The 56,118-nt window shown below is 57.7% G+C and carries 51 protein-coding genes, 4 tRNA genes, 1 pseudogene and 1 riboswitch; of the genes and pseudogenes, 39 read left to right on the forward strand and 17 right to left on the reverse strand.

Going from position 1 to position 56,118, the window contains the following annotated elements; all coding sequences use genetic code 11:
* Positions 1 to 162: 162 nt before the first annotated feature.
* Positions 163 to 930, reverse strand: coding sequence for an AraC family transcriptional regulator (locus ACIQU2_RS26095; protein ID WP_403145024.1), 768 nt, complete (start codon positions 928 to 930; stop codon positions 163 to 165).
* Positions 931 to 1,038: 108 nt separating this feature from the next.
* On the opposite strand from ACIQU2_RS26095, the gene ACIQU2_RS26100 reads away from it, so the two are divergent.
* The 3 genes from ACIQU2_RS26100 to ACIQU2_RS26110 all read left to right on the forward strand — a co-directional run bounded on the left by ACIQU2_RS26100 (position 1,039) and on the right by ACIQU2_RS26110 (position 3,028).
* On the forward strand, positions 1,039 to 1,854 hold the full coding sequence (locus ACIQU2_RS26100; RefSeq protein WP_403145026.1) for a sulfite exporter TauE/SafE family protein: 816 nt from the start codon (positions 1,039 to 1,041) through the stop codon (positions 1,852 to 1,854).
* A gap of 71 nt (positions 1,855 to 1,925) precedes the next feature.
* Positions 1,926 to 2,294, forward strand: a complete 369-nt coding sequence (locus tag ACIQU2_RS26105; protein ID WP_403145028.1) for a hypothetical protein — start codon at positions 1,926 to 1,928, stop codon at positions 2,292 to 2,294.
* A 38-nt stretch (positions 2,295 to 2,332) separates the two neighbouring features.
* On the forward strand, positions 2,333 to 3,028 hold the full coding sequence (locus ACIQU2_RS26110) for a DUF6933 domain-containing protein (RefSeq protein WP_403145030.1): 696 nt from the start codon (positions 2,333 to 2,335) through the stop codon (positions 3,026 to 3,028).
* 30 nt (positions 3,029 to 3,058) lie between these two features.
* On the opposite strand, the gene ACIQU2_RS26115 is transcribed toward ACIQU2_RS26110, so the two are convergent.
* Positions 3,059 to 4,048: a hypothetical protein gene (locus tag ACIQU2_RS26115; RefSeq protein WP_403145033.1), complete on the reverse strand. Its 990-nt coding sequence runs from the start codon at positions 4,046 to 4,048 to the stop codon at positions 3,059 to 3,061.
* Between the two features lie 271 nt (positions 4,049 to 4,319).
* On the opposite strand from ACIQU2_RS26115, the gene ACIQU2_RS26120 reads away from it, so the two are divergent.
* Entirely contained in the window at positions 4,320 to 4,565 is a 246-nt protein-coding gene (locus tag ACIQU2_RS26120; protein ID WP_403145035.1) for a type II toxin-antitoxin system Phd/YefM family antitoxin, read from the forward strand.
* A 113-nt stretch (positions 4,566 to 4,678) separates the two neighbouring features.
* On the forward strand, positions 4,679 to 5,773 hold the full coding sequence (locus ACIQU2_RS26125; protein ID WP_403145036.1) for an HNH endonuclease: 1,095 nt from the start codon (positions 4,679 to 4,681) through the stop codon (positions 5,771 to 5,773).
* 176 nt (positions 5,774 to 5,949) lie between these two features.
* On the opposite strand, the gene ACIQU2_RS26130 is transcribed toward ACIQU2_RS26125, so the two are convergent.
* The 4 genes from ACIQU2_RS26130 to ACIQU2_RS26145 all read right to left on the reverse strand — a co-directional run bounded on the left by ACIQU2_RS26130 (position 5,950) and on the right by ACIQU2_RS26145 (position 9,408).
* The gene (locus ACIQU2_RS26130) at positions 5,950 to 6,483 is read right to left on the reverse strand and encodes a Bro-N domain-containing protein (protein ID WP_403145039.1); all 534 of its coding nucleotides are present in this window, start codon (positions 6,481 to 6,483) and stop codon (positions 5,950 to 5,952) included.
* Between the two features lie 417 nt (positions 6,484 to 6,900).
* Positions 6,901 to 8,151: a ribonucleotide-diphosphate reductase subunit beta gene (locus ACIQU2_RS26135; RefSeq protein ID WP_403145040.1), complete on the reverse strand. Its 1,251-nt coding sequence runs from the start codon at positions 8,149 to 8,151 to the stop codon at positions 6,901 to 6,903.
* 529 nt (positions 8,152 to 8,680) lie between these two features.
* Positions 8,681 to 8,956, reverse strand: a complete 276-nt coding sequence (locus tag ACIQU2_RS26140; RefSeq protein WP_403145042.1) for a hypothetical protein — start codon at positions 8,954 to 8,956, stop codon at positions 8,681 to 8,683.
* A gap of 188 nt (positions 8,957 to 9,144) precedes the next feature.
* Positions 9,145 to 9,408 (reverse strand): DUF2790 domain-containing protein, encoded by a 264-nt coding sequence (locus ACIQU2_RS26145; RefSeq protein ID WP_038979415.1) that lies wholly within the window; start codon positions 9,406 to 9,408, stop codon positions 9,145 to 9,147.
* A gap of 472 nt (positions 9,409 to 9,880) precedes the next feature.
* Here ACIQU2_RS26145 and acs point away from each other — a divergent pair, with 472 nt between their 5' ends.
* The 7 genes from acs (at position 9,881) to argR (ending at position 17,980) form a co-directional block, all read left to right on the forward strand.
* The gene (acs, locus tag ACIQU2_RS26150) at positions 9,881 to 11,836 is read left to right on the forward strand and encodes an acetate--CoA ligase (protein ID WP_403145047.1); all 1,956 of its coding nucleotides are present in this window, start codon (positions 9,881 to 9,883) and stop codon (positions 11,834 to 11,836) included.
* A gap of 701 nt (positions 11,837 to 12,537) precedes the next feature.
* Positions 12,538 to 13,311, forward strand: a complete 774-nt coding sequence (locus ACIQU2_RS26155) for an ABC transporter substrate-binding protein (protein WP_008154331.1) — start codon at positions 12,538 to 12,540, stop codon at positions 13,309 to 13,311.
* A gap of 91 nt (positions 13,312 to 13,402) precedes the next feature.
* Positions 13,403 to 14,092, forward strand: coding sequence for an ABC transporter permease (locus ACIQU2_RS26160; RefSeq protein WP_282375564.1), 690 nt, complete (start codon positions 13,403 to 13,405; stop codon positions 14,090 to 14,092).
* Positions 14,089 to 14,787 (forward strand): ABC transporter permease, encoded by a 699-nt coding sequence (locus ACIQU2_RS26165; protein ID WP_347802292.1) that lies wholly within the window; start codon positions 14,089 to 14,091, stop codon positions 14,785 to 14,787. Before ACIQU2_RS26160 ends, ACIQU2_RS26165 begins: the two co-directional genes overlap by 4 nt.
* Position 14,788: 1 nt before the next feature.
* On the forward strand, positions 14,789 to 15,901 hold the full coding sequence (locus tag ACIQU2_RS26170) for a M14 family metallopeptidase (protein ID WP_403145050.1): 1,113 nt from the start codon (positions 14,789 to 14,791) through the stop codon (positions 15,899 to 15,901).
* 27 nt (positions 15,902 to 15,928) lie between these two features.
* Positions 15,929 to 16,693 carry an ABC transporter ATP-binding protein gene (locus ACIQU2_RS26175; protein ID WP_008154324.1) on the forward strand — a complete coding sequence of 255 codons (765 nt, stop codon included), beginning with the start codon at positions 15,929 to 15,931 and terminating at the stop codon, positions 16,691 to 16,693.
* Positions 16,694 to 16,999: 306 nt separating this feature from the next.
* Positions 17,000 to 17,980 (forward strand): transcriptional regulator ArgR, encoded by a 981-nt coding sequence (argR, locus tag ACIQU2_RS26180; RefSeq protein WP_403145051.1) that lies wholly within the window; start codon positions 17,000 to 17,002, stop codon positions 17,978 to 17,980.
* 31 nt (positions 17,981 to 18,011) lie between these two features.
* Here argR and ACIQU2_RS26185 read toward each other — a convergent pair whose 3' ends face one another.
* Positions 18,012 to 22,877: a dermonecrotic toxin domain-containing protein gene (locus ACIQU2_RS26185; protein ID WP_403145054.1), complete on the reverse strand. Its 4,866-nt coding sequence runs from the start codon at positions 22,875 to 22,877 to the stop codon at positions 18,012 to 18,014.
* A gap of 287 nt (positions 22,878 to 23,164) precedes the next feature.
* On the opposite strand from ACIQU2_RS26185, the gene ACIQU2_RS26190 reads away from it, so the two are divergent.
* The 7 genes from ACIQU2_RS26190 to astE all read left to right on the forward strand — a co-directional run bounded on the left by ACIQU2_RS26190 (position 23,165) and on the right by astE (position 31,019).
* A complete protein-coding gene (locus ACIQU2_RS26190) occupies positions 23,165 to 24,385 on the forward strand; it encodes an aspartate aminotransferase family protein (RefSeq protein WP_282482680.1) in 1,221 nt (406 codons plus the stop codon).
* Positions 24,386 to 24,608: 223 nt separating this feature from the next.
* Positions 24,609 to 25,628, forward strand: coding sequence for an arginine/ornithine succinyltransferase subunit alpha (gene aruF / locus ACIQU2_RS26195; protein ID WP_008154316.1), 1,020 nt, complete (start codon positions 24,609 to 24,611; stop codon positions 25,626 to 25,628).
* A gap of 82 nt (positions 25,629 to 25,710) precedes the next feature.
* Positions 25,711 to 26,736: an arginine N-succinyltransferase gene (gene astA, locus ACIQU2_RS26200; RefSeq protein WP_403145058.1), complete on the forward strand. Its 1,026-nt coding sequence runs from the start codon at positions 25,711 to 25,713 to the stop codon at positions 26,734 to 26,736.
* Positions 26,733 to 28,202, forward strand: coding sequence for a succinylglutamate-semialdehyde dehydrogenase (gene astD / locus ACIQU2_RS26205; RefSeq protein WP_347802323.1), 1,470 nt, complete (start codon positions 26,733 to 26,735; stop codon positions 28,200 to 28,202). The genes astA and astD overlap by 4 nt, the downstream gene beginning before the upstream one ends.
* Positions 28,203 to 28,341: 139 nt before the next feature.
* Positions 28,342 to 29,688, forward strand: coding sequence for an N-succinylarginine dihydrolase (gene astB / locus ACIQU2_RS26210; protein ID WP_403145061.1), 1,347 nt, complete (start codon positions 28,342 to 28,344; stop codon positions 29,686 to 29,688).
* 20 nt (positions 29,689 to 29,708) lie between these two features.
* On the forward strand, positions 29,709 to 29,996 hold the full coding sequence (locus ACIQU2_RS26215) for a hypothetical protein (protein ID WP_033056735.1): 288 nt from the start codon (positions 29,709 to 29,711) through the stop codon (positions 29,994 to 29,996).
* 12 nt (positions 29,997 to 30,008) lie between these two features.
* Positions 30,009 to 31,019 (forward strand): succinylglutamate desuccinylase, encoded by a 1,011-nt coding sequence (astE, locus tag ACIQU2_RS26220; protein ID WP_403145064.1) that lies wholly within the window; start codon positions 30,009 to 30,011, stop codon positions 31,017 to 31,019.
* Positions 31,020 to 31,187: 168 nt separating this feature from the next.
* Here the strand turns inward: astE and ACIQU2_RS26225 are convergent, their stop codons facing one another.
* Positions 31,188 to 31,697, reverse strand: coding sequence for a 6,7-dimethyl-8-ribityllumazine synthase (locus ACIQU2_RS26225; RefSeq protein WP_007943897.1), 510 nt, complete (start codon positions 31,695 to 31,697; stop codon positions 31,188 to 31,190).
* Positions 31,698 to 31,799: 102 nt separating this feature from the next.
* Positions 31,800 to 31,970: riboswitch (FMN riboswitch) on the reverse strand.
* A gap of 195 nt (positions 31,971 to 32,165) precedes the next feature.
* Here ACIQU2_RS26225 and ltaE point away from each other — a divergent pair.
* From ltaE to ACIQU2_RS26260, 7 genes and pseudogenes are all read left to right on the forward strand, one after another.
* Positions 32,166 to 33,170, forward strand: a complete 1,005-nt coding sequence (ltaE, locus tag ACIQU2_RS26230) for a low-specificity L-threonine aldolase (RefSeq protein WP_347802282.1) — start codon at positions 32,166 to 32,168, stop codon at positions 33,168 to 33,170.
* A gap of 146 nt (positions 33,171 to 33,316) precedes the next feature.
* Positions 33,317 to 35,941 carry an alanine--tRNA ligase gene (gene alaS, locus ACIQU2_RS26235; protein WP_403145068.1) on the forward strand — a complete coding sequence of 875 codons (2,625 nt, stop codon included), beginning with the start codon at positions 33,317 to 33,319 and terminating at the stop codon, positions 35,939 to 35,941.
* 91 nt (positions 35,942 to 36,032) lie between these two features.
* A pseudogene (locus ACIQU2_RS26240) lies at positions 36,033 to 37,272 on the forward strand (aspartate kinase).
* 186 nt (positions 37,273 to 37,458) lie between these two features.
* Entirely contained in the window at positions 37,459 to 37,647 is a 189-nt protein-coding gene (gene csrA / locus ACIQU2_RS26245) for a carbon storage regulator CsrA (protein ID WP_002554426.1), read from the forward strand.
* Between the two features lie 62 nt (positions 37,648 to 37,709).
* Positions 37,710 to 37,800 (forward strand) — tRNA-Ser (locus ACIQU2_RS26250).
* A gap of 107 nt (positions 37,801 to 37,907) precedes the next feature.
* Positions 37,908 to 37,984 (forward strand) — tRNA-Arg (locus tag ACIQU2_RS26255).
* Positions 37,985 to 38,055: 71 nt separating this feature from the next.
* A tRNA-Arg gene (locus ACIQU2_RS26260) sits at positions 38,056 to 38,132 on the forward strand.
* A 19-nt stretch (positions 38,133 to 38,151) separates the two neighbouring features.
* On the opposite strand, the gene ACIQU2_RS26265 is transcribed toward ACIQU2_RS26260, so the two are convergent.
* On the reverse strand, positions 38,152 to 38,670 hold the full coding sequence (locus tag ACIQU2_RS26265) for a cell envelope protein SmpA (protein ID WP_403145071.1): 519 nt from the start codon (positions 38,668 to 38,670) through the stop codon (positions 38,152 to 38,154).
* A gap of 319 nt (positions 38,671 to 38,989) precedes the next feature.
* Here ACIQU2_RS26265 and mgtE point away from each other — a divergent pair, with 319 nt between their 5' ends.
* Positions 38,990 to 40,432, forward strand: coding sequence for a magnesium transporter (gene mgtE / locus ACIQU2_RS26270; RefSeq protein ID WP_347802278.1), 1,443 nt, complete (start codon positions 38,990 to 38,992; stop codon positions 40,430 to 40,432).
* Positions 40,433 to 40,534: 102 nt separating this feature from the next.
* Here the strand turns inward: mgtE and ACIQU2_RS26275 are convergent, their stop codons facing one another.
* On the reverse strand, positions 40,535 to 40,861 hold the full coding sequence (locus ACIQU2_RS26275; RefSeq protein ID WP_003178899.1) for an Arc family DNA-binding protein: 327 nt from the start codon (positions 40,859 to 40,861) through the stop codon (positions 40,535 to 40,537).
* Between the two features lie 385 nt (positions 40,862 to 41,246).
* Between ACIQU2_RS26275 and phnN the strand changes: the two genes are divergently transcribed.
* Positions 41,247 to 41,819 carry a phosphonate metabolism protein/1,5-bisphosphokinase (PRPP-forming) PhnN gene (phnN, locus tag ACIQU2_RS26280; RefSeq protein WP_403145073.1) on the forward strand — a complete coding sequence of 191 codons (573 nt, stop codon included), beginning with the start codon at positions 41,247 to 41,249 and terminating at the stop codon, positions 41,817 to 41,819.
* Here phnN and ACIQU2_RS26285 read toward each other — a convergent pair.
* Positions 41,794 to 41,973 carry a PA3371 family protein gene (locus ACIQU2_RS26285; protein ID WP_347802277.1) on the reverse strand — a complete coding sequence of 60 codons (180 nt, stop codon included), beginning with the start codon at positions 41,971 to 41,973 and terminating at the stop codon, positions 41,794 to 41,796. The genes phnN and ACIQU2_RS26285 overlap by 26 nt on opposite strands.
* Positions 41,974 to 41,995: 22 nt before the next feature.
* Positions 41,996 to 42,229 carry a hypothetical protein gene (locus tag ACIQU2_RS26290; RefSeq protein ID WP_403145076.1) on the reverse strand — a complete coding sequence of 78 codons (234 nt, stop codon included), beginning with the start codon at positions 42,227 to 42,229 and terminating at the stop codon, positions 41,996 to 41,998.
* A 292-nt stretch (positions 42,230 to 42,521) separates the two neighbouring features.
* On the opposite strand from ACIQU2_RS26290, the gene ACIQU2_RS26295 reads away from it, so the two are divergent.
* The 5 genes from ACIQU2_RS26295 to ACIQU2_RS26315 all read left to right on the forward strand — a co-directional run bounded on the left by ACIQU2_RS26295 (position 42,522) and on the right by ACIQU2_RS26315 (position 48,254).
* Positions 42,522 to 42,598: transfer RNA gene (locus ACIQU2_RS26295), tRNA-Arg, on the forward strand.
* A 338-nt stretch (positions 42,599 to 42,936) separates the two neighbouring features.
* Positions 42,937 to 44,541, forward strand: a complete 1,605-nt coding sequence (locus ACIQU2_RS26300) for a response regulator (RefSeq protein WP_347802275.1) — start codon at positions 42,937 to 42,939, stop codon at positions 44,539 to 44,541.
* Positions 44,538 to 45,230, forward strand: a complete 693-nt coding sequence (locus ACIQU2_RS26305) for a sensor histidine kinase (protein WP_403145079.1) — start codon at positions 44,538 to 44,540, stop codon at positions 45,228 to 45,230. The genes ACIQU2_RS26300 and ACIQU2_RS26305 overlap by 4 nt, the downstream gene beginning before the upstream one ends.
* A 335-nt stretch (positions 45,231 to 45,565) precedes the next feature.
* Positions 45,566 to 46,807: a glutamine synthetase family protein gene (locus tag ACIQU2_RS26310; protein WP_403145105.1), complete on the forward strand. Its 1,242-nt coding sequence runs from the start codon at positions 45,566 to 45,568 to the stop codon at positions 46,805 to 46,807.
* 70 nt (positions 46,808 to 46,877) lie between these two features.
* On the forward strand, positions 46,878 to 48,254 hold the full coding sequence (locus tag ACIQU2_RS26315) for an MFS transporter (protein ID WP_403145080.1): 1,377 nt from the start codon (positions 46,878 to 46,880) through the stop codon (positions 48,252 to 48,254).
* A 65-nt stretch (positions 48,255 to 48,319) separates the two neighbouring features.
* Here the strand turns inward: ACIQU2_RS26315 and ACIQU2_RS26320 are convergent, their stop codons facing one another.
* The 4 genes from ACIQU2_RS26320 to flgA all read right to left on the reverse strand — a co-directional run bounded on the left by ACIQU2_RS26320 (position 48,320) and on the right by flgA (position 50,913).
* Complete coding sequence (locus tag ACIQU2_RS26320; RefSeq protein ID WP_347802272.1) at positions 48,320 to 49,066, reverse strand: flagellar regulator YcgR PilZN domain-containing protein; 747 nt, start codon at positions 49,064 to 49,066, stop codon at positions 48,320 to 48,322.
* 91 nt (positions 49,067 to 49,157) lie between these two features.
* Positions 49,158 to 49,625 carry a flagella synthesis protein FlgN gene (locus ACIQU2_RS26325; RefSeq protein WP_129437607.1) on the reverse strand — a complete coding sequence of 156 codons (468 nt, stop codon included), beginning with the start codon at positions 49,623 to 49,625 and terminating at the stop codon, positions 49,158 to 49,160.
* Positions 49,626 to 49,673: 48 nt separating this feature from the next.
* A complete protein-coding gene (gene flgM, locus ACIQU2_RS26330) occupies positions 49,674 to 50,000 on the reverse strand; it encodes a flagellar biosynthesis anti-sigma factor FlgM (RefSeq protein WP_123368749.1) in 327 nt (108 codons plus the stop codon).
* Positions 50,001 to 50,151: 151 nt separating this feature from the next.
* The gene (gene flgA, locus ACIQU2_RS26335; protein ID WP_403145084.1) at positions 50,152 to 50,913 is read right to left on the reverse strand and encodes a flagellar basal body P-ring formation chaperone FlgA; all 762 of its coding nucleotides are present in this window, start codon (positions 50,911 to 50,913) and stop codon (positions 50,152 to 50,154) included.
* 82 nt (positions 50,914 to 50,995) lie between these two features.
* Between flgA and ACIQU2_RS26340 the strand changes: the two genes are divergently transcribed.
* Together ACIQU2_RS26340 and cheR are read left to right on the forward strand one after the other, a co-directional pair.
* Positions 50,996 to 51,928, forward strand: coding sequence for a chemotaxis protein CheV (locus ACIQU2_RS26340; protein ID WP_129437603.1), 933 nt, complete (start codon positions 50,996 to 50,998; stop codon positions 51,926 to 51,928).
* 46 nt (positions 51,929 to 51,974) lie between these two features.
* On the forward strand, positions 51,975 to 52,802 hold the full coding sequence (gene cheR, locus ACIQU2_RS26345; protein ID WP_008147958.1) for a protein-glutamate O-methyltransferase CheR: 828 nt from the start codon (positions 51,975 to 51,977) through the stop codon (positions 52,800 to 52,802).
* Positions 52,803 to 52,931: 129 nt separating this feature from the next.
* Here the strand turns inward: cheR and ACIQU2_RS26350 are convergent, their stop codons facing one another.
* Positions 52,932 to 53,084, reverse strand: a complete 153-nt coding sequence (locus tag ACIQU2_RS26350) for a hypothetical protein (protein WP_403145086.1) — start codon at positions 53,082 to 53,084, stop codon at positions 52,932 to 52,934.
* A 60-nt stretch (positions 53,085 to 53,144) separates the two neighbouring features.
* Here ACIQU2_RS26350 and flgB point away from each other — a divergent pair, with 60 nt between their 5' ends.
* Genes flgB through flgE form a run of 4 tightly spaced genes read left to right on the forward strand, consistent with a single transcriptional unit; the run spans position 53,145 to position 56,073 of the window.
* On the forward strand, positions 53,145 to 53,552 hold the full coding sequence (gene flgB, locus ACIQU2_RS26355; RefSeq protein WP_403145088.1) for a flagellar basal body rod protein FlgB: 408 nt from the start codon (positions 53,145 to 53,147) through the stop codon (positions 53,550 to 53,552).
* A gap of 3 nt (positions 53,553 to 53,555) precedes the next feature.
* The gene (gene flgC, locus ACIQU2_RS26360) at positions 53,556 to 53,999 is read left to right on the forward strand and encodes a flagellar basal body rod protein FlgC (protein WP_007899122.1); all 444 of its coding nucleotides are present in this window, start codon (positions 53,556 to 53,558) and stop codon (positions 53,997 to 53,999) included.
* Between the two features lie 15 nt (positions 54,000 to 54,014).
* Positions 54,015 to 54,737: a flagellar hook assembly protein FlgD gene (gene flgD / locus ACIQU2_RS26365; RefSeq protein ID WP_403145091.1), complete on the forward strand. Its 723-nt coding sequence runs from the start codon at positions 54,015 to 54,017 to the stop codon at positions 54,735 to 54,737.
* 31 nt (positions 54,738 to 54,768) lie between these two features.
* Positions 54,769 to 56,073 carry a flagellar hook protein FlgE gene (gene flgE, locus ACIQU2_RS26370; RefSeq protein ID WP_403145094.1) on the forward strand — a complete coding sequence of 435 codons (1,305 nt, stop codon included), beginning with the start codon at positions 54,769 to 54,771 and terminating at the stop codon, positions 56,071 to 56,073.
* Positions 56,074 to 56,118 lie beyond the last annotated feature (45 nt).

Here is a 56,118-nt window from a genome sequence, read left to right on the forward strand (position 1 = left end):
TTTTCATGGACTCGCCCTCGCTGTCGTTGGCTGATTAGACTGCCACCGTGGCGCATTGACGCCTCGGCTTGGGCGAGTCCATCCAATTACAAAGTGTGCGTCGCGGCTGAAATTGCTTAACTGGCTGGTATTAACGGCAGCGGCCTCTCTTTTTTGGGCTGACTACTTCGCCCCCTCCAACCAGACGGACGGTGCCTGTCCCAGTACGCGGCGGAACATCGTCGAGAATGCAGCGGGGCTGTCATAGCCAAAATCCAGAGCAATCCGCGTTACCGGTTCGCCCACCACCAGCCGCGCCAGAGCCAGCACCACGCAGGCCCGCTGCCGCCATTGGCTGAAACTCAGACCCGTCTGTTGGCGGAACAGGCGATTGAAGGTGCGCAGGCTGATATGCAACTGATCGGCCCATTGCTGTGGCGACTGGTGAGCGTCGGGCCGCTGCACAAAGCCCTGGCACAACGTGAGCAGCCGCGTATCGACGGGCAGGGGAATGTGCAACGGCAGGTGAGTGCTGCGCGCCAGTTCATGCAGCAGCAAGCCGATCAACGTACCGTCGCGCCCGCGCTCGTCATACTCCAGCGGGATCTCCACCGCCTCCATCAGCAAGTGCCGCATCAACGGCGAAACGCTGATCACCTGGCAGCGATCCCCCAGATCTACCGCCGCCGGTTCGATATACACACTGCGCGTGCTCACCCCCAGCATCAGTACCTCATGCGCCACCCCCGGTGGAATCCACACCGCTCGCTGTGGCGGCACCACCCAACTGCCATCGTGCGTGCTGACCTGCATCACCCCGGTGGCGCCGTACAACAATTGCGCCCGTCTATGTGTATGACGAGGCAACAAATGGCCGTGGGAATAATCCGTACCGATGGCCACCACCGGCCGTGGCGTGTGGTCCAGCAGATCAATCGAAACATTGCGCATCGAGCAGCCCCAGCGGTTGGCGTAAACGCGAACTTATTGGCTCACTTGCTGAGGCAGGCCAAGGCGCATCGTTCTATCGTCGACCGCTCTCAACAACGGACGACACCCATGTTCTCTCTCCTGCTGGCACTCTTCGGCTGCATGACCGGCATCACCGCGGTGCTGTTCGGTTTCGGCGGCGGCTTTGTCGTCGTGCCATTGCTGTACCGAATGCTCATGGCCAGCCACGGCACAGACGCCCCCGTCGGCCAATCGGCCATGCACATCGCTGTGGCTACCTCGACCTGCGTCATGATCGTCAACGCAACGATCGCCACCGGCAAACACCGCCGCGCCGGAAACCTCATTCGCCATTACCTGTGGCCGTTGAGCGGGTTCATTGGCTTGGGCGCGATCGTCGGCGCCGTTTCCGCGATGTGGGTGAGTGGCGAGGTGATTCGCTATGCCTTCATCGCGTACCTGGGTGTGACCATCGCCGATTGCGTGTTGCGACGCGGCTTTCTTACAGCGTCCGACACCGCCATCCCACGGCGATTGGGAAGGGCAGAAGAGTCTGGCGGCGGTGTAGGAATCGGCACCATCGCCACGTTTCTCGGCGTAGGCGGCAGCGTCATGACCGTGCCGTTATTGCGGCGTTGTGGATTGAGCATGTCCCAGGCGACGTCCATGGCCAATCCGCTAAGTTTGCCCGTGGCGCTGGCCGGGACGCTGACTTACATGGCCGTGGCCGGTTTCACCGAGTTTGATCTTGGGCCGTGGTTTGTCGGCTATGTGGATGTGATGGCGTTTGCGGTTTTGACGGTTGGGTCGCTGGTGGGGATTCGGTTGGCGACGCCGTGGATTGGGCGGATACCGGATCGGGTGCATGCGCGGGTATATGTGGGTTTGCTAGTTTTGGTGATGCTGAGCATGTACGCCACGTAGGGTTGGAATCGTTCGCTTTATTCGCAAGAATACGTCTTCGCATTGTTCAAGATTTCACTCGGGAGAATGTCATGTCGATCCTCGAAAGCGACTGGAAGAAATTCAAGGAACTGCGCAAAATTGCGCTCGATCGATTTTGCCAAGGCGTTCTTGCCGATGCAAAAGCCATTACTCTGCACGGGGCGCTGTCTGCTCACGCTCGATATGGAATGCTCTATGGCTTGATCCATGATCGGAACAAGGACATGGCCCGAGCCTTTGACCATCACAGCCAATCCCGCTCCACTGCTCTCACTGCTTTAAGGTTGTTTGTCATGCATGACTTGCTGACCGACGCAGAGTTATCAGTGCTCAGTGAAGATGCGCTGGACTACATCTCAGATGTCGTTCGCCAGCCCTATGAGCTTGAATGGGTCGAAGAGATCGTGCGACAGGACTGAAAACGGTTATCACCAGCCCTTTTATTAGAGAACGATGGATGTGGATCTTCAATTGCACCGAAGCGGCAAGTAACTTCTTCAGCCGCGTGCATAAGGGTAAAAAAATCAGCCCGGTGGACAAACCGCCATCGTCCGTCATTGAAGATGATGTGCCTGATGAGTCAGCCGAACAGTGGCTGGTTCACGCCGTCACTGTTCAACGCAAGCATGTGTTGTACGTCATTCACGTAAAAACTCGTTATTGCATGATTTTTGCGGACGCGAAAAAAGCGGACATCGAAGGTTTCGTTCAACGTTTTTCCACGCGTTGGATAAACGGCGTGATTCAGCATGCGGGGCAACACGACATACTTCGTTGGTTCAACGACGAACTGATAACGGAGCGATTCCAAGAGAGTTGTCGCGAGTACGTGTTTTACAAACGCGGACATCGCGGTGCGCAGAAACACATCAATGACATCGCCTGGGTGTTTGAGGGATGTGCTGCTGAACGAGGTTCTTTACCCCCTGACGAGTTCTCGGCAGGCCGCTTCGATATCGACATGAACAACTATCTGAGAGGGGGTAAAGAACACAAGGATTACTTCTACCCGGATAAGGAAATGATCGTTCACTGGTTAAGCCGTTACGGCGGCCTTGATGAGCTTGGCATTCAAGCAGCCCGTGAGCGGCACAAGGAAGCGAAACGGGAGATTCGGGAGGTCGTAAGGCAGCTTAATCTCGAAGCGCAATGAGCCGTCGCAATAACGCCGTGACCCGGTCCTTTAACCTTTGAGCCCCGGCGCCTCACGAATGATGAAGTGATCCAAGTTCTCGATATGGGCACTGAACACCCCGAACATCTGCTCGGGGTTTTTCTTGCTTGGTACCTGCTTCAACTCCGGCGTCACACCATAGAAAAAGCAAAACAACTCTTTTTCGCTCTCGATAGCGTGTTTGATCTCTTGCAGAAACGCTTTGCGCTTGCGGTAGGTGTCGATCAGCTTTTTGCTCAGGTAAACGTTGACCGAGTAAGGCTTCTTCTTCGCCTCGTCCGGTTGCTTGAACCAGACCTTCTGTTCGAAATCGATGCGAAAACTTGCGCTGTGGTAATCCTCGATTTTCTTGATCTTGCCCCAGTAAATCAGCCCTTTGTTGTCCAGCAGAAACTCGATTTTCTTGAAGAAAGAACTGTAGGGCGCCGTGTGCTCGCCAATCTTCAGCGGCATACGCTTGAGCAGATCCTTGTCCTCGAAGTTCGACACAAAACACTCCACCGGGTGAGCGAAGACACTGGTTTTGTCTGGTGCTGACTCACGACTCGGGTGCTCGACATTACTGGCCGCAGAAGGCGGTTTCGGATCATCCCGCATCACGTCCGCCGCCACCGCTGGGTTCGACGGCTTACGCACATACTCACGCCGCGTCAGCAACAACTCCGACGGGAAATGCTCCTCGCGACTGTCATCCGTTTCCGCACCGTCAGCGTCCACACCTGACACCGACGCCTTGAGACTGACATAAGGACAATCCGCAACATGCCGGGTGCTGGGCGTGTTCTTGAAGTGCGGGGTGCGAACGTAATTCACGTTCTTGGCGTTGAACGTCGTCAACACATTCGCCGCATCGAAGGCCAAACGACAGGCATCGTTGGGGCACTGGAAGTGTTCCTTGGCGGAATCGAACTCCATGGTTTCGTCGAAATTCAAATCGCGCACGTCATAGATCGACAGCTTGTCGTCGAGGCTGAGGCAGTAGGCGAGGTCGAATTTCATGGGGGCTCGGGTCCTTGAGTGGGGAAGGGTATTAATAGCGGGAGGTGGGGTGGGTTGCACTGAATGTTTTCAACACACCGCAAAATCTGCGGCATACCACCGACCCTGTAGGAGCGAGCCTGCTCGCGAAAAACCCAAGAACGCCACTGGGCATTTGGATTTACGCATTATCGTTCCCAACCTTCAACGGAACACCGCCAAGAGCAGGCGCGCCACGCCTATCGAAAATCTCAGCCTTCAGCTAGTTTGGCCAACTCCATGGAGGTGCCATATGGCTGAACGGCTACAAGTAAACATGCACGAAGCACAATCCCAACTCGATCAACTCGCTGAGCTTGCCTGGCGGGGCGATACGGTTGTGATCACCAAGGACGGCAAGCCCTATCTAAACCTGCTGCCTCATATCAAAACATCTCGGGCACGTAAGCCGGGGCGGTTGAAGGGAAAAATCCGAATTTATGCGGATTTTCAAAAGCCCGCCGAGGACATCACCGAGGGATTTGAGAGTCACCTGTGAGGCAATTGCTCTTAGAAATAGTGGCTATTCGCCCTGTTACGTATTGAAACCCTTTGGTACTTTGGCGACGGTAGGAATTTTCCTACGGCAATTGTCGATAAAGGGCAGCGCTCGTGGCGATCAAAGCGGTTTCGAAGGAACGAATAGACAAAGCGATGCTGGAGTTTGATCATAAATTTCGGAGTAGGCGTGAGTGGCAAGGCTGGGAAAACAATCTAGCTCACCGTTATGCGGTTCACGCGGGCGGTGAACTGTATCCGGCGAAGAAAATCGTCTCTTTGGCGACCGGTATTGCCGTAGGCGAGTTCTCCGGTGGACACCCGACCAACAGTTACCTAGAAAAGCGAGGCTTCACTATTGTGGAGTTACCGCGTGGGGAGGGCGCGCCTGTATTGCAGTTCACGCCGGGCGCTGTTTACGACCGAAAAACTGAGATCAATGGACCGTTCGGTGGAAGCCTGCAAAACGGCATTGCAGCGTCCGCTACTTATCCTGCGATTTTTTTGTTCACGGGCGATAGCGGTGAGCAATACGGGTATGCCGACCATTGGGAAGACGGCGCCTTCTTTTATACCGGTCAAGGACAACGCGGGCCGATGACTTTGACTCGAGGCAACCGAGCCATTGCTGAGCATGCCAATGATGGCCGAGCGCTGCACTTGTTTAAGTCCCGCGGCAAAGGTAATGGCTACGCTTACGTGGGCGAGTTTTCTTGCGCTGACATGTTTCAACGAACCCAGCCGGATGTGAGCGGCCAGGCTCGGACAGCAATTGTTTTTCGATTAGTCCCTGTGGGCATTCCTGGTGGAATGATTGAGGCTGAAGAGGATGAGGAAAAGGCTGACCTTCCCGACTCTCTGGCTGCTGCGCGGTTGGCTGCGCTGGCTGCATGTAAGCCTGGCAGTGATGAGTTAGGGCAATCCGCTCCTCGTAAGATCTATCAGCGCAGCCGTAAGGTTGCGCACTATGTGCTGATGCGCGCTCAGGGGGAGTGCGAGAGCTGTGAGAGGCCGGCTCCTTTTATGAAGAAGGATGGCAGGCCCTACCTAGAGCCGCATCACGTCAATCGGCTCTCAGATGGTGGGTTAGATCATCCACGCTATGTGGGGGCTGTATGCCCAAGTTGTCATCGGGAAATTCATTCTGGAGTGCACGGGGCGTTGGTGAATGAAAGGCTGAAGCAGCGGTTGGAAGTAATTGAGCGCTGATTGAGCGGTGTGCCAAGGCAATTGGCCCTAATCTCAAGAGCGCTCCAGTCGCTTTCTTTCTTCTTTACGCTCATAACATCTCCGAGGGTTGAAAACCCTCGGAGGATACTGAGTGGCCAGTCTACGAAAATACCTACAGAGAACTGCGACGCTTCTTTCTGTCGATCCTAAAAGGTCTAACCGACCGAATGCTTCGAAGAGTGAAACACCTCCAAGACCTTACGCCACCAAGGCTTAACCGCTGGAACGCGCCTTCGCGTTCGATTCAGCAATAGATAAGGCATGTCTCGCAACCGAATCCAACCTTCATCCTGCCAATGCAACAGACTCAACGACATCTCCGGCCAATCCAACAAACTCAACATCGGTCGATCCGCATTCTTCGACGGCCCCGCATCGCGCAACGCCGGCACCACTTGATGAGTCAGCCACTCGCGCAACAGCCGATTCCCCGGCGCGTAGTGATAGACCAGCAACGCATACACGCCTGATTCGCTGAGCATCAGCCGCTTTTCCGGTTGGCCGTGGTAGTCGATCAGTAACGTGTGCCGTTGATCTTCGTCGAGTTTACTGACCACCCGATCACTCAGATGAAAACCCATCAATCGACCAAAATCGCGGGCGCAGAACCAAGCTTGGTTTTCCAGGAGAAGGGCGTGGAGGACAAGATTGTGGCGAGTGAAGACTGTTACAGAGAAGGGATCAGTCATGACTGATCTCCAGAGTGGCGAAAGTGCGGGGTAGATCGTGTTCAGGCATATCCATTACCTCTACGTGTAGATTTAGGAGGGCCTGAACCCAACGTAGAGTGGACTTAAAAAATCCCAACGAGCAGAGCCTTCGCACAACCGAACGACAAATCACCAAAGGGTGAATTGCGTGTCTGTGTGATTGACCAAGCTTCTACGTTGGGCGTTTCTTAGGCACCTGCAATGGAGCTTAGAGGTGCTTTGAAAGGGCATCAATGCGGACGGAGCTGTAAGTGCTGTAGGAGTTTTAGCGTCGTAGCGTAGGGGTGGAAAAAAGCATCTTCATTCCCCAGTAAAAAGCCCCGATCAGATCGGGGCTTTTGCTTTTTCGATTCTTCGATTCAGATTGCAATCGTCAAATCACGGCGAGCTCGGGAATCAATCCCAGCTCAACGCCCCACCAGTCTGATACTCAATAACTCTCGTCTCAAAGAAATTCTTCTCTTTCTTCAAGTCCATAATCTCGCTCATCCAAGGGAACGGGTTAGTCGTCCCTGGATACTCTTCTTTCAAACCGATCTGCGACAGACGACGGTTAGCGATGAACTTGAGGTAGTCCTCCATCATCGCCGCATTCATACCCAACACCCCACGAGGCATGGTGTCACGCGCGTATTCGATTTCCAGCTGAGTGCCCTGCAGGATCATCTGCGAAGCTTCTTCCTTCATTTCAGCGTCCCACAAGTGCGGGTTTTCGATTTTGATCTGGTTGATCACGTCGATGCCGAAGTTCAGGTGCATGGATTCGTCGCGCAGGATGTATTGGAACTGCTCGGCGACGCCGGTCATTTTGTTGCGGCGGCCCATGGAGAGGATCTGGGTGAAGCCGCAGTAGAAGAAGATGCCTTCCAGAACGCAGTAGTAGGCGATCAGGTTGCGCAGCAACTCTTTGTCGGTTTCGACGGTGCCGGTTTCGAACTTCGGATCGGAGATCGAACGGGTGTATTTGAGGCCCCAGGTGGCTTTTTTCGCTACCGATGGGATCTCGTGGTACATGTTGAAGATCTCGCCTTCATCCATGGCCAACGATTCGATGCAGTACTGGTAGGCGTGGGTGTGGATCGCCTCTTCGAATGCCTGGCGCAGGATGTACTGGCGGCATTGCGGGTTGGTGATCAGGCGGTACAGGGCCAGGACCAGCTTGTTGGCAACCAGGGAATCGGCGGTGGCGAAGAAGCCGAGGTTGCGCATCACGATGCGGCGCTCGTCGTCGGTCAGGCCTTCCGGGTCTTTCCAGAGGGCGATGTCGGCGGTCATGTTGACTTCTTGCGGCATCCAGTGGTTTGCGCAACCGTCCAGGTACTTCTGCCAGGCCCAGTCGTACTTGAACGGTACGAGTTGGTTGAGGTCGGCGCGGCAGTTGATCATGCGCTTTTCGTCGACAGCCACACGGGCGGAGGCGCCTTCGAGTTCGGCGAGGCCTTCGGCGATGTCGAGGTTGTCCAGGGCAGCTTTTGCACGGGCGATTGCGGCGGAGTCGGACGCGGTTACAGCGCGGGCTTCTTGAGCCGCGACGCCACCAGCGGTGTCGAGGCGGTCCATGTTGGCTTCAGTTGCGTGCCCAGCGTTGGCGCCTTTTACAACGGTTTCGCCGCTGTCTTCTTTGTCGAATTCGTCCCAGCTCAGCATGACGTGTCGTCTCCTGCGTGAGGGCCAGATGCCCGTGTGAAAACTGATAGGTTGGTTTTTCACACGGCCGTACTGGCCGCGTTGGATCTAAAGGAAATCGTTTTTTGCAGCAGTACAACGCAGGCAATAAACAGAATTTTGTACGGGTGTTCTGAGGCCACTGACGGGCGCAGAAAATGTGAACAGCTTCTGCGTGGGCTTCAGACTGGCGTGTTCCCCGTGTAAGGGAATATTGCAGGCCCGATTTACGCCGCATTATAAGGAAATTTTTGGCCACGTGGTGCGACGAATCGGCACTGCGAACGGTTGGCGGGGGGCGGTTTTCAGGCCGGAGTGAGGGATTACAGGGCTTTGGCTGCAATCGCGGCTGCAGATTTTTTTTTTATAAGTTTTGGCTCGTGATTATTTCTGTTCAAAAAACAATCAAAAATCGCCTTTTTCACTACATGTTGTGTTTTGAGTCGGTTTTCGATGGCTCCAGACACAACTAAGCCCGACCGAAGTCGGGCTGTAAAGTCACGCTTGATGATCAGCTGAAGCGAGCGGCACCAACGTGATCTGCGCCATCGGCAGCCAGTTTGGCGGCGCCAGTGCGATCAAAACCGTCAGAAGCGAGTTTGGCAGCGCCCGTGTGGTCGGAGCCATCGGAGGCGAAAGACGCCGAACCGGTATGGTCGTAACCATCAGAAGCGACAGCCGCTTGCGTGCTGTAAGCAGCCGAGCCAGTGCGGTCGTAGCCGTCAGCGGCGAAGGTGTTAGCGGCCAGGACAGAGAGGGTCAGGGCGAGGATCAGTTTGGTTTTCATGGTAGTGGCTCCAGGTCGTTGGCGTTTTGTGCCTTGGGTGTGGAATTCATACTACGCCAGCTAATTTGATTAAAAAGCGCAAATAAACGCTTAAATCAATCGTATAACTAGATATGTAAGGTTCGGCGCTTCATCTGCCCTAAATAGCGGGCGAGTGGGTCGAATCTTGGGAGGGTGAGAGCGGGTGATTAGCCGTTAGAGCAGCCGTTACCCATAACGCTGTAACGAAGAATGTGGCGTTGGCCTTTGGAGTCGTCGTATTCCATTTTCGCCGGAACAACTTCGCAAACGTTCGGGATTTCGCTCATGGAGATAACTTTGGCGATGTCCAGGTGGGTGGAGTAAGTGTATTCCTCGATGGCGGGTTGCTGCTGCGCGACATCAGTCGGGACCTCGTCTGCCATGGCGGTTGCGCACAGGCTGCTGAGGGCCAGAACTAATAAAGCTTTCATTTCAAATTTACCTTTTAGAGGTCGAATGGGGGCACGCAACCTTTTTGGGGTTGCGTGTAGAACTTAAGTACTAGGTTTTGGATTAACTGCCTTCGTGGGGGCTGCAACTTGGTTAATCACGTTGCCTGGTTGGCGAGGCTGATTTTAGGCGTGGGGTTTACATTCATATAGGCGTGCTTTTGATAAACACCTTTGGCGAATTTCGTAACAATCCCTGTAGGAGCTGCCGCAGGCTGCGATCTTTTGATCTTGGCGGTCCTCGAAGATCAAAAGATCGTCCGAACGCGGCCCGAACCTTCGGCAGCTCCTACATTGGCCGTTGGCGGCCGGAATAGAGCGTTTGCACAAAACCTGTGGGAATAGTCACGACATTTAGTAGGGGCTTGTTACTACCATCGTCGAATGGTTCTATAGGCCCGGCCCGGCTACAACTGGGTCATACAAAAACAACTATTCCACCGAGGTAACAAAGATGAGTGCGGCTTCTCTGTATCCCGTTCGTCCCGAGGTTGCGGCCAACACGCTGACTGATGAGGCGACCTACAAGGCCATGTACCAGCAGTCCGTCGTTAACCCGGACGGCTTCTGGCGCGAGCAAGCCAAGCGCCTCGACTGGATCAAGCCTTTCACCACGGTGAAACAGACTTCCTTCGACGATCACCATGTCGACATCAAATGGTTCGCCGACGGCACCCTGAACGTTTCCTACAACTGCCTCGACCGTCATCTGGCCGAGCGCGGCGATCAAGTCGCGATCATTTGGGAAGGGGATGACCCTGCCGAAAGCCGCAACATCACCTACCGCGAGCTGCACGAACAAGTCTGCAAGTTCGCCAACGCCCTGCGTGGCCAGGATGTGCACCGCGGCGACGTGGTGACTATCTATATGCCGATGATCCCCGAAGCCGTGGTCGCCATGCTGGCGTGCACCCGGATCGGCGCGATTCACTCGGTAGTGTTCGGTGGTTTCTCGCCGGAAGCCCTGGCGGGTCGGATCATCGACTGCAAATCCAAAGTGGTGATCACTGCTGATGAAGGCATTCGTGCCGGCAAGAAGATCCCGCTCAAGTCCAACGTCGACGACGCGCTGACCAACCCGGAAACCAGCAGCATTCAGAAAGTCATCGTGTGCAAGCGCACCGGTGGCGACATCAAGTGGAACCAGCATCGCGACATCTGGTACGAAGACCTGATGAAAGTGGCAGGCACTGTGTGCGCGCCCAAAGAAATGGGTGCTGAAGAAGCGCTGTTCATCCTTTATACCTCCGGTTCGACCGGTAAGCCGAAGGGTGTACAGCACACCACCGCCGGCTATCTGTTGTACGCGGCGATGACCCACGAGCGCGTGTTCGACTACCGTCCGGGCGAAGTCTACTGGTGCACCGCCGACGTCGGTTGGGTCACTGGCCACACCTATATTGTCTATGGCCCCCTGGCCAATGGCGCGACCACCTTGCTGTTCGAAGGCGTGCCGAACTACCCGGACATCACCCGGGTGGCGAAAATCGTCGACAAGCATAAAGTCAACATTCTCTACACCGCCCCCACCGCCATCCGCGCGATGATGGCGTCGGGCAAGGCCGCCGTTGAAGGCGCTGATGGCAGCAGCCTGCGTTTGTTGGGCTCGGTCGGTGAGCCGATCAACCCGGAAGCGTGGGATTGGTACTACAAGAACGTCGGTCAGTCCCGTTGCCCGATCGTCGACACCTGGTGGCAGACCGAAACCGGTGCGACCCTGATGAGCCCGTTGCCGGGTGCGCACGCGCTCAAGCCGGGTTCTGCTGCGCGACCATTCTTCGGCGTGGTGCCGGCGTTGGTCGACAACCTGGGTAACATTCTCGAAGGCGTTGCCGAGGGTAACCTGGTGATTCTCGATTCTTGGCCAGGCCAGGCGCGTACGCTGTATGGCGACCATGACCGCTTCGTCGATACCTACTTCAAGACGTTCCGTGGCATGTACTTCACCGGGGACGGTGCGCGTCGTGACGAAGACGGTTACTACTGGATTACCGGTCGCGTGGATGACGTGCTCAACGTGTCCGGCCACCGCATGGGGACCGCCGAGATTGAAAGCGCGATGGTCGCCCACCCGAAAGTCGCCGAAGCAGCCGTGGTTGGTGTGCCGCACGACATCAAAGGGCAGGGCATCTATGTCTATGTCACGTTGATCGGTGGCGAAGAGCCGAGCGAGCAGCTGCGACTTGAGCTGAAAAACTGGGTCCGTAAAGAGATCGGTCCGATTGCTTCGCCGGATGTCATCCAGTGGGCGCCGGGCCTGCCGAAAACCCGTTCGGGCAAAATCATGCGCCGCATCCTGCGCAAGATTGCTACGGCCGAATACGATGGGTTGGGGGATATCTCCACCCTGGCGGATCCGGGTGTGGTGCAGCATTTGATTGATGAACACAAGATCATGAACGTCGCTTAACCCGTCGTTCCTGAGTCATGGAAGCCCCGCCCGGCATTGCGCCTGGCGGGGCTTTTTATGGCCTGATGTTTTTGTGGTGGTTGTTCGGGCCTCATCGCGAGCAAGCTCGCTCCCACAGTGGATCTCCGGTGGCCAAAGATTGTGTGTCAGACGCAGATCCCCTGTGGGAGCGAGCTTGCTCGCGATAGCGATCTGTCAGACACGACATCAACAACGTCGAATAATTATCGGCTTAGCCTATAGGCCATTTCCCACTGTTACCCGCCTTCAGGAAAGTGACTAAATGTGTAACCGCTCGCTCCGATACGGGGCATTGGGAAACGCAAAGCCCCATCTTCGGGCTGCTCCAGCCCCTATGAAAAATAAGACACAACGCTGCGCTTGCCGGATTAGAAGGGTTTGCCAATAATAGGCCCGCAATTTGCAACATAGATCGGTTCACTGTCTTTTGCTCTTGCATGAATTTGCAAGGCTGTCAACGCGCCCAAGCGGCTTTCTCGGTGCTTCTGTAATTAGTTGTCGCATTGAAGAAATATCGGCTTCGGGCCTGTCGTTAGAATGCCGATCACTCGCTCGTTGTTGCTCGCGTTGAAAAAAGCGCGCGATTCCTGCAACGCAGCACCGCTTTGCGGTTCCACTCATTCGCATATTGGGCTGTCGCTCACTCTGCCGTTTTAGCCCTTTACCGATGGAGTCCCAAGATGAAGAAACTCGTGCTGCTTGGCGCCCTGGCACTGTCCGTGCTGTCCCTGCCGACATTCGCCGATGAAAAGCCTCTGAAAATTGGTATCGAAGCGGCTTACCCTCCGTTCGCTTCCAAAGCGCCGGACGGCAGCATCGTTGGTTTCGACTACGACATCGGCAACGCTCTGTGCGAAGAGATGAAGGTCAAGTGCGTATGGGTCGAGCAAGAGTTCGACGGTCTGATCCCGGCACTCAAAGTGCGCAAGATCGACGCGATCCTGTCGTCCATGTCGATCACTGAAGACCGCAAGAAGTCCGTGGACTTCACCAACAAGTACTACAACACCCCGGCTCGCCTGGTCATGAAGGCCGGCACTCCAGTCAGCGACAGCCTGGCTGAGCTCAAGGGCAAGAACATCGGCGTGCAACGTGGTTCGATCCACGAGCGTTTCGCCCGCGAAGTCCTGGCCCCGCTGGGTGCCGAGATCAAGCCTTACGGTTCGCAGAACGAAATTTACCTCGACGTCGCTGCCGGCCGCCTCGACGGCACCGTGGCAGACGCTACGCTGCTGGATGACGGTTTCCTGAAAACCGACGCCGGCAAAGGTTTCGCCTTCGTTGGTCCGGCCTTCACCGACGTCAAATACTTCGGCGACGGCGTAGGTATTGCGGTTCGCAAGGGTGACGCGCTGAAAGACAAGATCAACACCGCGATCACCGCCATTCGCGAGAACGGCAAGTACAAGCAAATCCAGGACAAATACTTCGCCTTCGATATCTACGGCAAGTAACACGTCCCGGCGACAAGTCCGAAATGGCGCAAGCAACAGGATCTCTGAGGTTTGCGCCATTTTTTCATCCCCCTTTTCGAGGACCTGAATCATGTTGAAAGGCTACGGGGCTGTCATCCTCGATGGCGCATGGCTGACGCTTCAGCTCGCCTTGTCGTCCATGGTCTTGGCCGTTGTTCTGGGTCTGATCGGCGTTGCGCTGCGTCTGTCCCCGATTCGCTGGCTGGCCTGGCTGGGCGACCTGTATTCCACGGTGATCCGCGGTATTCCCGACCTGGTGCTGATCCTGCTGATTTTTTACGGTGGTCAGGACCTGCTCAACCGCGTCGCGCCGATGCTCGGTTTTGACGACTACATCGACCTGAACCCGTTGGCCGCCGGTATCGGCACCCTGGGCTTCATCTTCGGTGCGTACCTGTCGGAAACCTTCCGTGGTGCCTTCATGGCGATCCCCAAAGGTCAGGCAGAAGCGGGCATGGCGTACGGCATGAGCAGTTTTCAGGTGTTCTTCCGGGTGTTGGTGCCACAGATGATTCGCCTGGCGATTCCGGGTTTCACCAACAACTGGCTGGTCCTGACCAAGGCCACCGCGCTGATTTCGGTGGTGGGGCTGCAAGACATGATGTTCAAGGCCAAGCAGGCGGCAGATGCCACCCGCGAGCCTTTCACCTTCTTCCTCGCAGTGGCGGCAATGTACCTGGTGATCACCAGCGTCTCGTTGCTGGCATTGCGTCACCTTGAGAAGCGCTACTCGGTAGGCGTAAGGGCGGCTGATCTATGATCTTCGACTACAACGTCATTTGGGAGGCCCTGCCGCTGTACTTCGGCGGCCTGGTGACCACCCTCAAATTGCTCGCGCTGTCGCTGTTTTTCGGTCTGTTGGCGGCGTTGCCGTTGGGGCTGATGCGGGTCTCGAAGAATGCTGTCGTGAACATGAGTGCCTGGCTTTTCACCTACGTGATCCGCGGCACGCCGATGCTGGTGCAGCTGTTTTTGATCTACTACGGTCTGGCGCAGTTCGAAGCGGTGCGTGAAAGCATCTTTTGGCCTTGGCTGTCGAGCGCGACGTTCTGCGCTTGCCTGGCGTTTGCCATCAACACCAGCGCCTACACCGCCGAAATCATCGCCGGTAGCCTGCGGGCGACGCCGAACGGTGAGATCGAAGCGGCCAAGGCGATGGGCATGTCGCGCTACAAGATGTACAAGCGCATCCTGCTGCCGTCGGCCCTGCGCCGGGCACTGCCGCAGTACAGCAACGAAGTGATCATGATGCTGCAGACCACCAGTCTGGCGTCCATCGTGACCCTGATCGACATCACCGGTGCCGCGCGCACGGTCAACGCTCAGTTCTACCTGCCGTTTGAAGCCTACATCACCGCCGGCGTGTTCTACCTGTGCCTGACCTTCATTCTGGTGCGGATGTTCAAACTGGCCGAGCGCCGCTGGCTGGGCTATCTGGCCCCGCGGAAGCACTGATATGGAACGCATCGATCATGCATTGCCGTGGAGCCACCTGGGCAGCGAACGCCAGATTTCGGTGTTCCGCTTCGGAAGTGGCGAGCGCAAGGCCTACATCCAGGCCAGCCTGCACGCCGATGAATTGCCGGGCATGCGTACGGCTTGGGAGCTGAAAAAGCGCCTGACCGAACTCGAAGCCCAAGGCTTGCTCAACGGTGTGATCGAACTGGTGCCGGTGGCCAATCCACTGGGCCTCGGCCAACTGCTTCAGGGCAGTCATCAAGGGCGTTTCGAGGCGGGCAGCGGCAAGAACTTCAACCGGGATTTCGTCGAGCTCAGCGCGCCAGTGGCCGCCGAGCTGGAAGGGCACCTGGGTGATGATCCGCACGCCAATATTCAGCTGATCCGTCAGGCCATGAGCGATGTGCTCGCCGCATTGCCGCCCGCCGCCAGTCAGTTGCAAGGCATGCAGCGCATTTTGCTCAGCCATGCCTGCACCGCTGACGTGGTGCTGGATCTGCATTGCGATGCCGAAGCGGCGCTGCACATGTACGCCTTGCCGCAACACTGGCCGCAATGGCGTTCGTTGGCCGCGCACCTGAACGTAAAGGTGGGGCTGCTGGCGGAAGATTCTGGCGGCAGTTCGTTTGACGAAGCTTGCTCGCTGCCGTGGTTGCGTCTGTCGCGTCTGTTTCCTGATGCGCAGATTCCCTTGGCCTGCCTGGCGACTACCATTGAATTAGGTGGTCAGGCCGATACCGGTCGCCCAGAGGCGATGGCTTACGCCGAAGGCATTCTGGCGTTCCTCGCCGAGCAAGGCTTGATCAGTGGCGAATGGCCGAAGCCTGCGCAGGACGCGTGCGAAGGCATGCCGTTCGAAGGCACCGAATTACTGTTCGCGCCACACCCTGGCGTGATCAGTTTCTTGCGTAAACCCGGTGAATGGATTGAAGCCGGCGATGAGATTTTCGAAGTGATCGATCCGTTATCGGATCGGGTCAGCACGGTGTGTGCTGGTACGTCCGGGGTGCTGTTTGCCATTGAACGGCTGCGTTATGCCCAACCCGGTTTCTGGCTGGCCAAGGTGGCGGGGCGCGAAGCGCTGCGTCACGGGCGCTTGCTCAACGACTGACTGACTGTTTTTGTGAGAACCGACCGCATGTACAAACTTGAAGTCCAAGACCTGCATAAACGCTATGGCAGTCACGAAGTGCTCAAGGGCGTGTCCCTGAAAGCGGCGGCTGGCGATGTGATCAGCATCATCGGCTCCAGTGGCTCCGGCAAAAGTACTTTTCTGCGCTGCATCAACCTGCTGGAGCAGCCGCACGCGGGCAAGATTCTGCTCAACAACGAAGAGCTGAAACTGGTCGCCAACAAGGACGGCGCGCTGAAGGCCGCCGACCCGAAACAGCTGCAACGCATGCGTTCGCGCCTGTCGATGGTGTTCCAGCATTTCAACCTGTGGTCGCACATGACCGCGCTGGAAAACATCATGGAAGCGCCGGTCCACGTGCTCGGCATGTCCAAGGCCGAAGCCCGCGAGAAGGCCGAGCACTACCTGAACAAGGTCGGTGTGGCCCATCGTAAAGATGCTTACCCGGGCCACATGTCCGGCGGCGAGCAGCAGCGTGTGGCGATTGCCCGTGCGCTGGCGATGGAACCTGAGGTGATGCTGTTCGACGAACCGACGTCGGCGCTCGACCCGGAACTGGTTGGCGACGTGCTGAAAGTCATGCAGGCCCTGGCCCTGGAAGGCCGGACCATGGTGGTGGTGACGCACGAAATGGGCTTCGCCCGTGAAGTGTCGAACCAGCTGGTGTTCCTGCACAAAGGTGTCGTCGAAGAAAGCGGCAACCCGCGTGAGGTGCTGGTCAATCCACAGTCCGAACGTCTGCAACAATTCCTCTCGGGTAGCCTCAAGTAAACCGATCTCCCGTTGCGCACCGGGATAGTGCATGCTTCGCAATCTAGAGGCTGGCCCCGATCCCTTGTGGGAGCTGGTTTGCCAACCCCTGTAGGAGCTGTCGAGTGAAACGAGGCTGCGATCTTTTGATCTTTTAAAAAGCCAGGATCAAAAGATCGCAGCCTCGTTTCACTCGACAGCTCCTACAGGGGGGGGGCGACAAGCCCGCTCCCACATTTGATCTCTGCCGGTTTCGAGATATGCGTTCATTTACGGGCTAGCATTGGCCCATGCCTTCATCACTGTTTTCGTTTCGGATTGCCCGCCATGACTGCCCATCGAATTGGTTTCCTGATTTGGCCCAGCACTAAAGCACTGACGCTTTCGCTGGCTGAGGAGGCCTTGCGTGTTGCCCAGCGTGTGCATCCGGATGTTGTCTACGAACTGTCGTTTTTGCAGGCCGAACCGCCGACCGAAGGCGCCTGGCAATTGCCGGGTGAGCCGTGGGCCGGCAAGCTCGAAAACTTCCAGAAATTGTTTCTGCTCGCCGATGAGCCGCCGACCACACTCGCGCCGGCACTCAGTAGTTCGCTGAAACAACTGGTGCGTGCTGGCTGCGTGATCGGTGGTTTGTCGGCCGGTGTTTACCCGTTAGCCCAACTGGGCTTGCTCGACGGTTACCGCGCTGCCGTGCATTGGCGCTGGCAGGACGATTTCACCGAGCGTTTCCCGAAAGTCATCGCCACCAGTCATCTGTTCGACTGGGATCGCGATCGTCTGACTGCGTGCGGCGGTCTGTCGGTACTCGATTTGTTGCTGGCCGTGCTGGCCCGTGACCACGGCGCGGAACTGGCCGGTGCGGTCTCCGAAGAATTGGTGGTCGAGCGCATCCGCGAAGGCGGCGAGCGCCAGCGCATTCCGCTGCAGAATCGTCTCGGTTCCAGCCATCCAAAGCTGACGCAGGCCGTGTTGCTGATGGAAGCCAACATCGAAGAGCCGCTGACCACTGACGAAATCGCCCAGCATGTGTGCGTGTCCCGTCGGCAGCTGGAGCGGATCTTCAAGCAATACCTCAACCGCGTGCCGAGCCAGTACTACCTGGAACTGCGCTTGAACAAGGCCCGGCAGATGTTGATGCAAACCAGCAAGTCGATCATCCAGATCGGCCTGTCGTGTGGCTTCTCCTCGGGGCCGCACTTCTCCAGCGCCTACCGCAACTTCTTCGGTGCCACGCCGCGGGAAGATCGCAACCAGCGGCGCAGCAGCAGCCCGTTCGAATTGTCGTCGGTGCCCTCGGAGCGTGGGTGACAGAGCAATCACGTCACCTGCTGAGGCTGATTTACTCCTCTATTTCGGAGCCTTCAGAAGTCGAGACATCCATCTCTCCTCGATTGATCACCTCTTCCACGCCAAAGTCCATGCCCGTCCGTTCGAAGTAACCGATCAGCCGTAGCAGGCTCTCCCCGGAAAATCGATTACCTCGAAAACTGATGTTTTCAGCGATTTCCACCGGCAGTTCCAGCAAGTCGCTGGGGACTTCGGTGATGGCATTGCCACTGAGGTCGGCCCAGTCCAGCTCTGTCATTTGCAGCAGGCCGTGCGGTATTTCGGTGATACCGGTGTCATTCAGCAGTACGGTCGCGAGCTCCATCATCTGACTCAGGTCAGGTGTTTGCCCCAGGGGGTTGTGGGCCAGATCGAGATAATCGAGCTGTTCCATGCCCGCCAGCGCACTTGCCGATTCCGCTGACAGTCTGACGCGGCACTCAGGTAGCGACAGCGACCGCAGTTGACCCATCTTGAACACAGCATCGGGAATGTTGCCCAGATTACAGTCGCGAAGCCTGAGGCTTTTGAGGTTGGGGAAGCCTTCCAGGAATCGTCCGATACGTGTCACGCCATTGGCACTATTAATCTCCAGCGCCGTTACATGGCTGAAATCAGCGCTCAGGGGCGGCAGTTCTCCGTTGATGATCGGGCGGATAGTGAGTTCAAAAGTCGGCTCTAGCGCCTCATTGAAATCATCCTGTTCGCTTTCATGCCGCCAGCACTGCTCCAGTGTCTGTTTGAACTGGTCACGGTTCATGCGCTCGACAAGCTGTTGTTGGGCGGTGAACGGTTCGCCCGTCAACGGGTGTTGGGCCGGAAGGTCGGCAGTCCATACCACCAAGTCGTTGCTCAGCTGTGCCAACTCAGCTTCAAGATTTGTCAGCTCGATTCGGCCGTCTGCCAGTGTGCCTGCCAGTTCATAGACAAACTCGCTCGCCTGTTCGACCTCCAGGTTCGGGTACAGCGCCATGACTCGGTTGATATCTGCCTCTGGGGCGGAGATGCCCAAATCGTATGAGCTGTCGAAATAGTGAAGCTTGATCATTTGTCGCGCATTGTCCGAGAGCGGGTTATGCGTCAGGGGTATGCCGTGCTTACCGTACACCTCACTTTGGAAGAGCTCCGCAGGCAACTCGCTGATCTTGTTGCCCAGGAGTTTGGCGGTATCAAGTTTTGGGTGGCGAACTACGCTGTCGGGAATGTCGGTCAGGCCGGTACGGCTCAGGTCCAGGTGAACAAGCTCAGGCATAGATTCGACACTGGGCACCATAGAGAACGGGTTCTGGTATAGATCCAGCATGACCAGTTTGTTCAATGAAGACAGTTTCGCCCAGTTGGCTGCGTCGAACCTGATTCCGCAATCGCTTAACACCAGCGCATCAAGGTCCGTCATTCGAGGAATGGCCTCGGGGAGGGCGGTCAGGGAAAAGCGTTTTAAATCGAGGCGGCGCAAGCCATTGAAGTGCTGAAGAAACTCGGGAACACCCTGCACCGCATGACCGCCTTCAAGGGACAGCAATGACACATGGGGGAAATCGGCCGTCAGCGTCGGTAGATCGCCAAGAATCGGCTCGGCAAATCTGAGCGCATAGCGCGGCGTGTCGTCCGGGACATCGAAGTCCCGCTCTGATTGTCGGCGCCAGCTGCGCTGGATTTCCTGGGCCAGCAGCCTGCGATTGTGTTTAGCGGCCTGTCGTTCCAATTCGTTCAGGGGAACTTGGGTTTGCGGGTGATCCGTGGGCGAGTCGTTTATCCAGGTGTTCAGTTCCCGATGCAGACGCGAGAGCTCGCTGGACAGGCGTGAGAGCTCCGTGCGAGCGCCATCGGGATGCGCTTGTAACTGGAGAACAACAGACTGGAGTTCTTCCTCGAAAAGGCTGGGGTAAATCTCGCGAACACGTTCGTTGAGGGACGGCGTCGGGAAGTAACTGCGCCGGTATCCATCCGAGCCGCCAGGCAAGCGCATGGTCGTCGGATCGTAGAACGGTTTTCGGTTGGGATTTTTTGCAAACAGTTTGCGTAGTGCCGGTTGGTTCAGTGCATGTTCGGCGATGCGTAGTTTGAGTGTCTGAGCATCAGTGATCGATGGGCTCAATGCATTACGCTGTGCTTGCGGCAACGCTTGAAAGAGTCCCTGATAAAAATCACCGGGCGCCGATTCATTGTCTTGATAAACCTGATAGGTGCCGTCTTCGGCGCGCACCAGTGTTTTCAGGATTGGCGCATCGGCCTGGCCAATGCTGTCGCGCACAAGACCGTCATGGGCGTAATCCCTCACTTCAATACGCAGCTCGGCGGGAAAACCGGGCAGCGAACTCAGGCTTTGCAAGGCCAGTCGGTGGGCGTCGGTGTTGTCCAGAATGTCGGAATAAAGGCCTTCACAGGCTCGGGTTGCGCGTACGGCCTCCATGGCTTTTAGTGCTGCCTCCTTGAGCCGTGGGGGCGTGCGACCGTTGTGCAGCTGGCGTAATTCGATCCCGGTTGCATTGCTCACCAGCTCTTGCGCGACATCGGTCGGCAATCCATGCACGTCGTCGAGCAGTCGCTGGACCTGCACGTTGCCGGTCTTCTCTTGCGCGCGATAGCGTGTCTCGAATAGCGATTTATCGTGCTTGCGGGCGAGTTCGGCCGTTAGTTTTCTGAAGGCTCGCGTTTGGGTTTCCGGTGCCGGCATTGGCGTGTCGACACGCCATGAATCGAAGCTGGTCAGCAGTTGGTGTTGCAGGGTCACATCGGCCTTCCGATAGCGCTCGGGTTGGTCGCTGCCGATCTGTTCAATAAAGGTTTCGATGTCCCGGTTGATCCTGAAACGCTTGATCGTGTCTGTCAGCAGCGAAGGCGGACGATAATGTTCGACATGCATTTCGCGCACTACGTTGTCGTGGTAACCGCTGACCCGCAGGATCTGTTCGCGCTCGGCGCTGGTGAACGACTCGACGCTATGGCCGAGGCGGCGCATGACCTTTTCCCGGTCCCAGTTCAGCGGTTGCTCCAGTTCTGTGTGCCAGGCACCGTGGTTGTTATGCAGCAGAGGCGGTTGATAGGCATCAGTTCGGTTCGGATGCTCAATCTGAAACGTGCCTGGCGCGCGGTCGGGCTTCACGGCATACAGTTTTCCCTCCAGTGGCAGCAGCGTCTTGCCCTCGTATTGATAGAGGCCGAGATGATCGGGTTTTGCGACTTCGGGCAAAATGAGTGCTTGTTCGTAAGGCTTGAGGTCCGGCTTCCAGTAGCGGGTTTTTCCTTCGGGCGTTGTGACGGGTTTGAGTGGGTCGACAAGCGCAATAGCTTCAGGAGGGAGCAGGCGGCTGAGGGTCCGGGCAGCGATGGCGCCGCCCACCGCAAATGTCCCCACCTGAACCACCGTTTCGACGAACGTCATCAGATGCCCGAACGCTTCTGTTTTCAGCCCTTCAGCCAGGTCCACTATGCCTTCGAAGGTTTCGTCGAGTAACTGGTAGGCCATGTAGCCCAGCATCAATCCGCCGAGAAACGGGACGAAAGGCAACGCAACGAACGTTGCGATTTCAAGGATTGTCGAGGCCACTTTGCTGAAGGCATTCCACAATGCCCATCGCGCGTTGCTGTCGGCAGTGGCGGTGGAGACGGCGAGCGTGCTTGCATCGTTGAGGATCTTGTTCAGCTGTCGCTGATAGAGATGGTTCCACAGGTCCGCTCTGAACCGGATCGCTGAAAACCGCAAATCAGGCTTGTCGATGGGCGTTTCGCGCCAGCTCGGCAGTGGGTCGCCCTGTCGGTGTTGATGCCAGGTCACGCTCTGGAGGCGACGGTTGAGGTCCGCGAAAAAATGTCCTCTTTCCTTGTGGTCGACGAAACGACTGAAGAACGTTTGATAAGCGGGCGAGCGCAGTTTGCGGGTCAGCTCGATCATGAACGCCAATGTATTCGGGTATTCCTTGAGAGGATGCTCTGGATCATCGGGAATGTAGGCAATGATCCGTGTTGCCGTGCGTGCGCGCTCCAGGCTCGCCGCGAAAATGACAATGCCGGTCAGCGAGGAGGACATCATTGTCAGGTCGTGACCATATAGCGGCTGCCCATCCAGTCGAGCACCCGAACGCCCTTCCAGAATGCGCAGGATCGAGAGATGGGCATCCGCTGGAATATCCTTTCGGATTTGCGCCATCTGCAGCGCGGATTTGAGTGCTGTTTTGTGCGAGCCGATCACCTTTGATTTCAACATCGCGCCGGCCACCGGGTTGGACGGTCCCAGATTGTCTTTGAGGTAAGCGTTGTACCGGGCGCCGATATCCAGTTCCCGGCATAACCGGGTAAAGGCCGGGATAGTGAGCTTTTTCTTGACCGTCGGCAGCGTATCGAACTGTCCTGTGGGCGAAGGTTGGGTGATGAACGTCGAGGCTGGCTCGTAAGCCCCTGCCGCTGTTTCCGATTCCTGAAAGTTATGCAGGGCGGCGTCGAGCATCGACACGGTCCAGGTGCGCGCGGCGCCAGTCTTGATTCCGAAAAGCGGCACGGTTTGAGGGATGTACAGCCGCAGGAAGGTGGTTTTGACGTCCAGATCCAGGTCAAACCGGGTTTTCAGGGCGTCGCTCAGCAGTGGTTCGGCAAAGGCTTGTGCGCTTCGCAGCTTCGACAGCATTGAGTCCAGACGATTTCGATGGGTCCAGTGTTCCTGACTGATCTTTTTCAGCGACTGGTGCTGCAGCGGTGTTGCGGTGCCATGCCAGTCCGGCGTCATAAGCGTGGCGTTCTTGAGAGCTCGGTGTGTACTGGACGATGCTTCTAATACCCAGACTGGCAGATTGTTGAACAGGTGATGGTAGTGATCGTCCGGTTGCGTAGCGGATTCACTGCCCCCAGTAGTGGAAAGGCGATCGTTCTCGTATCGGCTCATGCGCTATTCCCTTAGCGTTTTGGATGAGCCGCCAGCAAAACAGACGATGATCGGTTACGTGCGGTACATATTTACCGCACCGCTCGACAACCCTGCCTATAACCTGTGCCGGCGGTTTAAACTGCGCCTTTGCGACCCTATATGTCGCATTGCCGTAAACCCGGGAAAAACCGGGGTTTGCGCTATAAGAAGTTGTCGCTTGGCGGCAAGGCCGGGCTGAAAACTGTCCTTACAATCCCCCCATCGCTCGCCAGTTTCAGGCGAGTGTTCCTCATCAGGAGACTCCGATGTCCGTTGAGCACGCTGCGGTACAACGCGCCGATTTCGACCAGGTAATGGTTCCCAACTACGCGCCTGCCGCTTTCATTCCTGTGCGTGGCGCCGGTTCCCGCGTCTGGGACCAGTCTGGCCGCGAGCTGATCGACTTCGCCGGCGGGATTGCCGTTAACGTATTGGGCCATGCGCACCCGGCGCTGGTGAGTGCCTTGACCGAGCAGGCGAACAAGCTGTGGCACGTGTCCAACGTGTTCACCAATGAGCCGGCCTTGCGCCTGGCCCATAAGCTGATCGACGCCACGTTTGCCGATCGCGCGTTCTTCTGCAACTCCGGCGCCGAAGCCAACGAGGCCGCCTTCAAGCTGGCCCGTCGCGTCGGTTTCGATCGTTTCGGCAGCGAGAAGTACGAAATCATCGCCGCGCTCAACAGCTTCCACGGTCGTACCCTGTTCACCGTGAACGTCGGTGGTCAGTCGAAGTATTCCGATGGCTTCGGTCCGAAGATCACCGGTATCACCCACGTGCCGTTCAACGATCTGGCCGCTCTGAAAGCCGCCATTTCCGACAAGACTTGCGCTGTGGTTCTGGAGCCGATCCAGGGCGAGAGCGGCGTGATCCCGGCCGAACTCGAGTACCTGCAAGGCGCCCGTGAACTGTGCACCGCGCACAACGCGCTGCTGATTTTCGACGAAGTGCAAACCGGCATGGGCCGCAGCGGCAAGCTGTTCGCCTACCAGCATTACGGCGTGACGCCGGACATCCTGACCAGCGCCAAGAGCCTGGGCGGTGGTTTCCCGATCGCCGCGATGCTGACCACCGAAGACCTCGCCAAACACCTGGTCGTCGGCACTCACGGCACCACGTATGGCGGCAACCCGCTGGCGTGCGCTGTCGCTGAAGCCGTGATCGACGTGGTTAATACCCCTGAAGTGCTGGCCGGCGTGAACGCCAAGCACGACAAGTTCAAGGCTCGCCTGGAGCAGATCGGCGAGAAGTACGGCCTGTTCACCCAGGTCCGGGGTATGGGCCTGTTGATTGGTTGCGTGCTGAACGATGCCTGGAAAGGCAAGGCCAAGGACATCTTCAACGCCGCTGAAAAAGAAGGCCTGATGATTCTGCAAGCCGGCCCGGACGTGGTTCGTTTCGCGCCAAGCCTGGTGGTTGAAGACGCCGATATCGATGCCGGTCTGGACCGTTTCGAGCGCGCCGCAGCCAAGCTGACTCAAGCCTGATAGTTAATTCGACGCCTGACTTTCGGGCGTCGAACCCAATTTTTATGCCGGGCCAGATTCAATGTGGGAGCGAGCTTGCTCGCGATAGCTATCTGACAGTCGACATTGATGGCGACTGGCAGGGCCTCATCGCGAGCAAGCTCGCTCCCACAGTTGACTCTGAGTTTTCAGGACTGGCCCGGTTATTTTTCCTCAAAGAGTTTTTCGAGAAAGGAGTGACACCATGCTGGTGATGCGCCCCGCGCAAATGGCTGATCTGGGCGAGGTACAGCGTCTGGCTGCGGACAGCCCGATTGGTGTCACTTCCTTGCCGGATGACGTTGAACGCCTGAGCGACAAGATCGCAGCAAGCGAAGCCTCGTTCGCCGCCGAAGTCAGCTTCAACGGTGAAGAGAGCTATTTCTTCGTCCTCGAAGACACCGCCACCGGCAAACTGGTGGGCTGCTCGGCCATCGTTGCGTCGGCCGGTTATTCCGAGCCGTTCTACAGCTTCCGTAATGAAACCTTTGTGCACGCCTCCCGCGAGCTGAAGATTCATAACAAGATCCACGTGCTATCCCAGTGCCACGACCTGACCGGCAACAGCTTGCTGACCAGTTTCTACGTGCTGCCGGAGCTGGTGGGTTCGGCCTGGTCGGAACTCAACTCCCGTGGTCGCTTGCTGTTCGTGGCCAGCCATCCGGAGCGTTTTGCCGATTCTGTGGTGACCGAGATCGTCGGTTACAGCGATGAAAATGGTGATTCGCCGTTCTGGGATGCCATCGGTCGTAATTTCTTCGACCTCAACTACGCCGCTGCCGAGCGTCTGTGCGGTCTGAAGAGCCGGACGTTCCTGGCCGAGTTGATGCCGCATTACCCGATCTATGTGCCGCTGCTGCCGGACTCCGCTCAAGAAGCGATGGGGCAGGTGCACCCACGGGCGCAGATCACCTTCGACATCCTGATGCGCGAAGGCTTCGAAACCGATCACTACATCGACATTTTCGACGGTGGGCCGACCCTGCACGCCCGTGTCTCGGGGATCCGTTCGATCGCCCAGAGCCGAGTCGTCCCGGTGAAAATCGGCGAGCCGGTCAAAGGCGCGGGTCGTCAGTACTTGGTGGCCAACGCCCAATTGCAGGATTACCGCGCCGTTTTGCTTGAGCTCGATTACGCGCCGGGCAAACCCGTGACCCTGGATCTTGAAGCGGCCGAAGCCTTGGGCGTCGGCGAAGGTGCCAGCGTGCGCCTGGTGGCGGTTTAACACCTGCTGGTATGCCTAGAAAGAATGCCTAAAAAGCAGCGAGTTTCACGGGTGGCGCAAGCGGCCCGTTTGAGGAGATAGCATGATCGTTCGTCCCGTACGCAGCAGCGATTTACCCGCTCTGATCGACCTGGCCCGCAGCACCGGCACCGGCCTGACCACATTGCCGGCCAATGAAGAGCGTCTGGCCCATCGGGTCGGCTGGGCCGAGAAGACCTTCCGCGGCGAAGCCGGGCGGGGCGATGCAGACTACCTGTTCGTGCTCGAAGACGATGACGGCCGCGTGGTCGGCATTTCCGCCATCGCTGGCGCCGTCGGTCTGCGTGAACCTTGGTACAACTTCCGGGTTGGCCTGACCGTCAGCGCTTCGCAAGAGCTGAACATCTACCGCGAAATCCCGACGCTGTTCCTGGCCAACGACCTGACCGGCAATTCCGAGCTGTGCTCGCTGTTCCTGCACGCCGACTACCGCACTGGCCTCAACGGTCGCATGCTGGCCAAAGCGCGGATGCTGTTCATCGCCGAGTTCCCGCAGCTGTTCGGCAACAAGATCATCGCCGAGATGCGCGGTATGTCCGATGAAGCGGGGCGTTCGCCGTTCTGGGAAAGCCTGGGGCGTCACTTCTTCAAGATGGAATTCAGCCAGGCTGACTACCTGACTGGCGTGGGCAACAAGGCGTTCATCGCCGAACTGATGCCGAAATTCCCGCTTTACACCTGCTTCCTGTCGGAAGATGCGCGCAACGTGATCGGCCAGGTTCATCCGGACACCGAGCCGGCGTTGGCCATGCTCAAAAGCGAAGGTTTCAGCTATCAAGGCTACGTCGACATCTTCGACGCCGGTCCTGCTGTTGAGTGTGAAACCGGCAAGATCCGCGCAGTGCGCGACAGCCAGGCGCTGGTGCTGGCCATCGGCACGCCGGGTGACGACGCCACACCGTTCCTGATTCATAACCGCAAGCGCGACGACTGCCGGATCACTGCTGCTCCTGCACGTTTCGCCGCCGGTACGCTGGTGGTCGATCCACTGACCGCCAAACGTCTTCAACTAAACGCCGGCGATCAAGTGCGCGCCGTTCCGTTGTCCGCTGCCAGGGAGTCGAAATAATGAATTCGCTGTACATCGCAGGTGAATGGCTGGCCGGCCAGGGTGAAGCCTTTCAGTCGCTGAACCCGGTAACCCAACAAGTGCTGTGGGCCGGCGAAGGCGCTACCCCTGCTCAGGTTGAATCGGCCGTGCAAGCCGCGCGCCAGGCATTCCCGGGCTGGGCCCGACGTACCCTGGAAGAGCGCATCACAGTGCTGGAGGCCTTTGCCGCCGCGCTGAAGAACAATGCTGACGAACTGGCTCGCACTATCGGTGAAGAAACCGGCAAGCCTTTGTGGGAAGCGGCGACCGAAGTCACCAGCATGGTCAACAAGATTGCCATCTCGGTGCAGAGCTACCGCGAACGTACCGGCGAGAAGAGCGGCCCCTTGGGCGACGCCACCGCCGTGTTGCGCCACAAGCCACACGGTGTGGTCGCGGTGTTCGGGCCTTACAACTTCCCTGGTCACCTGCCGAACGGTCACATCGTGCCGGCGCTGCTGGCCGGTAATAGCGTGCTGTTCAAACCAAGCGAGCTGACGCCGAAAGTCGCCGAACTGACGGTCAAGTGCTGGATCGAAGCCGGTCTGCCGGCAGGCGTGTTGAACCTGCTGCAAGGCGCTCGCGAGACCGGTATCGCCCTGGCGGCGAACCCGGGCATCGATGGCTTGTTCTTCACCGGCTCCAGCCGCACCGGCAATCACCTGCATCAACAGTTTGCCGGTCGTCCGGACAAGATCCTCGCGCTGGAAATGGGCGGTAACAACCCGCTGGTCGTTGATCAGGTCGCAGACCTCGATGCTGCCGTTTACACCATCATTCAGTCGGCGTTCATTTCCGCCGGTCAGCGTTGCACCTGTGCGCGCCGCTTGCTGGTGCCGCAGGGCGCCTGGGGTGACTCGCTGCTGGCGCGTCTGGTGGCGGTCAGCCGTACGATTGACGTCGGCGCGTTTGATCAGCAACCGGCACCGTTCATGGGCTCGGTGATTTCCCTCGGCGCTGCGAAAGCACTGATGGATGCGCAGGAACATCTGCTGGGTAACGGCGCAGTAGCATTGCTGGAAATGACTCAACCTCAAGCTCAAGCCGCCTTGCTGACCCCAGGCATTCTGGACGTAACGGCAGTGGCTGATCGCCCTGACGAAGAGCTGTTCGGCCCGCTGCTGCAAGTGATCCGCTACGCTGATTTTGAGGCGGCGATCGCTGAAGCCAACGATACCGACTATGGCCTGGCGGCCGGTCTGCTGTCGGATTCCGAGGCGCGTTATCAGCAGTTCTGGCTGGAAAGCCGTGCTGGCATCGTCAACTGGAACAAACAGCTGACCGGTGCTGCGAGCAGCGCGCCATTCGGCGGTGTCGGCGCCTCGGGCAACCACCGTGCCAGCGCCTACTACGCAGCAGATTACTGCGCGTACCCGGTCGCTTCGCTGGAAACGCCGAGCCTGACCTTGCCTGCCGCGCTAACCCCGGGCGTGCGCATGTCGTAAGGCCCAATCGCGGGCAAGCCCGCTCCCACAAGGATTGCGCAAAACCTGTGGGAGCGAGCTTGCTCGCGATAGCCGCGACTCGGTCTCAAAGAACAGTTACCAGATGCCTACAACAACAGATTCTCGTGGAGCCTCGCTGATGAAATCCTATGAAGTCAATTTTGACGGTCTAGTGGGGCCGACCCATAACTACGGCGGTTTGTCCTACGGCAACGTCGCGTCCCAGAGCAACAGCCAGCAGTCTTCGAACCCGAAGGAAGCCGCGCTGCAAGGCCTGGCGAAGATGAAATCGCTGATGGAAATGGGCTTTCAACAGGGCGTGCTCGCACCACAGGAACGCCCGGACGTGGCAGCCCTGCGTCGTTTGGGTTTCAGCGGCACCGACGCTCAGGTGATCGAGCAGGCGGCTAAAGATGCAATGCCGTTGCTGGTGGCCAGTTGCTCGGCGTCGAGCATGTGGGTGGCTAACGCCGCCACCGTCAGCCCGAGCGCCGACACCGCGGATGGCCGTGTGCATTTCACCGCGGCCAACCTGAACTGCAAATATCACCGCAGCATCGAACACCCGACTACCAGTCGCGTGCTGGGGGCGATGTTCGCTGATCAGAAGCATTTCGCTCACCACGCCGCCTTGCCGGCCGTGGCGCAGTTCGGGGACGAAGGCGCAGCCAACCACACCCGTTTCTGCCGTGAATACGGCGAAGCGGGCGTCGAGTTCTTCGTGTTCGGTCGCAGCGCGTTCGACACCCGTTACCCGGCACCGCAGAAATACCCGGCCCGTCAGACCCTCGAAGCCTCCCAGGCGGTTGCCCGCCTGCACGGCTTGAGCGATGACGGCGTTGTCTACGCTCAGCAGAACCCTTCGGTGATCGATCAGGGCGTGTTCCACAACGATGTGATCGCGGTGGGTAATGGCGAGGTGCTGTTCTATCACGAGGACGCGTTCCTCGACACCGAGCAGATGCTCGCTGAATTGCAAAGCAAGCTCGCCAAAGTCGGTGGGAAATTTCAGTCGATCTGCGTACCGCGTTCCGCGGTCACCGTGGAAGACGCCGTTCGTTCCTACCTGTTCAATAGCCAACTGCTGTCGCGTCCTGACGGCTCGATGCTGTTGATCGTGCCGGAAGAATGCCGTGGCAACGAGCGTGTCTGGCAGTACCTGCAAGGTTTGACCAGCTCCGGTGGCCTGATCCGCGAAGTGAAAGTGTTCGATTTGAAGCAAAGCATGCAGAACGGCGGCGGCCCGGCTTGCCTGCGACTGCGCGTCGCGCTCAACGAAACCGAACTGGCGGCCGTCAACCCAGGGGTTATCATGACGGCACCGTTGTACGGCACGCTGACCGAATGGGTCGACAAGCACTACCGCGACCGCATGACCGAAAACGATCTCGCGGACCCGCAATTGCTGCTTGAGTGCCGGGCGGCACTGGATGAACTGACGCAAATCCTTAAACTGGGCGCGGTTTATCCATTCCAGATCAATTGAACGTCGAGAGCGTAAAGACCATGAGCGATACCCTGCAGCTGATCCTTGAAGACACCGACGGCACGCAACTGGAAACTTCCTGCACCCGCGTCGCGGTCATGTGGCAAGGCAAAGAGCTGTGGATTCAGCAAGACGGCCGCGGCCAATTGCTGATCGGCGTGGACGTCGAAGAAGGTGACGCTGAATACGCAAACCTGCTGCTGCGCCCATTGGCGACTAATCTGGTAAGTCTGCAACTGGAAATGGAACCGGCTGAAGTCGGTGACGAAGACCATGTGCACGGCCCGGATTGCGCGCACGACCACTAAGGAAACCGCTCTATGCTCGCCCTCGGCAAACTGCTTGAACTGACCCTCGCCGGCCGCGAACCGGCGGAGAAGACTCAACTGACTGTCGAAGGCGTGCGCATGCGCTGGTTGAGCGAAGGTGCGCTGGAAGTCCGGCCACCTGAAGCTCGCGACAAAGGCCTGGATCTGCTGCTATCGGCCGGCATCCATGGCAACGAAACAGCTCCGATCGAGTTGCTTGATCGCCTGTTGCACGACATTGCCCGCGGCGATCTTAAGCCCCGCGCACGTATTCTGTTCCTGTTCGGCAACCCGGAAGCGATTCGCAAAGGCGAGCGTTTCATCGAGCAGGACGTCAATCGGCTGTTCAACGGCCGTCACGAACAAAGCAGTGGCTCCGAAGCCCTGCGCGCGTGTGAACTGGAGCGGCTGGCGGCGAGTTTCTTCAGCCTGCCGGATCGCAACCGTCTGCACTACGACCTGCACACGGCCATTCGCGGTTCGAAAATCGAGCAGTTCGCGCTGTATCCCTGGAAAGAAGGCCGTCAGCATTCACGCCTGGAACTGGCGCGCCTGCGCGCTGCCGGCATGGAAGCGGTGCTGCTGCAAAACAAGCCGTCCATCGTTTTCAGCTCCTACACTTACGACAAACTTGGTGCCGAGTCTTTTACCCTTGAACTGGGCAAGGCGCGGCCGTTCGGGCAGAACGATGGGGTCAACGTCGATCTGCTGGAAACCCGCCTCAAACAGATTATCGAAGGCAACGAACCAGCCCAGACCGAAGAGGCGCTGGACGGTTTGCAGCTGTTTAGCGTGGCGCGAGAAATCATCAAGCACAGCGATAGCTTCCGCTTGAACCTGCCAGTGGACATCGAGAACTTTTCGGAGTTGGAAGTGGGTTACCTGCTGGCCGAAGACATCGCACAGACCCGGTGGATCATTGAGGAGGAGGGTGCCCGGATCATCTTCCCGAACCCCAAGGTCAAGAACGGCCTGCGCGCCGGCATCCTGATTGTGCCGACTACCGACGAAAACCTCGCCTGACCCTGATCTCATGCCAGGCATAGAACCAATGTGGGAGCGAGCTTGCTCGCGATAGCGGGTCAACATTCAACGTTATGTTGGCTGTCAGTCCGCCATCGCGAGCAAGCTCGCTCCCACATTTGATTTGAGTGAAGCCAAAGACCTCACCCCAAACCACAGGTTTTGAGTTTAGACCGCTACCGCACGTGGCTCGCTACGACGCAACGCACGCATCTTGTGCAACGTATCCGCGCACGTCTTCGCCGCTTCCTGGCCTTTATGCACAAAGTGCTCGAAGAAGAACTTCTGATGTTCTTCTCCAGCATGGAAGTGGTGCGGGGTCAAAACCACCGAGAACACCGGCACTTCGGTTTCCAGCTGAACTTGCATCAAACCGCTGATCACCGACTGGGCGACGAATTCGTGGCGATATATGCCGCCGTCGACTACCAGACCCGCCGCGACGATGCCGGCATAACGACCGGACTTGGCCAGCAGCTTGGCGTGCAGCGGAATTTCAAAGGCGCCGCCGACTTCAAAGAAATCGATTTCCGATTCCTGATAACCCTGAGCAATCATTTCGGCCACAAAGCCTTTACGGCTCTGATCGACGATTTCCTTGTGCCAGCAGGCCTGGATGAACGCAACGCGCTCGCCCTGATGGTTTTTGCTTTTGCTATCGATTGCGGTGGGTTGCATGTTCTGACTCCTGTTTATGTAAAAAACAGGGCATATGAATCGAATGGGATTTAAGGGTACGCACGCTCGCACGAATGCCTGCGGACGGCCCTTTGGCGCCAATCCCGTTCTCTCTTCATCCGGACTATGACCGTCGGCCCCGGGATCACACCGGGTCTGCTGACCTTGCCGCCATCACAGCCATTGCCGTGCCTGTCGCCAAGCGCTCGCGGGCTATGCGCATTGCGCGCAATTACCGCCGGTGGGGAGTTGCACCCCGCCCTGAGAACGTTTTGCCGCCAGATTGTTTGGCGACGAAGCGTTTTTAACACATATTTCTCACCTGTGCATTGCTGCTATCTGATGATTGCTATCGACTTTTTCGTCGGTTCAGGAAGTCTTTTCCTACCCAAGGGTTGATTATTCGTCCGCATGACCGCAGTAATTCCTGACTGAAAGGGATTTTCCCTGCTTACCGAGGCCAGATTCATGAGCGTTATTGATCTTCGCAGCGACACCGTCACCCAACCGACCGCAGGGATGCTCGACGCGATGGCCGGCGCGGCCACTGGTGACGACGTTTACGGCGAAGATCCGACGGTCAATCGACTGGAAGCCGAGCTTGCGAATCAGTTGGGTTTTGCTGCAGCGCTGTTTGTTCCGACGGGCACCATGAGCAATCTGCTGGGCTTGATGGCCCACTGCGAACGCGGTGACGAATACATCGTCGGCCAGCAGGCTCACACGTATAAGTACGAAGGGGGTGGTGCAGCGGTGCTGGGTTCGATCCAGCCGCAGCCACTGGAAGTGCAGGCCGACGGCTCGCTGGACCTGGCGCACGTCGCGGCTGCGATCAAACCGGATGACTTCCACTTCGCCCGTACCCATTTGCTGGCGCTGGAAAACACCATGCAAGGCAAGGTTTTGCCGTTGGAGTATCTGGCGCGGGCTCGAAGCTTTACCCGTGAACAGGGGTTGCAGCTGCACCTGGACGGCGCGCGGCTGTACAACGCGGCGGTCAAGCTGGGTGTCGATGCCCGGGAAATTACTCAGCACTTTGATTCCGTATCGGTCTGCCTGTCCAAAGGCCTGGGCGCGCCGATCGGTTCGGTGCTGTGCGGCTCGGTCGAATTGATCGCTAAGGCGCGACGCCTGCGCAAGATGGTCGGCGGCGGCATGCGCCAGGCCGGGATTCTGGCGGCAGCAGGTTTGTACGCGCTGGATAACCATGTTCAGCGTCTGGCTGATGACCACGCCAATGCGCAGTTGCTGGCCGAAGGCTTGCGAGCGGCGGGTTACGAGGTCGAGCCGGTGCAGACCAACATGGTTTACGTGCAGATGGGCGACAAGGCCGAGGCCATCAAGGCGTTTGCCGCTGAACGCGGGATCAAGCTGAGCGCTGCCGGACGTCTGCGCATGGTCACGCACATGGACGTCAGCCGCGCTCAAATCGAGCAGGTCGTCGCGACATTCGTCGAGTTTTCGCGCAACTGATAGCGTTAGCGGTCCAATTGACCGTTTCTATCGTATAAACACGCTGTACCCCGCGCGCAGGGCCTATATAATGCGGCCCTTTGCCGTCGCTTCGTCTGTTGACGTTTCGCACAGGCCTTTGGCCGCAGCCTCCGTGGAAGAACCTAATGAAAAGCGCAGAAATCCGTGAAGCCTTCCTTCGCTTCTTAGAAGAGCAAGGCCACACCCGTGTAGCCTCCAGCTCTTTGATTCCGGGCAACGACCCAACCCTGCTGTTCACTAACGCGGGGATGAACCAGTTCAAGGACTGTTTCCTGGGCCAGGAAAAGCGCGCGTACACCCGCGCGGTCAGCAGCCAGAAATGTGTGCGCGCCGGCGGCAAGCACAACGACCTGGAAAACGTCGGTTATACCGCTCGTCACCACACATTCTTCGAAATGCTGGGTAACTTCAGCTTCGGTGATTACTTCAAGCGCGACGCGATCACCTACGCCTGGAACTTCCTGACGTCCGACAAGTGGCTGAACCTGCCGAAAGAAAAGCTCTGGGTCACCGTCTACGCCAGCGATGACGAGGCGTACGAGATCTGGACCAAGGAAATCGGTGTTCCGGCCGAGCGCATGGTTCGTATCGGCGACAACAAAGGCGCGCCGTACGCGTCTGACAACTTCTGGACCATGGGCGATACCGGCCCGTGCGGTCCTTGCACCGAGATTTTCTACGATCACGGCGCCGACATCTGGGGCGGCCCACCGGGCTCGCCGGAAGAAGACGGCGACCGTTACATCGAAATCTGGAACAACGTGTTCATGCAGTTCAACCGCACCGCCGATGGCGTGTTGCACCCGCTGCCAGCGCCGTCGGTCGATACCGGCATGGGCCTGGAGCGGATCAGTGCCGTGCTGCAACACGTTCACTCGAACTATGAAATCGACCTGTTCCAGAGCCTGCTGAGTGCATCGGCCAAGGCCATCGGTTGCACCAACGACAATCAGGCGTCCCTGAAAGTCGTCGCCGACCACATTCGCTCGTGCGGTTTCCTGATTGCCGACGGCGTGCTGCCGTCCAATGAAGGCCGCGGCTACGTGCTGCGCCGGATCATTCGTCGCGCCTGCCGTCACGGCAACAAGCTGGGCGCCAAGGGCAGCTTCTTCTACCAGATCGTTGCGGCGCTGGTCGCCGAGATGGGCGAAGCCTTCCCTGAGCTGAAATCCCAGCAGGCGCACATTGAACGTGTACTGAAAGCTGAAGAAGAGCAGTTCGCCAAGACCCTGGAGCAGGGCCTGAAAATCCTCGAGCAGGATCTGGCTGAGCTCAAAGGCGACGTGGTGCCGGGCGACGTAGTGTTTAAACTCTACGACACCTACGGTTTTCCGATGGACCTGACCGGCGACATCGCTCGCGAACGCAGCCTGACCATCGACGAAGAAGGCTTCGAGCGCGAAATGGAAGCCCAGCGCGTCCGTGCCCGTTCCGCCAGCTCCTTCGGCATGGACTACAACAGCCTGGTCAAGGTTGATGTGGCCACCGAATTCACCGGCTATGAAGCGACTAAAGGTTCGGCGAAAGTCGTTGGTCTCTATAAAGATGGCCAGTCGGTCGACGTGCTCAGTGAAGGCGAAGAAGGTGTGGTCGTACTGAACCAGACGCCGTTCTACGCTGAATCCGGCGGTCAGATCGGTGACTGCGGCTTTCTTCAGGTCGGTAACGCGCGCTTTGACGTACGCGACACCACTAAAACGGGTGGCGCCTTCTTGCATCACGGCGTGCTGGCCTCGGGTAGCCTGACCATTGGTGCGCCGGTAGAGACTCATGTTGATGCCGAAGTGCGTCACGCGACTTCGCTGAACCACTCGGCGACTCACTTGCTGCACGCAGCATTGCGCCAGGTGCTGGGCGAGCACGTTCAGCAGAAAGGCTCGTTGGTCGACAGTCAGCGCCTGCGCTTTGACTTCAGCCACTTCGAAGCCATTAAACCTGAACAGTTGAAGGCGCTGGAAGACATCGTCAACACCGAGATTCGCAAGAACTCCGAAGTTGAAACCGAAGAAACCGATATCGAAACCGCCAAGCAGAAGGGCGCCATGGCGCTGTTCGGCGAGAAGTACGGCGACAATGTGCGCGTACTGAGCATGGGCGGTGATTTCTCCGTCGAGCTGTGCGGTGGTATCCACGCCAACCGGACTGGCGACATCGGACTGCTGAAGATTATCAGCGAAGGCGGTGTGGCTTCCGGCGTGCGTCGTATCGAAGCGGTCACTGGCGCCGCGGCGCTGGCATACTTGAACGCTGCTGAAGAACAACTCAAGGAAGCGGCCAACCTGGTCAAGGGTAGCCGCGACAACCTGATCGACAAGCTGTCGGCTGTGCTGGAGCGCAACCGTCTGCTGGAGAAGCAACTCGAGCAGTTGCAGGCCAAGGCTGCCAGCGCGGCGGGCGACGATCTGTCGGCTTCTGCCCTGGATGTCAAAGGCGTGAAAGTGTTGGCCGTGCGTCTGGACGGTCAGGACGGCAAGGCGCTGCTGGCGTTGGTCGATCAACTGAAAAACAAACTCGGCCGCGCAGTGATCCTGCTCGGCAGTGTCCATGAGGAAAAGGTCGTTCTGGTTGCAGGCGTAACCAAAGACCTGACTGGCCAACTCAAAGCCGGTGATTTGATGAAGCAAGCCGCTGCGGCAGTGGGCGGGAAGGGCGGTGGTCGTCCAGACATGGCGCAAGGCGGTGGTACTGACGCTGGCGCACTGGATGCGGCATTGGCCCTGACTGTTCCATTTGTAGAACAGGGTTTATAAGGCAGTGTGTCCGGCCCGCAGTCTAGTGGCGGGCCGGAACGCTGTTTGAGTGATTATTTGGGCGCCCTTCATGGGCAGAGGCGGCTTTGAAATGGCTTTGATCGTACAGAAATTTGGAGGCACCTCGGTCGGCACTGTCGAGAGAATCGAGCAGGTCGCCGACAAGGTTAAGAAATTCCGCGAGGCCGGCGATGACCTGGTGGTTGTGCTGTCTGCAATGAGCGGCGAAACCAACCGTCTGATCGATCTGGCCAAGCAAATCAGTGGCGACGGCCAACCGGTTCCTCGTGAGCTGGACGTGATCGTCTCCACCGGTGAGCAGGTGACGATTGCGCTGTTGGCCATGGCGCTGATCAAGCGCGGCGTGCCAGCGGTGTCCTACACCGGCAATCAGGTGCGGATTCTGACGGACAGCGCTCACAATAAAGCGCGTATCTTGCAGATTGATGACCAGAAGATTCGTGGCGATCTGAAGGCTGGTCGTGTGGTTGTTGTCGCCGGTTTCCAGGGCGTCGACGAGCACGGCAACATCACCACCCTCGGTCGTGGCGGTTCCGACACCACCGGCGTGGCGCTGGCGGCAGCCTTGAAGGCTGACGAATGCCAGATCTACACCGACGTCGACGGCGTCTACACCACCGACCCGCGTGTGGTGTCCGTGGCTCAGCGCCTGGACAAGATTACCTTCGAAGAGATGCTGGAAATGGCCAGCCTCGGTTCCAAGGTGTTGCAGATCCGTGCGGTGGAATTCGCCGGCAAGTACAACGTTCCGCTGCGCGTACTGCACAGCTTCAAGGAGGGTCCGGGACCTCATTACTATTGATGAAGAGGAAACCATGGAACAGCCGATCATTTCCGGCATCGCTTTCAATCGCGATGAAGCCAAGCTGACCATCCGTGGCGTGCCAGACACCCCGGGTGTGGCGTTCAAGATTCTTGGGCCGATCAGCGGCGCGAACATCGAAGTCGACATGATCGTGCAGAACGTTGCGCACGATAACACCACCGACTTCACCTTCACCGTGCATCGCAATGACTTCCAGGCAGCGCAAACCGTGCTGGAAAACACCGCTCGCGAGATCGGTGCCCGTGAAGTCGTTGGCGATATCAAGATTGCCAAGGTGTCGATCGTCGGTGTCGGCATGCGCTCCCACGCAGGCGTGGCCAGCCGCATGTTCGAATCCCTGGCCAAGGAAAGCATCAACATCCAGATGATCTCGACCTCGGAAATCAAAGTCTCCGTAGTGATCGAAGAGAAGTACCTGGAACTGGCTGTGCGCGCTCTGCACACAGCTTTCGAACTGGACGCGCCGGCCCGTCAGGGCGAGTGATGCGTTTGCCAAAGGGCGCGGTCTGACCGCGCCCTTTGTTTTTTTGAATGGTGCGACTCGAGGCTGTTCTTTTGCTCGCGCTAGTCAATACTCAGGCATGTAGGGCTGCGATCGTTCAGGTTGTAGGTCGAGTGCCTTTTTTTTGCAGACTGTTGTCCCTGAAATGAAATGCGTGAGGAGAAAGGTATGCTGATTCTGACTCGTCGGTGTGCAGAAAGCCTGATTATTGGTGATGGCGAAATCACCGTGACCGTGCTCGGCGTCAAAGGAAATCAAGTGCGTATCGGTGTCAACGCCCCGAAAGAGGTTGCGGTCCACCGTGAGGAAATTTACCTGCGTATAAAGAAAGAGAAGGACGAAGAACCAAGCCATTAATTTTTATCGTTTTTTATGTTTGCAAACGGGGAAGAAGCTGGTTAATATACGCCCCGTGTTGCGGAGAGCTGGCCGAGTGGCCGAAGGCGCTCCCCTGCTAAGGGAGTACACCTCAAAAGGGTGTCGGGGGTTCGAATCCCCCGTTCTCCGCCATTATTTGCGTAGTACGTTGTAATCTAGCTTCTTCGGTAAGTGTTTGAAATTACTAGAAAAAGTGCTTTACATAGAGATTAAACGGCCTATAATGCGCGGCAACAAATGCACTCGTAGCTCAGCTGGATAGAGTACTCGGCTACGAACCGAGCGGTCACAGGTTCGAATCCTGTCGAGTGCACCATTTAAGGGTTGTTTGCAGTAATGTGAATGACTTGGCTTCAACCAGTTGTGATCTGGTATAAAAACACAAATGCACTCGTAGCTCAGCTGGATAGAGTACTCGGCTACGAACCGAGCGGTCACAGGTTCGAATCCTGTCGAGTGCACCAAACAACAAAAAGCCCGCGTTTAACGCGGGCTTTTTGCCGTCTGGGATTTGGCTTTTCCTTTGGTGCATCCTCTCTCATCGAACTCGACGTGTGCGCTACGACCTCGCTGGGTGTCGTAACGGTAGCTCGTGGTCGAATTGCGAATACTGATCTTGTCTGGCTTGCCAAGGGCACTCTCGACGTCCTGCTGACTCATGCCGGCGACAACCCGCTGATTGATGATGGCTTCGCGGCGCTCTCTGGCGCTGATGAGGTTTCCACATTTGTCCTCGGTCTTGCCTACGACAGTCGGATCTCTCCTTTTGATTTTCATACCTGATGTTTCGCGATTCTCGGATTCCGGCATGAGAGCGGTCGTGCTGCCCGGTGTGAAGGTGCGGACATCCTGCAGCGTAAGGCTGTCTCCGGCCGTACAGCTCAACGTCGTGAAGGTAATGCGCCCGTTGGCCGCCTCGCAGCGGTGAACGGTCGTGGCAAGCGCCCAGGGCGACGGGCAGAGCAGGGTGATCAACAAAAAACAAGGTGCATTTGATGGCATTAAACGTCCTCCATGACGGTCCATCTGAAGGGTAGTCGTTACATTTTTCGGCTGTGGTGTGTTTTCTTTTCAGGATGAGTCGTCGCAGTTTGATGGATCAGGCAGCGCTCAGGTTTGTCTTGCAAGCGCTTGTTTCAGCCGCGATTTTTTAACGTTTTAAACCGTCGGGCGGTGTATCATTGCGCCCGTCAGCCCCGCCGGGGCTTGTGGAATACCTCCATGGACTTACCCAGTAGTTACTCAGTACCCCGTTTTTCCAATCATGAATTGACTGATTGATCCTTCCGGCGTGCCCCGCTGCTGGGAGTGGAGTTCGCCTATGTCTGAAGTTGAAGTAAAGAAAACGCAGGAAAGCTTGCAGGACCGCCTCGCTCAAGTTGTTGAGCTGCTGCAGCGTCAGCGGGTGGTCGAAGACCTGACTCACCGCCAGGAAGGTCCGCATCACGACCGGGTCGAGAACCTGGTTCACCGGCAAAACCTCGTCGAGTTGCAACGCAAGCTCGATGATTTGCACTCCGCCGACGTCGCCTACATCCTTGAAGCCTTGCCGCTGGACGATCGTCTGACGCTCTGGCAATTGGTCAAGGCTGATCGCGACGGCGACATTCTGCTCGAGGTGTCCGATTCGGTTCGTGAAACGCTGATCGCCGACATGGACGATCACGAGCTCCTGGCTGCCGCCAAGGACATGGATGCCGACGAACTTGCTGACCTGGCCTCCGAGCTGCCGCGAGACGTCGTCCACGAGCTGATGGAAACCCTCGACGGTCAACAGCGGGAGCGCGTCCGCTCTGCGTTGTCCTACGACGAGGAACAGGTCGGTGCGCTGATGGATTTCGAGATGGTGACGATCCGTGAGGACGTCAGTCTCGAAGTGGTATTGCGTTACCTGCGCCGCCTCAAAGAGCTGCCTGGCCACACGGACAAACTGTTCGTGGTCGATTACGACGGTGTGCTCAAGGGCGTGCTGCCGATCAAGCGTTTGCTGGTCAACGATCCGGAAAAACAGGTTTCCGACGTCATGGCCAGCGACCCGGTGAGTTTTCATCCGGACGAAGACGCCTATGACGCTGCTCAGGCGTTCGAACGTTACGACTTGATCTCGGCGCCCGTGGTCGACAAGAACGGCAAGCTGATCGGCCGTCTGACCATCGATGAAATGGTCGACTTGATCCGTGAAGAGAGCGAAAACGAAGTTCTCAACATGGCGGGTCTGCGCGAAGAAGAAGATATTTTTGCGTCAGTCTGGAAATCCCTGCGTAACCGTTGGGCCTGGCTGGCAATTAATCTGATCACCGCGTTCATCGCATCTCGGGTGATCGGTCTTTTCGAGGGCTCCATCGAGAAATTGGTGGCGTTGGCGGCACTGATGCCGATCGTGGCGGGTATCGGTGGCAACTCGGGTAACCAGACGATCACCATGATCGTTCGGGCCATGGCGCTGGACCAGGTCAGCACCGGCAATACTTCGCGCCTGATGCGCAAGGAGTTGGCGGTAGGTCTGATCAATGGCCTGGTCTGGGGTGGTGTGATCGGTGTCGTCGCCTATCTGCTGTATGGCAGTTGGTCTCTGGGGGTGGTGATGACCGCTGCCATGACGCTCAACTTGTTGCTGGCGGCATTGGCGGGGGTGTTGATTCCCATGACCCTGGCGCGGCTTGGGCGCGATCCTGCGATGGGCGCCAGTGTGATGATCACCGCCATGACGGACAGCGGCGGGTTCTTCATCTTCCTCGGGTTGGCGACGATCTTCCTGCTCTGATTTTGCCTGTTGTTAAAAGCCCGCCAATCGGCGGGTTTTTTATGCCCGAATTTCAGGCAAAAAAAAGCCAGCGATTAAGCTGGCTTGAACTTTCGGATGAAATCAGGAAGCGTCTGCGGCCATTTCGGCATCATGCGCAATCAGCGAAACAAGTGCGTTCTGCTGACGGTGGGAGAGTTGGCGGAAGCGTTGCAGCAGTTCACGTTCGTGCAATGACAGCTCCGGGCTGTCCAGGCGCATGCTCAATTCTTCGCCCAACGCGCCTTCCTGAATAAGGCTTTGCTCAAGGCGCGCGATGATTTCGGAGTTCATGCTGCGATGATGATTGCGAGCCACCTCGGCAATGCGTTCACGCATTCCGTCTGGCAGACGTACGACGAACTTGTCAGCCGTACGGCTGGAATAAATTGCCTGTTTCAATGGGCGCATATATTTAACCGGTTAGTTCAGGGGAGCGGTTCTCGGGATTGGCCGCAGGATGTCTGATAGGACAAGCGGTCTGGCCAAATGTTCAACCTGAATTGATAAAGGCTCGCATCATGCCTCAAAGTAGCCAGTTCGTTGGCGTCAATTCTGTGACAAATATTGAACTGGATAAAGGCGTTATGCCAGCACCAATTATCAGAAATGCGGACTGGTTTGAAAAGTTTGCCCTGGTCCGTATTACTGACCGCCTCCTCTTGCCGACAGGTGATGTCCTGGGACGCCTGAAGGCGCATGCTGTGCAGATTCGATCAGTGTTCCTTACTTGTACAGGATAGTGGCAATTGGCCGATTTACTAGGGGAAGACGTGCAGTGCGAGGTGATTTCAAGATGGATGGCAGGCTGATTTACTTGATGGGGCCTTCTGGGTCCGGCAAGGACAGCCTCATCGAAGCCGCTCGAGAGCCGTTGCAGACGCTCAATTGTGAAGTGGTGCGTCGGGTCATCACGCGTTCGGCCGAATCAGTGGGCGAAAATGCGATTGGTGTTTCCCGGGAAGAGTTCGAGCAACACAGAGTCGAGGGCGATTTCGCGCTGTGCTGGAACGCCAATGGCCTGGATTACGGTATTCCGATCGAAATAGATCAATGGCTCAATGACGGTCGGCATGTCTTGGTCAACGGTTCTCGCGGCCATCTGGCTCAGGCGCTGCACCAGTATCCAACGCTGTTGCCGGTTCTTTTGACGGTCAAGGATGAGGTCCTGCGAGAGCGCCTGCTGCGCCGTGGTCGCGAGAGTTTTGCGGAGATTGAAGCAAGGCTGCATCGCAATGGGTTATTCACGACAGAGGGTTCAAACGGAGATACGTGGATCCATCGACTCGACAATTCAGGTGAACTGACCACCACTGTTGCCAATCTGCTGGACCTGTTGAGGATTAACGCAGTACCGGATCGAACTTGATCTTGCGCCCGGCAATCAGCGCCAGCACAAACAGCGCACCGAACACGCCGCTGGCGATCAAAGGCAGGGTGAGGACCGTATCCTGGAACACTGACAGATGAAGAATGCCGCTCAGTAAGGCGAGGATGAAAAACCCTGCGGCTGATTTGGACATGCGGTGCTCCTGATGGGGTGATTCAAAATACCAAACGTTCTGAAGACTGAGCCGGCAGCAGAATGCCTTCCTGGCTCACCTCTTGGCTGACAAAGCTGCGCTGGTCGCTCATAACCGCCAGTTGAGGCGCTCTTTGCACCTGAAGGTAATGAGGCATTCGTTGAGCAACCGGCTCAACACCGCTCTCGGGGACAAAATGAAAGCCCAACAGAATCGCCAGAGCGATCGCGTTCGAGAGTAAAAGGGTGCTGTTCATGAGGCTTGCCTCCGATGTTCTTCGAGAACAGCTAAAGCAGCCCGCATGCCAAGAGTCTAACGGTAATTAAATCCTTTAAAAACAATGAATTAAGATATTTCCCAGAAGTGCCTGCATTGCATTTTGCAATGATGGCTTTTTGCGGTGATGCAATTTGCACGGTAAACAAAGCCACGCTCCTGCGAGGCGTCTGCCTACACTTAAAAAGCCCAACGGACGACATGACAAAAGCAGGCCTGCCCGTTAACATGCACGCCGTCCATTGCACCGCGTTTCTTCGTGGTCGATCTGTGTCTCAGTAGCTCAATTGGATAGAGCATCCCCCTCCTAAGGGGAAGGTTGGCAGTTCGAACCTGCCCTGGGACACCATTAATTCGTACCTCTTCGGTCACCTTCTGACAGGGCATGTTCTCCTCGTCAGCAGGTAGCGCCAAGAGGCAAAAAAAGCCCCGCCGGGCAATTCTCCGGCGGGGCTTTTTTTATTCTGTTGTCGCGGCTAGTCGAGATTGTCCCCTTCGACTTTGCCAATTGAAATACTCGCCTCGGTCATACGCCTTCGTCCATTTGCCTGATAGCTACGTTCGACACCTTCGAAATCAGATCTTATTTAGCGCGTACTGAGCGGTATGACTTCTCAAGGGAACGCCACTACTGGCCGATAACCCGAACAGTCATGGTCTTCTTCTTAAATTGCCTGGAAATCTTCGATGCTGTCGTATCACCAAAAGCGTTTTTTGATCGTCGATGATTTCTCGGATTTCCGCAGTTCCGTCAGGTCCATGCTGCGCGAGCTGGGCGTCAAGGATGTCGACACCGCCGATTCCGGTGAGCAGGCGCTGCGGATGTGTTCGCAGAAAGCCTACGATTTCATCCTGCAGGACTTTCACCTGGGCGATGGCAAGAAGAACGGTCAGCAGGTGCTTGAAGACCTGATGATCGAGAAGCTGATCAGCCATGAGGCCGTGTTCGTCATGGTCACCGCCGAGACCAGTCAGGCGATGGTGCTCAGTGCGTTGGAACACGAACCCGATGCGTACCTGACCAAACCGTTCAACCGTTCCGGCCTGGCTCAACGCCTGGAGCGGCTGGAGCAACGCAAGACCTTGCTCAAGCCGATTCTGCAGGCCCTTGACCGGGGCAAACCGGTTGAAGTGCTCAATGCCTGCATCGCCTTGTGCAAACAAGACATCCGCTACTCGCCGTTGTGCCTGCGCTACCGCGCCGATGCCTTGCGCGACCTGAATCAGAACGAGGCGCTGGAGCGTCTCTATGACAGCATCATTGCTGATCGACCGTTGCCGTGGGCGTTCGCCGGGTTGGGCAAGTTGCTGTTCAAACGTGGCCAGGTCGGTCAGGCCAAGGGCGTCTATGAAAAAGCCCTGAAAGTGTTCCCTATGATGCCGGCGCTCTACGACGGCATGGCTGATGTGCTGGTCGCCGAAGGCGACACCAAGGCGGCCCAGAATGTGCTGGAAGAGGCGATCCGCTTGTCGCCGCTGGCGGTGCGCCGGCAAGCGCAGCTGGGCAAGTTGGCGATGGCCAACGAAGATTTCGACACCGCCTCCAAAGCCTATCGCCAGGCCGTGGCACAGGGCGCGCAGTCACGTTTCAAGGATGCGGAGAGCAACCTTGGCCTGGCCCATGCCTTGATCAGTAAAGGCAGCGAAAAAGGTCTGGATACCCGGACTCGACTGGAAATCAACACGACGCTGAGTGCGGTGGCCAAGGAAAACCCTTCCGACCCGGGTCTGCAGATTCGTGCGCGATTGATGAAAGCCACCAGCCTGCTGCTCAACGATGCCGAAACTGCCGAGAAGCTCACCGAGCAGGCGATGATGCGCCTCGATGGCATGGAACAGTTCATGAGCGCCGAAGCGGCGCTGCTGGTGGCCAAGCAACTGCAGATGCTCGGGCAGGCCAGCGCCGGTGCCTCGATGTTGAAAAACTGCGCGGAAATCTACGGCGACGACCCGACGGTGATGAAGGGCATCGCCAAGTTGACCGACGATCCGACCATTCTCAACTCCGGCAACGCCGCTGCGGACCTCAACCGTCAGGGCGTGCGGGTGTACAAGACCGGCAACCTGGTGGAGGCGCGGCAGGTGTTCCGCAAAGCCCTGGCGCTGCAACCCAAGAACATCAGTATCGCGCTGAACATGGCGCAGTCGCTACTGCACGGCACCGACACCAATGTCCCTTCGGCGGAGCTGGAGGAATGTCGGACGTGCCTGAAAATGGTCGGCCTGATGCCCGACACCGATGCGCGTTTTCCCCGTTATCAGAAGTTGCGAAGCAAGGCGTTTGGCGAATGAACAACAGCAAACAGGCACTCGATTTTTCCACGGTGATTGCCTCCACCGTGCACGACATGAAGAACTCCCTGGCGATGCTGATGCAGGCCCACAGCCAATGGTTGGCGCGCTTGCCGGATCCGCAGCAGCACACCCCGGAGCAGGGTGTGATCGAATTCGAGTTCGCGCACCTCAATGGCATGCTGGTGCAGTTGCTGGGGCTGTACAAACTCGGGGTCAACCAGATGCCGCTGCAACCGGCCTACCATGAACTGGATGACTTCATCGAAGCGCAATTGGCCTGCCACCAGGACGTGTTTGCCAGTCGCGGCATCATGGCGACCTATGAAGTGGATCCGTTGAGCCCTCTGGGTTTCTTCGACCGGGAGCTGATTGCTTCGGTGCTGGGCAACAGCATCAACAACGCCATTCGTTACGCCCGTCACGCGGTATTGATCGGCGTCAGCGATGAAGCGGGGCAACTGGTGCTGACCGTCAACGACGATGGCGAGGGTTATCCACCCGAGATGATCGCGCGTCAGGCCGATTACGTGCAGGGCATCAACCACAGCAGCGGAAGCACTGGCCTGGGCCTGTACTTTGCCGGGCGGATTGCCGCTCTTCATCAGCGCAATGGCGTGGGCGGTCGCACCGAAATCAGCAATGGCGGCCCGCTGGGTGGCGGCGTGTTCAGCCTCTATCTGCCCTGACGGGCACCTCCCCCGTAGAAGCTGGCGAAGCCTGCGATCTTTTGATCTTGCCTTTAAACAGCAACGTCAAAAGATCGCAGGCTGCGCCAACTCCTACCAGATTGTGGTGGCCGTAAATCAAAGGTGTTCAGCCAATGATTTTCTTTTTGTGTGCTGCTTGATATTCCGAACAGGCGGAGCCTATTTTGTACGGGTCGCCGTTCGCGGCTCGCACAACAACAAAGGATTGCGTCATGACAACCGATGGCCATCGCTCACTCGCACAGCGATTGACGGGCATTGATGAGATTGAATGTGTCACGCCGGATTTGAATGGCGTACCCCGTGGCAAGGTAATGACCGCCGAAGGCTTTCTCGAGGGGCGGCGTTTGCAGATGGCGCGGGGGGTGCTGCTGCAATGCATCATGGGCGGATATCCGCCAGCGCGCTTTTACGGCAGCGATGATGGCGACCTGGCGCTGGTGCCCGACCCTACACAGATCCATCGCTTGCCGTGGAGCCAGCAGCCGCGAGCCTTGGCCATTTGCGATGCGGACGAGTTGACAGGCGAAAGCTCGTCTCTGTCGACCCGCGGCCAACTCAAAGCCGTGATCGCGCGTTACGCGGCCCTCGGCCTGGCGCCGGTGGTGGCGACCGAGCTGGAGTTTTTTGTCTTCGCGCCCAATACCGACCCGACTCAACCGTTCCAGCCGCCGCTGGGCCTGGACGGTCGTCGCGAGGACGGTCATTCGGCGTTCAGTGTCAGTTCCAATAATGGTTTGCGGCCGTTCTTCAGTGAAGTCTACGTCTGCATGGCGGCCCTGGGCTTGCCGCGCGATACCTTCATGCACGAGATGGGCGTCAGCCAGTTCGAGATCAACCTGCTGCACGGCGATCCGCTGCTGCTGGCCGACCAGACACTCCTGTTCAAACATCTGCTTAAAGAAGTCGCGCTCAAGCATGGCCTGACCGTGGTTTGCATGGCCAAGCCGCTGGCGCACACGCCGGGCAGTTCGATGCATATTCACCAGAGCATCATCGAGATCGGCAGCGGGCGTAACGTGTTCAGCGACAAGGCTGGTGAGCCGACCGCGACCTTCCGTCATTTCATCGCGGGTCAGCAGGCCGTCATGGCGGATTTCACTGCGTTGTTCGCACCGAACGTGAACTCGTATCAGCGCTTGTGCCATCCCTTCGCATCACCGAATAATGCCTGCTGGTCCCACGACAACCGTGCGGCCGGATTGCGTATTCCAGCCAGTTCGCCCGCCGCTCGTCGGGTCGAGAACCGCTTGCCGGGGGCTGATGCAAATCCTTACCTGGCGATCGCCGCCAGCCTTGCCGCAGGGTTGTATGGCATTGAACACAAACTGGAGCCGAGCGAGCCGATCCAGGGTGAATTCGAAGTGCCGGACAATCTTTCGTTGCCGTGTACCTTGCATGCTGCTCTTGAGCGTCTGAAACGTAGCCAATTGGCGAAGGAACTGTTTGGCAAGGAGTTCATCGAAGGCTACATCGCCTCGAAGACCATGGAGTTGACCAGCTTCTTTGATGAAATTACTCCCTGGGAGCGGCGTGTTTTAGCGGCCCAGGCCTGACGATCCATCGTCTTCGGGCTATCTTTTCGGGTAGCCCGATTCTCACTGCAAGGAGCCGCTCGGAACGCCGATGCGCCAAATCTGGAAACCCTTTCGAGCGCTTTATTTTGCCTCGCTGATGATGTTGATCGGCTCTGGCCTGTTGAGTACTTACCTGGCCTTGCGCCTGGCCGCCGACCGCGTCGACAGCCTGTGGGTCGGTGCGTTGATGGCGGCCAACTATTTCGGCCTGGTGTTGGGTGGCAAGATCGGTCATCGGCTGATTGCCCGGGTCGGGCATATTCGCGCCTATTCGGCCTGCGCCGGGATTGTCGGCGCGGCGGTGCTGGGCCATGGCCTGGTGGACTGGTTGCCTGCCTGGATCTTCCTGCGGGTCATCGTCGGCCTCGGCATGATGTGCCAATACATGGTCATCGAAAGCTGGCTCAATGAGCAGGCCGAAGCCTCGCAGCGCGGAACGGTGTTCAGCGGCTACATGATCGCCTCGTACCTGGGGTTGGTGCTGGGTCAGTTGATTCTGGTCATGCACCCGAGCCTGGGCCTTGAACTGCTGATGCTGGTCGCCTTGTGCTTCGCGCTGTGCCTGGTGCCGGTGGCCCTGACTCGCCGGATTCACCCGGCACCGTTGCACCCGGCACCGATGGAGCCGCGGTTCTTTATCAAGCGCGTGCCGCAATCCTTGAGCACGGTGCTGGGGGCGGGACTGATCATCGGTTCGTTCTACGGTCTGGCACCGCTGTATGCCTCACAGCAGGGGTTGTCCACGGAGCAGGTCGGTCTGTTCATGGGTAGCTGCATTTTTGCGGGCTTGCTGGTGCAATGGCCGTTGGGCTGGCTGTCCGACCGTTATGACCGGGCGCTGTTGATCCGCTGTTTTGCGCTGGTCCTGGCGCTTACCGCGTTGCCGCTGGCAATCATGCAGCAGGTGCCGCTGGAGATTTTGTTTATCACCGGGTTCTGCTGTTCGCTGGTGATGTTCTGCCTGTATCCGCTGGCGGTGGCATTCTCCAACGACCACGTCGAGGGTGATCGCCGGGTGTCCCTGACAGCGATGCTGCTGGTGACCTACGGTGTCGGCGCCAGTATCGGGCCGCTGGTGGCCGGGGTGCTGATGAAGCTGTTCGGCAGCCACATGCTCTATGCCTTCTTCAGCTTCTTCGCGTTGGTGCTGGTGTGGCGGATTCGCCCGAAAGCGGTGACCAACCTGCATCAGGTCGACGATGCGCCGCTGCATCACGTCGCCATGCCGGACAGTATGTCGAGTTCGCCGTTGGTGGCTTGCCTTGACCCGCGGGTCGATGAGCAGGTGGTGCAAGACCAGATGCAGAATCCGATCAACCCTGATCCGGACCCGGACCCGGAACCCGAATCAGAGCCCGAAACCGATCCACCGCCCGAAGACCCCGATGCACCTCGCGAGCAAAGTTTTACTGAGGCCAGGCCTTAAATTCCACGCATAAAAAAACGGGCAGTCACCGCAAGGGACTGCCCGTTTTCTATTGAAGCGTCGTATTACATGTCATCTTTGTCGAAGCGCCGCGCTTCGCGCTGAAGCTGATAGACGAACCGCTCGACCTGCCGCTGCACCAGCCCGCTCATGTTGTGAAAGCGTACGCCGGCGAAGGTGGTGGAGATCCTTTCTTCGAAGTGCAGGTAACGCAGCTCGACGGGTGCCGTCATGTTGCCAAAGGGCAGGGCGGCGATGAAGCGGTCATAGACCTGGCCCAGTTGCAGGCTGCCCGTGATGTCGCCTTCGAAGCGCAACTTGCAGCCGGTGGCGGAGATGTCCAATAGCTTGCCGCTGATCGGCGACTTGAGTTTTTCACCGCCCAGATCGACGTTGACCAGTTGTGCCAGCTTCAATGCGGCACGGAATGCATTGCGACGCTGGTGGTAAACCACCTCGGCCGGCAGGGCGCCTCGGTAGCAGCGACCGCCACCGGATTCGTCGATGGTCAACGGGCCGTTGCTTTCCCAGGCAATACGCACGCCGTCGTGAAAGCCTTCGACCTTGAACGGTTCGCCGGCGAGCAGGAAGCGTTCACCATCGCGGGGAATCATTTCGTCCAGGGCGATCATGTTGCTGTCACGGTCAATGTCCACCAGATAACTCTGGAAGCGCTGGCTGCGCTCATGGAACGTGATGATCAGCGGATCATGGCTGTCTTGCAGCTGGCGCAGGTTGCTGGAGATCTCAAGGGGCGTGGTGAGCACCTTGGGTGGCTGCGGAGCATCTTCCGCGCTTAAGGCATTGAACACGGTTCATCAATCTCCAGACAAATATGACTACGGCTGGCCAGCATATTGCCAGCATGTTGCGCGTCTTGATAGTGCGCGCTTTTCAGCAGGCTCAAGCCTGACTGAGCGGGCGTGGCTTCGCAAGCATGGAGGTTGATCCGCGCGCATCATAGAGCGTTGGCGGCTCGCCGCCGTTGAGGATTTTCAGCTGATTGGCCGTCGCGGCCTGTTGCACCAGGATCGACTGGCCATTCTTGACGTTGGCCGCCTGGCACTGAGCCAGAAGATCGGTCAATACATCGCTCTGTTCCAACAGCTGATCGCCAATGCTCGAATGGCTGGCAAGTTGCTCCAGGCCGTTGCGATTGGTCGGCAGGTTGAGGCTGGCGAGGATTTCACTGCGCTTGCGGCCATGCTGATCGAGCAAAATGATCAATGCCTGTTTCTGCGCCAGAATCTCTTCGAGCAGTGGCATGTCGCGACCGTGCAAGGCGAGGGACTCGGTTTGCAGTAACTCCAGCAAGTGCTGTGCTGGAGCGAAATCGTCGGTGATCAGTTGCAGTAAATTAGTGTCGTGCATGGCTGGCCTTGGGTTTTAAGCGTCCAAAAGCCTGGCGCAGGCCTTGGCCTAGCGCTGGGCTTCGAAGTTGAGCAGTTTGCTGGCTACACGGTTGCTGTCGACTTTGTAGCTGCCATCGGCAATCGCTGCTTTCAACTCGGCCACGCGGGCGTTGTCGACGGCAGGCTGATCGCGCAGCTTGTCAGTGACCTTCTGCAACTGTTGAGCCTCATTGCTGAGATGTACCGATTCCCCGCTTTTGACGGTACTGGCCTGTTCGGCCGGGGTATTCAGCGGCGCGGATTTGCCGGTTTCGGCGGTTTCCTTCGCGGTGCTGGTACGTGTGCTACCGGTAAGTGACGAGGAACTGTTCAAACGGCTGAAATCGATGACCATGATAAAAAAACCTCTGGGTATTTGGACGCTTGCCATGTTTTCGGCCATACCCGGAAAAACTTTAGGTCCATTTATCAATGAGCTTGCGCGCGTCAGCGCTTGCCCTGCATAGGGCACAGTCTAGGGAACAGTCGAGCGGCGCGCCAGTGTTCTACATGGCCACTTCCACCTGGCCGGGCGCGGTGACTTGCGCCTTGATGACCCGCTGGGAGTTGAGGTTTTTCACCCGAATCTGTTCGCGCAAGCCGCCGTTGGACAGCGCTTCACCCGGCATGCGCACGCTGAGCGTCCCACTGCGGGCGGTAATCACCACCTGGTCGCCCTTGCTGATGACTTCTGCCTGTTCCATGTGCACCAGGGTCATGACCTGGTCGGCGACCATTGGTCGGGTAAGTTTCTGCCCGATCGCCTGGTCGACGGAAGTCAGGTAACCCTGGCTGATCAGACTGATGTCACGCTCGCGCAGGGTCACATCCTGGGGCTCGACGATACCGGCGCGTCGCAGCGGGCGGGTGGTGGTCACAATTTCGCGAAACAGGCGCACTTGAGCGGGTACGAAGACCGTCCAGGGCGACGCGCCCTCGCAGCGCACCTTGACCGTAACCCGACCCAGCGGCGTGGCCGGGCTCTCCAGGGACGCTGTCAATTCCTTGTCGCACATGGGCATGCGCAGCCGCGGATCAAGCTGCTTGACCTCGATCTCGTAGCGGCCTTCTGTTTGACTGGTGGCCAGATAGTCTTCTACGGTGAATTCAAGAAAGCCCTGAGTGACGCCGATAAGCATGTCAGGCAAGGTAACCGCGTCAGCAAGGGCAGGGCAGCCAGCGTTGAACAGGCAGACGGCCGACACCGCGCAAAGCAATTTGCGGGCGTTTGATGTCAGGCGTCGGAAAAATGTCGGTTCTGTGTTCATAAGAGTTAAAAAGCAAGCGCCGTGCCGTTTAGTGATGAATGCGCGTCGTAACACACTTAAGCGTTGGTGTAGGAGTCTGTGCATGGCTGGTGTAATGGATGCGGTAAACCAGCGCACGCAACTGGTAGGGCAGAATCGCCTTGAGCTGTTGTTGTTCCGTCTCGACGGCCAGCAGCTCTATGGGATCAACGTGTTCAAGGTTCGGGAGGTGCTGCAATGCCCCAAACTGACGCTGATGCCAAAATCCAGTCCTGTCGTGTGCGGTGTGGCAAATATTCGGGGGGCGACCATTCCGATTCTTGATCTGGCCATGGCGACCGGTTCCGGTGCGCTGAAAGATCAAAGCAATCCCTTCGTGATCATCACGGAGTACAACACCAAGACCCAGGGTTTCCTGGTGCGATCGGTGGAACGCATCGTCAACATGAACTGGGAGGAGATTCATCCGCCACCCAAGGGCACGGGACGCGATCATTACCTGACGGCTGTGACTCGGGTCGACAATCAGTTAGTCGAAATCATCGACGTCGAGAAAGTGCTGGCGGAAGTGGCGCCGACACCGGAAGCGATTTCCGTTGGCGTGGTGGATGTCGAAACCCAGCACAAGGCGCTCTCTTTGCGAGTACTGACGGTCGATGACTCGTCGGTGGCGCGCAAGCAGGTGACCCGTTGCCTGCAGACGGTCGGTGTCGAAGTGGTGGCGTTGAACGACGGTCGGCAAGCGCTGGATTACCTGCGCAAGCTGGTCGACGAGGGCAAGAAGCCGGAAGAAGAGTTCCTGATGATGATTTCCGACATCGAGATGCCGGAGATGGACGGGTACACCCTCACGGCCGAGATCCGCAGCGACCCTCGCATGCAAAAGCTTCACATCATCCTGCATACTTCGTTGTCAGGTGTATTCAATCAGGCGATGGTAAAGAAGGTCGGTGCCGATGACTTCCTTGCCAAATTCCGTCCTGATGACCTGGCATCCCGGGTAGTCAACCGGATCAAAGCAGCAGACATCAGCTAGGGGCCTTTTGCCCCTAACGGTTAATACGATTTAAGAGGCGGCATCTTTGTCTACGGGTAATTTGGATTTCGAACAGTTCCGGGTCTTCCTGGAAAAAGCCTGTGGCATTTTGCTCGGTGAAAACAAGCAGTACCTGGTCTCGAGCCGTCTCAACAAACTGATGGAACAGCAAGGCATCAAGTCCCTGGGTGAGCTGGTCCAGCGCATCCAGACCCAGCCGCGCAGCGGTTTGCGCGAGATGGTGGTGGATGCCATGACCACCAACGAAACCCTGTGGTTTCGTGACACCTATCCGTTTGAAGTCTTGAAGAACAAGGTGTTGCCGGCAGCGATCAAGGCCGCCCCTGGCCAGCGTCTGCGGATCTGGTCGGCGGCCTGTTCGTCGGGTCAGGAACCGTATTCGCTGTCGATGTCGATCGATGAGTTCGAGCGCGTGAACATGGGCCAGTTGAAGATGGGTGTGCAGATCGTTGCCACCGACCTGTCCGGTACCATGCTGACCAACTGCAAGACCGGCGAGTACGACAGCCTGGCCATCGGCCGTGGCCTGTCGCCCGAGCGCCTTCAACGTTACTTCGACCCGAAAGGGCCGGGACGCTGGGCAATCAAGGCACCGATCAAGAGCCGGGTGGAGTTTCGCTCGTTCAACCTGCTGGACAGCTACGCGAGCCTCGGCAAGTTCGATATCGTGTTCTGCCGCAACGTGCTGATCTACTTCTCCGCCGAGGTGAAGAAGGACATCCTGTTGCGCATTCACAGCACGTTGAAGCCAGGCGGTTATCTGTTCCTCGGTGCTTCCGAGGCGCTGAACGGCTTGCCGGATCATTACCAGATGGTCCAGTGCAGCCCGGGGATCATTTACCAGGCGAAGTGATTCGTTGGCGTTATCAAAAAACGGGAGTCCTCAGGGGCTCCCGTTTTTTTTGCCTGCCGCTTTTGCATCACGTAGGAGCTGCCGAAGGCTGCGATCTTTTGATCTTGATCTTGATCTTAAAAACCAAGATCAAAAGATCGCAGCCTTCGGCAGCTCCTTGGGAGCGGCGCGCGATTCAGGAAAGCGGCAGAAAAGCGGCAGGCGGCGGAAATCGGTTGCCGCTTTTCTGGCATTGCCACATTGCCACTGCCCGCAAAGCCCCGGTTTACGGGCTTTTTTCAATTGGCACGCCGCTTGCTATATCCATGTTACGAAAAATCAGGTCACCCGAAGGTTTCCGACATGAGCATCAGCTTCGATAAAGCGCTCGGTATCCACGAACAAGCCCTGGGCTACCGCGCTCAGCGTGCCGAAGTCCTGGCCAACAACATCGCCAACGCCGACACCCCGAACTACAAGGCTCGGGATCTGGACTTCTCGAAAGTGCTCGCCGAGCAGAACGAGAAAACCAAAAGCGGTTCTTTCGCCTTGAACATGACCAATAGCCGTCATATCGAAGCCGAAGGCCTGGGCAATGGCGGCGAGTCGCTGCTGTATCGCACGCCGATGCAACCGTCGATCGACCAGAACACCGTGGACGCCCAGCTTGAGCAGTCGAACTACGCGGAAAACGCCGTCGGCTTCCAAGCCAGCTTCACCCTGCTCAACAGCAAATTCAAAGGGCTGGTATCAGCTCTGCGCGGAGAGTAAGCCATGTCTCTATCCAGTGTTTTCAACATTGCCGGTAGCGGCATGAGTGCCCAGACCACTCGCTTGAACACCGTCGCCAGTAACATCGCCAACGCCGAAACCGTCTCGTCGAGCATCGACCAGACCTACCGTGCACGGCATCCGGTATTCGCCACCATGTTCCAGGGCGGCCAGAGCGGCGGCAGCGATTCGCTGTTCCAGAACCAGGATGCGGCCGGTCAAGGCGTGCAAGTGCTGGGCGTGGTCGAAGACCAGAGCAACCTTGAGGCGCGCTACGAGCCGAACCATCCGGCGGCCGACGGCAAGGGCTACGTCTACTACCCGAACGTCAACGTGGTGGAAGAAATGGCTGACATGATTTCCGCGAGCCGCTCGTTCCAGACCAACGCCGAAATGATGAACACCGCCAAGACCATGATGCAAAAGGTCCTGACCCTAGGTCAGTGATAAGGGGCGACTCAGATGAGTGTTACCGATACCACCAGTGGCATTAGCCTCAAGGACATCCTGGCCAACTCCTCGATCAAGACCAACACCAGTGCCGACGGCCTGGCGGCGGCAACGAACAGCGCCACCGGCAAAAAGGCCCTGGGCAAGGACGCGTTCCTGCAGTTGCTGGTAACGCAACTGAAAAACCAGAACCCGCTGGAACCGCAGGACAACGGCGAGTTCGTCGCCCAGTTGGCCCAGTTCAGTAGCCTGGAAGGCATCACCACGCTCAACACCACCGTGAGTGGCCTGGCGAGCAATTACAACTCGTCCCAGGCGTTGCAGGCGTCGTCGCTGGTCGGGCGTTCGGTTATTGCACCGGCCGACAAAGCGGTGGTCGATACCTCCAAGAGTTTCAGCGGCACCCTTGCCGTACCGGCGTCGGTGGACCCGGTCAAGGTCAAGATCACCGATGCCGATGGCAAGGTTGTCCGCACCATCGACCTGGGTAGCCAGAAAGCCGGTACATCCACTTTCATCTGGGACGGCAAGAACGATGCAGGCGAAGTGGCCAAGGCGGGTACCTATACCTTCGGCGCTACGGCGACCTACGACGGCAAGGCTTCCTCGCTGGTGACGTACCTGCCGGCAACGGTCAACAGCGTGACCATCAGCCAGACCGGCGGTGAGTTGATGCTCAATCTCGCCGGGGTGGGCAGCATCGCCCTGTCCAAAGTACAAACTATTGGTATGTAGAGCCGACTAACACGGCACAAAGGAGTGGAATATGTCTTTCAATATCGGCCTTAGCGGTCTCTATGCAGCCAACAAACAATTGGACGTGACCGGCAACAACATCGCCAACGTCGCGACCACCGGTTTCAAATCGTCCCGTGCAGAATTCGAAGACGTTTACTCGGCCACCAAGCTGGGTTCCGGCAGCAAAACCATCGGTAACGGCGTGCGCCTGGCCAACGTTTCCCAGCAGTTCACCCAGGGCGACGTCAACAATACCGGCAACGTGCTGGACATGGGTATCAACGGTTCCGGCTTCTTCGTGCTGAGCGAGAACGGTTCGATGTCCTACACCCGTGCCGGTACGTTCAAGGTCGACAAGGACGGTTACGTCACCAATAGCGATGGCTCTGCGCGTCTGCAGGGTTATGGCGTGGATGCCAATGGCAAGATCCTCAATGGCGTTTTGAGTGACCTGCGCGTCGATACTTCGAACCTGGCGCCAAAAAACACCTCCACGGTTTCGTCGACGATCAACCTGAACTCCACAGCTCCCATCATCAACCAGACGACCAACCCGTTTGACCCGTCCAAGGAAGCGTCCTTCACCAAACAGTTTAGTACCCCGATTTACGATACCCAGGGTAACAAGCACGTCATGGATCAATACATGGTCAAGACGGGTGACAACACCTGGAAGACCTACACCCTGATCGAGGGTCGCAACCCGGATGGCAGCGACCCTATCCTTACTCCTCCTGTCGCGTCGACCATGGCGTTCGATTCGTCAGGCAAACTGGTTTCCGTCACCACTCCTGCCACCCCTACGCCGATTGTCAGCCCTGACCTGAAAGTCACCGGCTGGATTCCGGGTACCGTGACCAATGGCGTGTGGAAAGCCAACGGCGCTGCCTCCGGCGTCGTTACGGTCTCCATGGACAAAACCTCGCAGTACAACGCTGATACCGCGCGTTCGATTCCTTCGCAGAACGGCTACGCCACCGGCCAGATCACCAACCTGACCATCGACACCAGCGGTGTGATGCTCGCCAACTTCAGCAACAGCCAGACCAAGCCCATCGGCCAGATCTCGCTCGCCAGCTTCACTAACGAACAAGGTTTGCAGCCTGTAGGCGGCACCAGTTGGAAAGAAACCTTTTCGTCGGGTATCCCGGGCTACGATGCGCCGAACACCGGGACCTTGGGCGAGATCCACTCCAACTCTCTGGAAGAGTCCAACGTCAACCTGACCAATGAACTGGTCGACCTGATTAAGGCGCAGAGCAACTACCAGGCGAACGCCAAGACCATTTCCACCCAAAGCACCATCATGCAGACCATCATTCAGATGACCTGATGTGATTTGCAGGCTCTACTGAAAACCGGCGCTACATGGCGCCGG

Origin of the sequence: Pseudomonas sp. NPDC098740 (genome assembly GCF_044760065.1) — a bacterium.
GTDB classification, from domain to species: domain Bacteria; phylum Pseudomonadota; class Gammaproteobacteria; order Pseudomonadales; family Pseudomonadaceae; genus Aquipseudomonas; species Aquipseudomonas rossensis.

Bases quoted from the DNA above. Each gene is read 5' to 3' on its own strand.
- ACIQU2_RS26310 (WP_403145105.1), top strand. From the start codon at position 45,566: ATGACCGCCGAAGGCTTTCTCGAGGGGCGGCGTTTGCAGATGGCGCGG.
- ACIQU2_RS26315 (WP_403145080.1), top strand. From the start codon at position 46,878: ATGCGCCAAATCTGGAAACCCTTTCGAGCGCTTTATTTTGCCTCGCTG.
- ACIQU2_RS26095 (WP_403145024.1), bottom strand. From the start codon at position 930: ATGCGCAATGTTTCGATTGATCTGCTGGACCACACGCCACGGCCGGTG.
- alaS (WP_403145068.1), top strand. From the start codon at position 33,317: ATGAAAAGCGCAGAAATCCGTGAAGCCTTCCTTCGCTTCTTAGAAGAG.
- flgC (WP_007899122.1), top strand. From the start codon at position 53,556: ATGTCTCTATCCAGTGTTTTCAACATTGCCGGTAGCGGCATGAGTGCC.
- ltaE (WP_347802282.1), top strand. From the start codon at position 32,166: ATGAGCGTTATTGATCTTCGCAGCGACACCGTCACCCAACCGACCGCA.
- ACIQU2_RS26120 (WP_403145035.1), top strand. From the start codon at position 4,320: ATGGCTGAACGGCTACAAGTAAACATGCACGAAGCACAATCCCAACTC.
- ACIQU2_RS26300 (WP_347802275.1), top strand. From the start codon at position 42,937: ATGCTGTCGTATCACCAAAAGCGTTTTTTGATCGTCGATGATTTCTCG.
- flgD (WP_403145091.1), top strand. From the start codon at position 54,015: ATGAGTGTTACCGATACCACCAGTGGCATTAGCCTCAAGGACATCCTG.
- astA (WP_403145058.1), top strand. From the start codon at position 25,711: ATGATCGTTCGTCCCGTACGCAGCAGCGATTTACCCGCTCTGATCGAC.
- ACIQU2_RS26325 (WP_129437607.1), bottom strand. From the start codon at position 49,625: ATGCACGACACTAATTTACTGCAACTGATCACCGACGATTTCGCTCCA.
- ACIQU2_RS26105 (WP_403145028.1), top strand. From the start codon at position 1,926: ATGTCGATCCTCGAAAGCGACTGGAAGAAATTCAAGGAACTGCGCAAA.
- mgtE (WP_347802278.1), top strand. From the start codon at position 38,990: ATGTCTGAAGTTGAAGTAAAGAAAACGCAGGAAAGCTTGCAGGACCGC.
- ACIQU2_RS26155 (WP_008154331.1), top strand. From the start codon at position 12,538: ATGAAGAAACTCGTGCTGCTTGGCGCCCTGGCACTGTCCGTGCTGTCC.
- ACIQU2_RS26215 (WP_033056735.1), top strand. From the start codon at position 29,709: ATGAGCGATACCCTGCAGCTGATCCTTGAAGACACCGACGGCACGCAA.
- ACIQU2_RS26115 (WP_403145033.1), bottom strand. From the start codon at position 4,048: ATGAAATTCGACCTCGCCTACTGCCTCAGCCTCGACGACAAGCTGTCG.
- ACIQU2_RS26135 (WP_403145040.1), bottom strand. From the start codon at position 8,151: ATGCTGAGCTGGGACGAATTCGACAAAGAAGACAGCGGCGAAACCGTT.
- ACIQU2_RS26265 (WP_403145071.1), bottom strand. From the start codon at position 38,670: ATGCCATCAAATGCACCTTGTTTTTTGTTGATCACCCTGCTCTGCCCG.
- flgA (WP_403145084.1), bottom strand. From the start codon at position 50,913: ATGAACACAGAACCGACATTTTTCCGACGCCTGACATCAAACGCCCGC.
- flgM (WP_123368749.1), bottom strand. From the start codon at position 50,000: ATGGTCATCGATTTCAGCCGTTTGAACAGTTCCTCGTCACTTACCGGT.
- phnN (WP_403145073.1), top strand. From the start codon at position 41,247: ATGGATGGCAGGCTGATTTACTTGATGGGGCCTTCTGGGTCCGGCAAG.
- ACIQU2_RS26185 (WP_403145054.1), bottom strand. From the start codon at position 22,877: ATGAGCCGATACGAGAACGATCGCCTTTCCACTACTGGGGGCAGTGAA.
- astE (WP_403145064.1), top strand. From the start codon at position 30,009: ATGCTCGCCCTCGGCAAACTGCTTGAACTGACCCTCGCCGGCCGCGAA.
- ACIQU2_RS26145 (WP_038979415.1), bottom strand. From the start codon at position 9,408: ATGAAAGCTTTATTAGTTCTGGCCCTCAGCAGCCTGTGCGCAACCGCC.
- ACIQU2_RS26275 (WP_003178899.1), bottom strand. From the start codon at position 40,861: ATGCGCCCATTGAAACAGGCAATTTATTCCAGCCGTACGGCTGACAAG.
- ACIQU2_RS26170 (WP_403145050.1), top strand. From the start codon at position 14,789: ATGGAACGCATCGATCATGCATTGCCGTGGAGCCACCTGGGCAGCGAA.
- ACIQU2_RS26340 (WP_129437603.1), top strand. From the start codon at position 50,996: ATGGCTGGTGTAATGGATGCGGTAAACCAGCGCACGCAACTGGTAGGG.
- flgB (WP_403145088.1), top strand. From the start codon at position 53,145: ATGAGCATCAGCTTCGATAAAGCGCTCGGTATCCACGAACAAGCCCTG.
- ACIQU2_RS26165 (WP_347802292.1), top strand. From the start codon at position 14,089: ATGATCTTCGACTACAACGTCATTTGGGAGGCCCTGCCGCTGTACTTC.
- flgE (WP_403145094.1), top strand. From the start codon at position 54,769: ATGTCTTTCAATATCGGCCTTAGCGGTCTCTATGCAGCCAACAAACAA.
- acs (WP_403145047.1), top strand. From the start codon at position 9,881: ATGAGTGCGGCTTCTCTGTATCCCGTTCGTCCCGAGGTTGCGGCCAAC.
- ACIQU2_RS26140 (WP_403145042.1), bottom strand. From the start codon at position 8,956: ATGAAAACCAAACTGATCCTCGCCCTGACCCTCTCTGTCCTGGCCGCT.
- ACIQU2_RS26160 (WP_282375564.1), top strand. From the start codon at position 13,403: ATGTTGAAAGGCTACGGGGCTGTCATCCTCGATGGCGCATGGCTGACG.
- ACIQU2_RS26110 (WP_403145030.1), top strand. From the start codon at position 2,333: ATGTGGATCTTCAATTGCACCGAAGCGGCAAGTAACTTCTTCAGCCGC.
- ACIQU2_RS26305 (WP_403145079.1), top strand. From the start codon at position 44,538: ATGAACAACAGCAAACAGGCACTCGATTTTTCCACGGTGATTGCCTCC.
- ACIQU2_RS26290 (WP_403145076.1), bottom strand. From the start codon at position 42,229: ATGAACAGCACCCTTTTACTCTCGAACGCGATCGCTCTGGCGATTCTG.
- ACIQU2_RS26100 (WP_403145026.1), top strand. From the start codon at position 1,039: ATGTTCTCTCTCCTGCTGGCACTCTTCGGCTGCATGACCGGCATCACC.
- csrA (WP_002554426.1), top strand. From the start codon at position 37,459: ATGCTGATTCTGACTCGTCGGTGTGCAGAAAGCCTGATTATTGGTGAT.
- argR (WP_403145051.1), top strand. From the start codon at position 17,000: ATGACTGCCCATCGAATTGGTTTCCTGATTTGGCCCAGCACTAAAGCA.
- ACIQU2_RS26285 (WP_347802277.1), bottom strand. From the start codon at position 41,973: ATGTCCAAATCAGCCGCAGGGTTTTTCATCCTCGCCTTACTGAGCGGC.
- ACIQU2_RS26190 (WP_282482680.1), top strand. From the start codon at position 23,165: ATGTCCGTTGAGCACGCTGCGGTACAACGCGCCGATTTCGACCAGGTA.
- ACIQU2_RS26175 (WP_008154324.1), top strand. From the start codon at position 15,929: ATGTACAAACTTGAAGTCCAAGACCTGCATAAACGCTATGGCAGTCAC.
- ACIQU2_RS26225 (WP_007943897.1), bottom strand. From the start codon at position 31,697: ATGCAACCCACCGCAATCGATAGCAAAAGCAAAAACCATCAGGGCGAG.
- aruF (WP_008154316.1), top strand. From the start codon at position 24,609: ATGCTGGTGATGCGCCCCGCGCAAATGGCTGATCTGGGCGAGGTACAG.
- ACIQU2_RS26130 (WP_403145039.1), bottom strand. From the start codon at position 6,483: ATGACTGATCCCTTCTCTGTAACAGTCTTCACTCGCCACAATCTTGTC.
- astB (WP_403145061.1), top strand. From the start codon at position 28,342: ATGAAATCCTATGAAGTCAATTTTGACGGTCTAGTGGGGCCGACCCAT.